General features: G+C 62.8%; 61 protein-coding genes and 3 pseudogenes (1 of these 64 cut by a window edge). 46 read left to right on the top strand and 18 right to left on the bottom strand.

Going from position 1 to position 54,748, the window contains the following annotated elements; translation table 11 throughout:
• The 3 genes in view from topA to E5CHR_RS31335 are tightly spaced (at most 51 nt apart) and all read right to left on the bottom strand, a layout consistent with a single transcriptional unit that may run on beyond the window.
• Positions 1–1,207: the 5' portion of a type I DNA topoisomerase gene (gene topA / locus E5CHR_RS31345; protein WP_159597454.1), read on the bottom strand. Its footprint begins 1,151 nt before the window's first position; 1,207 of the gene's 2,358 nt are visible here — the first part of the coding sequence; the start codon lies at positions 1,205–1,207; its stop codon lies off the left edge, out of view.
• 11 nt (positions 1,208–1,218) lie between these two features.
• On the bottom strand, positions 1,219–1,983 hold the full coding sequence (locus E5CHR_RS31340) for a lytic transglycosylase domain-containing protein (RefSeq protein WP_159597455.1): 765 nt from the start codon (positions 1,981–1,983) through the stop codon (positions 1,219–1,221).
• A 51-nt stretch (positions 1,984–2,034) separates the two neighbouring features.
• Entirely contained in the window at positions 2,035–2,406 is a 372-nt protein-coding gene (locus tag E5CHR_RS31335) for a hypothetical protein (protein WP_081340480.1), read from the bottom strand.
• Between the two features lie 1,052 nt (positions 2,407–3,458).
• Between E5CHR_RS31335 and E5CHR_RS31330 the strand changes: the two genes are divergently transcribed.
• The 34 genes and pseudogenes from E5CHR_RS31330 to E5CHR_RS31165 all read left to right on the top strand — a co-directional run bounded on the left by E5CHR_RS31330 (position 3,459) and on the right by E5CHR_RS31165 (position 25,823).
• A complete protein-coding gene (locus E5CHR_RS31330) occupies positions 3,459–3,791 on the top strand; it encodes a hypothetical protein (RefSeq protein WP_197893625.1) in 333 nt (110 codons plus the stop codon).
• A gap of 28 nt (positions 3,792–3,819) precedes the next feature.
• On the top strand, positions 3,820–4,023 hold the full coding sequence (locus E5CHR_RS31325; protein WP_159597456.1) for a hypothetical protein: 204 nt from the start codon (positions 3,820–3,822) through the stop codon (positions 4,021–4,023).
• Between the two features lie 23 nt (positions 4,024–4,046).
• On the top strand, positions 4,047–4,454 hold the full coding sequence (locus E5CHR_RS31320) for a DUF6573 family protein (RefSeq protein WP_159597457.1): 408 nt from the start codon (positions 4,047–4,049) through the stop codon (positions 4,452–4,454).
• A 57-nt stretch (positions 4,455–4,511) separates the two neighbouring features.
• Positions 4,512–5,039 (top strand): hypothetical protein, encoded by a 528-nt coding sequence (locus E5CHR_RS31315; protein WP_159597458.1) that lies wholly within the window; start codon positions 4,512–4,514, stop codon positions 5,037–5,039.
• Between the two features lie 175 nt (positions 5,040–5,214).
• Positions 5,215–5,439 (top strand): hypothetical protein, encoded by a 225-nt coding sequence (locus tag E5CHR_RS31310; RefSeq protein WP_046532841.1) that lies wholly within the window; start codon positions 5,215–5,217, stop codon positions 5,437–5,439.
• 10 nt (positions 5,440–5,449) lie between these two features.
• A complete protein-coding gene (locus tag E5CHR_RS31305; protein WP_046532840.1) occupies positions 5,450–5,653 on the top strand; it encodes a hypothetical protein in 204 nt (67 codons plus the stop codon).
• Complete coding sequence (locus E5CHR_RS31300; RefSeq protein WP_232062362.1) at positions 5,653–6,081, top strand: theronine dehydrogenase; 429 nt, start codon at positions 5,653–5,655, stop codon at positions 6,079–6,081. The genes E5CHR_RS31305 and E5CHR_RS31300 overlap by 1 nt, the downstream gene beginning before the upstream one ends.
• A complete protein-coding gene (locus E5CHR_RS31295) occupies positions 6,078–6,215 on the top strand; it encodes a hypothetical protein (RefSeq protein WP_158014636.1) in 138 nt (45 codons plus the stop codon). The genes E5CHR_RS31300 and E5CHR_RS31295 overlap by 4 nt, the downstream gene beginning before the upstream one ends.
• 18 nt (positions 6,216–6,233) lie before the next feature.
• The gene (locus tag E5CHR_RS31290) at positions 6,234–6,500 is read left to right on the top strand and encodes a hypothetical protein (protein ID WP_070697965.1); all 267 of its coding nucleotides are present in this window, start codon (positions 6,234–6,236) and stop codon (positions 6,498–6,500) included.
• A 25-nt stretch (positions 6,501–6,525) separates the two neighbouring features.
• Positions 6,526–6,786, top strand: a complete 261-nt coding sequence (locus E5CHR_RS31285) for a hypothetical protein (protein WP_070697966.1) — start codon at positions 6,526–6,528, stop codon at positions 6,784–6,786.
• A gap of 17 nt (positions 6,787–6,803) precedes the next feature.
• Positions 6,804–7,019: a hypothetical protein gene (locus tag E5CHR_RS31280; RefSeq protein ID WP_046532838.1), complete on the top strand. Its 216-nt coding sequence runs from the start codon at positions 6,804–6,806 to the stop codon at positions 7,017–7,019.
• A gap of 64 nt (positions 7,020–7,083) precedes the next feature.
• Positions 7,084–7,422, top strand: a complete 339-nt coding sequence (locus E5CHR_RS31275; RefSeq protein ID WP_159597459.1) for a hypothetical protein — start codon at positions 7,084–7,086, stop codon at positions 7,420–7,422.
• Positions 7,419–8,630 (top strand): replication protein RepA, encoded by a 1,212-nt coding sequence (locus E5CHR_RS31270; protein WP_159597424.1) that lies wholly within the window; start codon positions 7,419–7,421, stop codon positions 8,628–8,630. The genes E5CHR_RS31275 and E5CHR_RS31270 overlap by 4 nt, the downstream gene beginning before the upstream one ends.
• Complete coding sequence (locus E5CHR_RS31265) at positions 8,627–9,106, top strand: thermonuclease family protein (RefSeq protein WP_159597425.1); 480 nt, start codon at positions 8,627–8,629, stop codon at positions 9,104–9,106. The genes E5CHR_RS31270 and E5CHR_RS31265 overlap by 4 nt, the downstream gene beginning before the upstream one ends.
• A gap of 9 nt (positions 9,107–9,115) precedes the next feature.
• Positions 9,116–9,331 (top strand): hypothetical protein, encoded by a 216-nt coding sequence (locus E5CHR_RS31260; protein ID WP_046534443.1) that lies wholly within the window; start codon positions 9,116–9,118, stop codon positions 9,329–9,331.
• Positions 9,332–9,625: 294 nt separating this feature from the next.
• Positions 9,626–10,147, top strand: a complete 522-nt coding sequence (radC, locus tag E5CHR_RS31255; protein ID WP_159597426.1) for a RadC family protein — start codon at positions 9,626–9,628, stop codon at positions 10,145–10,147.
• 1,006 nt (positions 10,148–11,153) lie between these two features.
• Complete coding sequence (gene kleA / locus E5CHR_RS31250; RefSeq protein ID WP_232062358.1) at positions 11,154–11,471, top strand: stable inheritance protein KleA; 318 nt, start codon at positions 11,154–11,156, stop codon at positions 11,469–11,471.
• 60 nt (positions 11,472–11,531) lie between these two features.
• On the top strand, positions 11,532–12,338 hold the full coding sequence (locus E5CHR_RS31245) for a DUF3560 domain-containing protein (RefSeq protein WP_159597427.1): 807 nt from the start codon (positions 11,532–11,534) through the stop codon (positions 12,336–12,338).
• Between the two features lie 86 nt (positions 12,339–12,424).
• Positions 12,425–12,607, top strand: a complete 183-nt coding sequence (locus E5CHR_RS31240; RefSeq protein ID WP_159597428.1) for a hypothetical protein — start codon at positions 12,425–12,427, stop codon at positions 12,605–12,607.
• Between the two features lie 3 nt (positions 12,608–12,610).
• Positions 12,611–13,006, top strand: coding sequence for a hypothetical protein (locus tag E5CHR_RS31235; RefSeq protein WP_070697979.1), 396 nt, complete (start codon positions 12,611–12,613; stop codon positions 13,004–13,006).
• 24 nt (positions 13,007–13,030) lie between these two features.
• Positions 13,031–13,324, top strand: a complete 294-nt coding sequence (locus tag E5CHR_RS31230) for a hypothetical protein (protein WP_159597429.1) — start codon at positions 13,031–13,033, stop codon at positions 13,322–13,324.
• Positions 13,325–13,424: 100 nt separating this feature from the next.
• Positions 13,425–14,396: a DNA-binding protein gene (locus E5CHR_RS31225; RefSeq protein WP_225011477.1), complete on the top strand. Its 972-nt coding sequence runs from the start codon at positions 13,425–13,427 to the stop codon at positions 14,394–14,396.
• Positions 14,397–14,578: 182 nt separating this feature from the next.
• On the top strand, positions 14,579–15,565 hold the full coding sequence (locus tag E5CHR_RS31220; protein ID WP_159597430.1) for a RepB family DNA primase: 987 nt from the start codon (positions 14,579–14,581) through the stop codon (positions 15,563–15,565).
• 733 nt (positions 15,566–16,298) lie between these two features.
• Positions 16,299–16,655, top strand: coding sequence for a single-stranded DNA-binding protein (locus E5CHR_RS31215; RefSeq protein WP_070697982.1), 357 nt, complete (start codon positions 16,299–16,301; stop codon positions 16,653–16,655).
• Positions 16,656–17,045, top strand: a complete 390-nt coding sequence (locus E5CHR_RS31210) for a hypothetical protein (RefSeq protein ID WP_081340476.1) — start codon at positions 16,656–16,658, stop codon at positions 17,043–17,045.
• 6 nt (positions 17,046–17,051) lie between these two features.
• Positions 17,052–17,846 carry a ParA family protein gene (locus E5CHR_RS31205; protein ID WP_070697983.1) on the top strand — a complete coding sequence of 265 codons (795 nt, stop codon included), beginning with the start codon at positions 17,052–17,054 and terminating at the stop codon, positions 17,844–17,846.
• On the top strand, positions 17,846–18,988 hold the full coding sequence (locus E5CHR_RS31200; protein ID WP_159597431.1) for a ParB/RepB/Spo0J family partition protein: 1,143 nt from the start codon (positions 17,846–17,848) through the stop codon (positions 18,986–18,988). Before E5CHR_RS31205 ends, E5CHR_RS31200 begins: the two co-directional genes overlap by 1 nt.
• The gene (locus E5CHR_RS31195) at positions 18,985–19,527 is read left to right on the top strand and encodes a DUF192 domain-containing protein (protein ID WP_159609098.1); all 543 of its coding nucleotides are present in this window, start codon (positions 18,985–18,987) and stop codon (positions 19,525–19,527) included. Before E5CHR_RS31200 ends, E5CHR_RS31195 begins: the two co-directional genes overlap by 4 nt.
• 235 nt (positions 19,528–19,762) lie before the next feature.
• A complete protein-coding gene (locus E5CHR_RS31190) occupies positions 19,763–20,362 on the top strand; it encodes a plasmid mobilization protein (protein WP_070697986.1) in 600 nt (199 codons plus the stop codon).
• Positions 20,349–21,434 carry a relaxase/mobilization nuclease domain-containing protein gene (locus E5CHR_RS31185; protein WP_159597432.1) on the top strand — a complete coding sequence of 362 codons (1,086 nt, stop codon included), beginning with the start codon at positions 20,349–20,351 and terminating at the stop codon, positions 21,432–21,434. Before E5CHR_RS31190 ends, E5CHR_RS31185 begins: the two co-directional genes overlap by 14 nt.
• A 214-nt stretch (positions 21,435–21,648) precedes the next feature.
• A pseudogene (locus E5CHR_RS31180) lies at positions 21,649–22,866 on the top strand (Tn3-like element IS1071 family transposase); the annotation flags it as partial.
• A 182-nt stretch (positions 22,867–23,048) separates the two neighbouring features.
• Positions 23,049–24,746 (top strand): annotated as a pseudogene (locus tag E5CHR_RS31175) (Tn3-like element IS1071 family transposase); the annotation flags it as partial.
• A 148-nt stretch (positions 24,747–24,894) separates the two neighbouring features.
• Positions 24,895–25,299, top strand: coding sequence for an IS66 family transposase (locus tag E5CHR_RS31170; RefSeq protein ID WP_159597436.1), 405 nt, complete (start codon positions 24,895–24,897; stop codon positions 25,297–25,299).
• Positions 25,296–25,823, top strand: coding sequence for a hypothetical protein (locus E5CHR_RS31165; RefSeq protein ID WP_232062357.1), 528 nt, complete (start codon positions 25,296–25,298; stop codon positions 25,821–25,823). The genes E5CHR_RS31170 and E5CHR_RS31165 overlap by 4 nt, the downstream gene beginning before the upstream one ends.
• A gap of 45 nt (positions 25,824–25,868) precedes the next feature.
• Here the strand turns inward: E5CHR_RS31165 and E5CHR_RS32215 are convergent, their stop codons facing one another.
• From E5CHR_RS32215 to E5CHR_RS31125, 8 genes are all read right to left on the bottom strand, one after another.
• A complete protein-coding gene (locus tag E5CHR_RS32215) occupies positions 25,869–26,177 on the bottom strand; it encodes a LysR family transcriptional regulator (RefSeq protein ID WP_083944095.1) in 309 nt (102 codons plus the stop codon).
• 451 nt (positions 26,178–26,628) lie between these two features.
• A complete protein-coding gene (locus tag E5CHR_RS31155) occupies positions 26,629–27,357 on the bottom strand; it encodes a dienelactone hydrolase family protein (protein ID WP_232062356.1) in 729 nt (242 codons plus the stop codon).
• Positions 27,320–28,507 (bottom strand): muconate cycloisomerase family protein, encoded by a 1,188-nt coding sequence (locus tag E5CHR_RS31150; RefSeq protein WP_198161201.1) that lies wholly within the window; start codon positions 28,505–28,507, stop codon positions 27,320–27,322. The genes E5CHR_RS31155 and E5CHR_RS31150 overlap by 38 nt, the downstream gene beginning before the upstream one ends.
• A complete protein-coding gene (locus tag E5CHR_RS31145; protein ID WP_068673271.1) occupies positions 28,500–29,579 on the bottom strand; it encodes a maleylacetate reductase in 1,080 nt (359 codons plus the stop codon). Before E5CHR_RS31145 ends, E5CHR_RS31150 begins: the two co-directional genes overlap by 8 nt.
• Positions 29,580–29,588: 9 nt before the next feature.
• Positions 29,589–29,924 carry a YciI family protein gene (locus E5CHR_RS31140; protein WP_068673269.1) on the bottom strand — a complete coding sequence of 112 codons (336 nt, stop codon included), beginning with the start codon at positions 29,922–29,924 and terminating at the stop codon, positions 29,589–29,591.
• A 13-nt stretch (positions 29,925–29,937) separates the two neighbouring features.
• Positions 29,938–30,426 (bottom strand): MarR family winged helix-turn-helix transcriptional regulator, encoded by a 489-nt coding sequence (locus E5CHR_RS32030; RefSeq protein WP_068673267.1) that lies wholly within the window; start codon positions 30,424–30,426, stop codon positions 29,938–29,940.
• Positions 30,427–30,544: 118 nt separating this feature from the next.
• Positions 30,545–31,492: a Bug family tripartite tricarboxylate transporter substrate binding protein gene (locus tag E5CHR_RS31130; protein WP_159597437.1), complete on the bottom strand. Its 948-nt coding sequence runs from the start codon at positions 31,490–31,492 to the stop codon at positions 30,545–30,547.
• Between the two features lie 383 nt (positions 31,493–31,875).
• A complete protein-coding gene (locus E5CHR_RS31125; protein ID WP_068673263.1) occupies positions 31,876–32,622 on the bottom strand; it encodes a dioxygenase family protein in 747 nt (248 codons plus the stop codon).
• Positions 32,623–33,124: 502 nt separating this feature from the next.
• On the opposite strand from E5CHR_RS31125, the gene E5CHR_RS31120 reads away from it, so the two are divergent.
• The 5 genes and pseudogenes from E5CHR_RS31120 to E5CHR_RS31100 all read left to right on the top strand — a co-directional run.
• Positions 33,125–33,772: a LysR family transcriptional regulator gene (locus E5CHR_RS31120; protein WP_159597438.1), complete on the top strand. Its 648-nt coding sequence runs from the start codon at positions 33,125–33,127 to the stop codon at positions 33,770–33,772.
• A gap of 118 nt (positions 33,773–33,890) precedes the next feature.
• Complete coding sequence (locus E5CHR_RS31115; protein ID WP_003158660.1) at positions 33,891–36,806, top strand: Tn3-like element IS1071 family transposase; 2,916 nt, start codon at positions 33,891–33,893, stop codon at positions 36,804–36,806.
• 225 nt (positions 36,807–37,031) lie between these two features.
• On the top strand, positions 37,032–37,208 hold the full coding sequence (locus tag E5CHR_RS31110) for a hypothetical protein (RefSeq protein WP_157103529.1): 177 nt from the start codon (positions 37,032–37,034) through the stop codon (positions 37,206–37,208).
• The gene (locus E5CHR_RS31105; RefSeq protein WP_068685915.1) at positions 37,208–37,666 is read left to right on the top strand and encodes a hypothetical protein; all 459 of its coding nucleotides are present in this window, start codon (positions 37,208–37,210) and stop codon (positions 37,664–37,666) included. Before E5CHR_RS31110 ends, E5CHR_RS31105 begins: the two co-directional genes overlap by 1 nt.
• A gap of 706 nt (positions 37,667–38,372) precedes the next feature.
• Positions 38,373–38,576: pseudogene (locus tag E5CHR_RS31100) on the top strand (SWIB/MDM2 domain-containing protein); the annotation flags it as partial.
• A gap of 82 nt (positions 38,577–38,658) precedes the next feature.
• Here the strand turns inward: E5CHR_RS31100 and E5CHR_RS31095 are convergent.
• Positions 38,659–39,474 (bottom strand): IS3 family transposase, encoded by an 816-nt coding sequence (locus E5CHR_RS31095; protein ID WP_232062361.1) that lies wholly within the window; start codon positions 39,472–39,474, stop codon positions 38,659–38,661.
• Positions 39,453–39,815 (bottom strand): transposase, encoded by a 363-nt coding sequence (locus tag E5CHR_RS31950; RefSeq protein ID WP_068681404.1) that lies wholly within the window; start codon positions 39,813–39,815, stop codon positions 39,453–39,455. Before E5CHR_RS31950 ends, E5CHR_RS31095 begins: the two co-directional genes overlap by 22 nt.
• Before the next feature lie 145 nt (positions 39,816–39,960).
• Between E5CHR_RS31950 and istA (E5CHR_RS31090) the strand changes: the two genes are divergently transcribed.
• Together istA (E5CHR_RS31090) and istB (E5CHR_RS31085) are read left to right on the top strand one after the other, a co-directional pair.
• Positions 39,961–41,526: an IS21-like element ISPpn1 family transposase gene (gene istA / locus E5CHR_RS31090; RefSeq protein ID WP_063599743.1), complete on the top strand. Its 1,566-nt coding sequence runs from the start codon at positions 39,961–39,963 to the stop codon at positions 41,524–41,526.
• The gene (gene istB, locus E5CHR_RS31085; protein WP_031652704.1) at positions 41,516–42,322 is read left to right on the top strand and encodes an IS21-like element helper ATPase IstB; all 807 of its coding nucleotides are present in this window, start codon (positions 41,516–41,518) and stop codon (positions 42,320–42,322) included. The genes istA (E5CHR_RS31090) and istB (E5CHR_RS31085) overlap by 11 nt, the downstream gene beginning before the upstream one ends.
• 281 nt (positions 42,323–42,603) lie before the next feature.
• Here istB (E5CHR_RS31085) and E5CHR_RS31080 read toward each other — a convergent pair whose 3' ends face one another.
• The gene (locus E5CHR_RS31080; protein ID WP_068685009.1) at positions 42,604–44,142 is read right to left on the bottom strand and encodes an IS3 family transposase; all 1,539 of its coding nucleotides are present in this window, start codon (positions 44,140–44,142) and stop codon (positions 42,604–42,606) included.
• Between the two features lie 143 nt (positions 44,143–44,285).
• On the opposite strand from E5CHR_RS31080, the gene E5CHR_RS31945 reads away from it, so the two are divergent.
• From E5CHR_RS31945 to E5CHR_RS31070, 3 genes are read left to right on the top strand one after another with little or no spacing between them, the layout of a single operon-like run.
• A complete protein-coding gene (locus E5CHR_RS31945; protein WP_068681404.1) occupies positions 44,286–44,648 on the top strand; it encodes a transposase in 363 nt (120 codons plus the stop codon).
• Entirely contained in the window at positions 44,597–45,442 is an 846-nt protein-coding gene (locus E5CHR_RS31075) for an IS3 family transposase (protein WP_328793979.1), read from the top strand. The genes E5CHR_RS31945 and E5CHR_RS31075 overlap by 52 nt, the downstream gene beginning before the upstream one ends.
• 5 nt (positions 45,443–45,447) lie before the next feature.
• Positions 45,448–45,690 (top strand): hypothetical protein, encoded by a 243-nt coding sequence (locus E5CHR_RS31070; protein WP_068682760.1) that lies wholly within the window; start codon positions 45,448–45,450, stop codon positions 45,688–45,690.
• A gap of 798 nt (positions 45,691–46,488) precedes the next feature.
• On the opposite strand, the gene E5CHR_RS31065 is transcribed toward E5CHR_RS31070, so the two are convergent.
• Both E5CHR_RS31065 and E5CHR_RS31060 read right to left on the bottom strand, forming a co-directional pair.
• Positions 46,489–48,429 (bottom strand): phage integrase family protein, encoded by a 1,941-nt coding sequence (locus tag E5CHR_RS31065; protein ID WP_068682758.1) that lies wholly within the window; start codon positions 48,427–48,429, stop codon positions 46,489–46,491.
• A gap of 9 nt (positions 48,430–48,438) precedes the next feature.
• A complete protein-coding gene (locus E5CHR_RS31060) occupies positions 48,439–48,696 on the bottom strand; it encodes a hypothetical protein (protein WP_068682756.1) in 258 nt (85 codons plus the stop codon).
• Positions 48,697–49,137: 441 nt separating this feature from the next.
• Between E5CHR_RS31060 and istA (E5CHR_RS31055) the strand changes: the two genes are divergently transcribed.
• On the top strand, positions 49,138–50,703 hold the full coding sequence (gene istA / locus E5CHR_RS31055) for an IS21 family transposase (RefSeq protein WP_068682754.1): 1,566 nt from the start codon (positions 49,138–49,140) through the stop codon (positions 50,701–50,703).
• A complete protein-coding gene (gene istB / locus E5CHR_RS31050) occupies positions 50,700–51,470 on the top strand; it encodes an IS21-like element helper ATPase IstB (RefSeq protein WP_068682752.1) in 771 nt (256 codons plus the stop codon). Before istA (E5CHR_RS31055) ends, istB (E5CHR_RS31050) begins: the two co-directional genes overlap by 4 nt.
• Positions 51,471–51,720: 250 nt before the next feature.
• Here the strand turns inward: istB (E5CHR_RS31050) and E5CHR_RS31045 are convergent, their stop codons facing one another.
• Entirely contained in the window at positions 51,721–52,806 is a 1,086-nt protein-coding gene (locus E5CHR_RS31045; RefSeq protein WP_068682762.1) for a ParB/RepB/Spo0J family partition protein, read from the bottom strand.
• 784 nt (positions 52,807–53,590) lie between these two features.
• The coding region (locus E5CHR_RS31040; protein WP_162584081.1) for an AAA family ATPase at positions 53,591–54,748 on the bottom strand (1,158 nt) is incomplete at its 5' end.

The following is a 54,748-nucleotide window of genomic DNA, read 5'->3' as shown; positions in this document are numbered from 1 at the left end:
GGGTACGGCCCTTGGCCTTGAACTGGAACGGCTTCGCGCCATCGGTCGCTTCCAAGGTGACGCTGTTCACCTTGTAGCGGGCATCGGCCAGTTGCGAGGCAACCGTCCGCTTCCAGATGAGCGCATAGAGCTTGCGCTGATGCTCGTCCTCGCCGGCTTCCAGCACGTCGATATGGGCCGGCCTGATGGCCTCGTGCGCCTCTTGCGCGCCCGCCTTCGTCTTGAACTTGCGCGGCGCGTCCGGCAGCTTCCAGCCCTGCCCTTCGGCGTAGGCGCGCACCTCGGCGATGGCCTCGTCGCTGATGTTCACGCTGTCGGTGCGGATGTAGGTGATCGCGCCTTGCTCGAACAGCTTTTGCGCATCCTTCGCCGTCAGCTCGGGATCGCGCTTTAGCGTGACGCTCGCGGCTTGCAGCATGAGCGAGGTCGAGAAGCACGACGGCGGCGCTTCGCGCGCCGTGTCGGTGCCGGAGTCCAGCACCTTGAACTGGCGGCAGCCTGCGGCCTGCTTCGCCAGGGCTTCATCGAGGACATAGGGCACGTCCTCGGTGATGAATGGCTTCGTGTCCCACTCCGCTTTCCACACGCCGCCGTCGAACTTCACCACCGCGCCGAAGTGGTTCGTCTTCTTGAACGCCACGATGCGGCGCTCCAGGTCAACGACCAGTCGCACGGCCACGCTTTGCACGCGGCCGGCCGACAGGTTTTGCCCGAGCATGTTCGACAGCAGCGGCGACACCAGATAGCCGACGATGCGATCCAGTGCCCGCCGCGCTTCCTGGGCCTGCACAAGATCGGCGTCGATCTTGCGCGCCTGCGACAGTGCCGCCCGAATCGCCTTCTCGGTGATTTCATCGAACGTCACCCGTTCGTAGTCGCCTTCGTCCAGGCCGAGAGCGTCTTTCAGGTGCCACGCGATGGCTTCGCCCTCGCGGTCGGGATCGGTCGCCAGAAAGATCATGTCCGCCCTGCCGGACAGGGCGCGGATGCGGGCGACTCGTTCCTCGCCGCCTGGGAACGTCCGGCCCTGTACCTGGGCCGGAGGGATGTATTCGTACTGCAAGGCGAAGTCGGGCGCTTCCAGGCCGATGTCGTGCTTCGGCAGGTCGCGGACATGGCCCACGCTGGCGACGACTTTCCAGCCGTCGCCGAGGATGGATTCGATCTTCTTCACCTTGTTGGGGCTTTCCACGACCATGAGCTTCATCGTGTACCCCCTCAGAAGACGATGGCCGAGCGCGCCGGCTGCGCCGGTTGCTCGCCCTGGCTGGCCTTCGCGTCATCCTTGGCGACAGTCAGATCCGCCGCGGCGGATGCGCCTGTCACCACGGGCTTGAGCTGCGCGGGCGCTTCGCTCGCCCGGCGCAGCAGCACCGGGGCATGATCGGCAGGCGGCCCATCGCTCGCGCCCTGGGCCGTCACCTTGACCGGCCCGGAGCCGGCCGCCGTCACGCGCTGCGGGCGTGCTGCACCCGGCGCGATCGACGGAACGACCGGGATCGGCTTTGCCTCGACGTTGGCTTGCGCCAAGACCTTTTGCACATACGACGGCTCGCCGGCCTTGTCAGGCCGGAAGCCGCGCGTGAAGTTGCCCGAGTAGTAGCAGGAGAAGGCCGAGTGCAGCGCCCGTTGCCGGTCGCCCTCGGTGCGGGGCAAAGCCCGCGTGTAGCAGTCTTCGAGAATCTTCGAGCCGACGCGGATGTTCGCGCACGGCTCGAAGGCTTCTTCGTAGGTTAGGGAGTATTTCGGCAGGTTGTAGCGGTTGACCTGGGCAACCCCTACCGAGAAGTTCCAGCCAGCGGCTTCAAGAGCCTTGGCCGTCGCAACAGCTTCCGCTTGCGACTTGGGTTGACGTTGGAGCCTTCCGCCCACCACGCCGATGGCGTAGGGGTTGAAGCTCGATTCGACTTGCACGACGGCCGCCATCGTCTGCGGGGCCACCGTAGGGGCGCATTGCTGCGCCAAGACCATGAAATCCAGCATGTAACCGACTCCCTTTAGCGAGGAAACGGCTACCAATATACCATATTTTGGTCAGTGTTCACCCCCTTTTTTGGTCTTGCGCGCGGTGCGTGCCGGCTTCGCCTTCGAGCTTTGCGCCGGCTTGGCCGACTTCGGTCGCGGCGGCAGTTCCTGGTTGCGAAACAGCTCGAAGCTATCGGTCGGATAAGCCTCGCGCAGATGATCGTTCATACGTTTCAAGTCCTTGAAAACCTTCGGCATGTTCCGGTCGCGTCGGGTTGTCAAATACCACTCTTTTCCCTCAGCCCACTTCAAGAGAACGACGACATAGAAGCCCACTGGCGTTTCCATCACCTTGAGCTTGTCAAGGGTTTTTTGAAGTACGGCCAGCTCTAGATCGCCCTCCAGAATGCTGTTCTCGGGACTACATGGAGGAAGTTTCATGCTCGTCCTGTTTTCGTTCGGGTCGGTCATAGTCAAAAACGACTCACATTGTATCGCCAAAACACTATATTTTGGTAGTGGTTTCGGCTAATTACGGCTTAAAAAATGCTCCCTGCCCATGCTCGCCCGGCTACGCCGGGACGGGCTTTCGTGCTCCGCATCGAGCCTGCGGCCACGGCCTTGTCTCGCCCCATTCGGGCGTCAATCCCTCTCGGCAGCGCCTCCGGCGCTGGACGGCCCAACTGGTGACAACTGGCATCACCAGGTGAGCGTCCACAGTCGCCAAATTGTAGCAAGTTGGCGACAGTTTGAGTAGCAAAGACCCGTTCGCGTCACCAATCATTGCCTGCCTTTACATGGGGATAAACCCCCGTTCGGCCGGCTGCGCCGACATGGTGCCGCGCCCTGGCGTCGAAGACGCCCTTTCCCCCACCCTGCCCAGGGCAGGAAGGGGGCGGTGTGTAGGCCCGCGCAGCGGGCAACCAGTCCATGCACACCGCGACACGTCGCCGTGCTGCACACAAGCCCGCAGACTGCCGCCACGTCGGCAGACTGCACACAGCCGGGCCGGCTGGTTCATGCACGCTGCCCCCGCCGCTGGCGGTGGAGAAAGGCGGCTTTGCCGCTACGCAGCCGGCGCGGCCGTCTGGTTGTGCCGCCTGCGTCGGCCGTAGGGCGCTCGCGTTCCGCGCCCGCCCTTGGTGGCATGTCGTCATCGTCCGGTGGCGTTGCTCCACTGCGCACCTTTCGCCTGCCCTAGACGGTAGTCCAGCCATGCCGTCGCTCCAAGGGCCGGGCAAGCCCTGAAATCCTCACCCGTTCGCACTCGCTGCGCTCGCTTGCGCTGCGGCTTCCGGTTTCTCCCTTTCCGCGCCGTCCTGTCCGGCCCACCTACGGGCAATCACGGCGAAAGGCACTCAGCGGAGCAAGGTTCAACACCACAGGAGAAATGCGACATGACTCACCAACAAGTTCAGTTTGAAAAGCCGGCTCAAGCATCTAGCAGAGCAGAGGTTGAACAGCAGAAAACCGTCCTGTTTCACATCGAAGTCGTGAACACGAAGACGGGCCGCCGCGAGCGTCAAACAGCCTACCCGATGACCGAGAAGGAATGCAGCGTGATGGTCAGCAAGATGACCGCCTACCCCTGGCGCACCGTCGAGCTGGTGCCAGCCGAAGCGCCGACCTTCGAGGGCGAGCAGCGCGAAGCCGCATTCAAGACCGTTTGGCGCGACACGCATCGGGACTACCGGGGCCGGCTGGCCGACGGCTCGCTGTCGCTGATGAGCTGGGCGAAGTTCGGCGGCGGACTGGTGACGGCCGCGAGCATCACCGACGCCGAGCTGGCCGAGCGACTGGACGACGCGAAGCGCCGCGCACGCTGATTTTGTATTGCACTGGAGAGCCAACACCATGACCCGCACCGAATACCGCCAAGCCCGCCGATTGATCCGCGACAACGGCCGCGCCGCCATCAAGTGGATGGCCCCGCACGTCGCCGCCGCGATGGACGTTCTCACCTTCGGCCAGGGCAAAGACCGCCTCGCCGAGCGCGCGGACATCGTGGCCTATTGCCGCCGCGAGGGCATCGCCTGCAACCCCCGCCAAACCGCCTAACAGCACGACCAGGAGCGCACACCATGAACGAACTTTTCCAGGCATCCGACGTGATCCACACGCACACCCGCGCGCAGCTCATCGAGGACGGCGACCTGATCGACGTGAGCGAGACAGCCCGCGAGGCCGGCTTTACGGTGCCCGTCGCCATCACCCGCGCGGCCTGGGCCGATTGCGTCGAGTGGACGGCCGAAACCGACAAGCGCAAGACCACGATCCAGGACGAAGCCGGCCGCCTTTGGGACGTGATTTATATGGCCCGACTCGCCGCCCGCGTGCGTGGCGATCAACCCCGCCGCGTGTTCGAGCTGTACCGCGTGCCGGTGCAGGGCCGAGGCATCCGGCCGCGCCGCGTGGCGCTGGCGATGCACATCGGCCCCGGCGATGCCGGCGAGCCGGTTATCACCATCGGCCTGCCGAACGAAGACTAAGCCCGCAGGGTGCCCGACGAGGGCACCCGCTACCCGACACGACCAGGAGCGCACAACATGGCCCGATTCATCCCCGAGAACGCCGAAACCCGCGAATTTCCCGCCGCCGCCGTGGTGGCCTACTGCTACGAGAGCAAGCGCGGCCCCGCGCTGCTGGCCTACAAGGGCCGCCAGTCGAAGCCGGCGCGCTTCCTGGCGTTCGGCAGCGCCGAGGCCCGCGACCGTTCGCTGGCGTCGTTCGTGGAGTACGAGGAAGGCATCGAGACGCGCAAGCGCGAACGGCAGCAGGCCGGCCACGGGCTGGCCGTGGGCGACATCGTTTATTCCGTGTGGGGCTACGAACAGACGAACGTCACGTTCTACGAAGTGGTGCGCGTGCCGTCCGGCCGCTCGGCGACGGTGCGCGAGCTGGAAGCCGACCGGATCGAGAGCGCGCCGGGCAGCATGACCGGCAAGAGCACACCGAAGCCCGGCCAGTACGTCCAGGGCGCGAAGGAAAAGACCCGCCGCGCGACCGGCTGGCACACCCTGGGCGAGCTGTCGAAGTGGGACGGCACGCCGCGCCCCGTGACGTGGTACGCCTGACCGCGACATGGTGACGGCCGCAGCTCCTGGCCAGCTCGGCCGCGTCACCAAGACAGGGCAAAAAAATTTTGCCCTTTCGTCCCACGTTTCCACCTTTTTATTTGCCAATATGGTATAGTTTGGACATCGAGAACGGTTAAACGTGATCGCCAAATCAGCCGATAAGGAGCTACCCATGCGAACCATCGACATGACCCCGACCTGGGGCGAGTGGGCCAACATTTACCGCCGCTTCGCCGAGTCGGGCGAGGCCAAGGCCGTGCGCGAGCTACGCGCCGACTTCGCCAAGGCGATGGCCGCAGCGCAGGCGCTGCAAGCCATCACTGGCACGCTGTCCGACGAGCAGGCCGGCATCGTCGCCAAGACGATGACCGCCGAGCTGACGAAGCAGGGCTTCTAAGGTGGCGACCATGAGCAAGCACAACGGCCGCCCCTTCCTTGTCCTGGCCGACCGCGACCTGGGCCGCGAAGCCTGGGCGCAGTACGACGCCGAGGCCGAGATTTTCACCCTCGCCGCGTCCGAGGACATGGACGACCCCATCGGCGAAGCCGAGAGCGTGAGCGAGTGCCAGCGCGTGGCATCCGGCTGGTTTGACGAGCTGCGGGCCGAATGATGCGGGCCGCGTCCACCACGACCAGGAAGCCGGCCGGCTTGTGGCGCTACTCGCTGCGCTGGAGCCTGCCGCACAAGCCCTGCCCTGGCCCGCTGGAACTGGCGGCGGTCGAGGTTCCGGCCGGCGACCAGTGCCCGCCCGTGGTGGCCGATCTTTGGAAGCCCGGCACCGGCTATGCCGTGTGCGTTGACTTCCCGCAGCCGGCCGAAATCCGCCGCTGGAGCGACGAGCGCAAGGCGCAGGCACGCCGCCGCAATCTCGCGCGCCGCGTCGAGAAGGCCGCGCCCTTGTTCGCCGACGAGCTGATCGCCCGCGAGCTGGAGGCGCGGCCCGACTACTTCGCGGGCAAGAACCCGCATCGAGGCTTGGCGACAGACACGCCGCCAGGCCTCGATGCTTCCGTCACCAACGAAAGGGCAACGCAATGAAGGAATGGAACGTGTACGCGGACGGCCGCTATCTCGGCACCGTCCATGAAACGACCGAGGAAGCCGCCCGCGCGGCGGCCTTCTCGAAGTTCGACATCCCCGAGGACGCGGACGTGTCCGTGTCCCGTCGCTAACCACCAGGAGGAACACCGATGGACACCTATCAGCAAATCCACGACTTCACGCCGGCAGGCGCTGGCAAGTTCGCCGACTTCATCGCCGAGCACGCCAAGCCGGAGCTGGACGCCGGCATGCACAAGCTGGAATGCCTGGGCGTGATCGAGGACAACTTGAACAGCCCGAGCGCCGGCCCGCTGGCCTGGGAGCTGGCAGCGGCGAGCGCGGCCGATGGCCGCGCGCACACCTTCGCCGCCGAGCTGGACGACCTCATCATCGAGCACGTCACCCCGGACGAGTGAGGGCCACGCGATGAACATGCACAGCATGACCCTTGAACAGCTCCGCGCCACGCACGAGACGGGCGGCCTTGCCGCCGTCACGCTCGAAGCGCACGGGAAAGGCTTCTACCTCGTGGCCGATTCCCGCTCGGGCGGGCGCGTGGTGCTGGTGCGCTACTCCGACCGCAAGCCGCGCCTGTTCGTTGAGCCGGGCACGGCCTTGAAGCTGCTGCGCGAAATCGGCTTCGGCACGGCCAAGGTGAACATGGCCGGCTGGCAACCCGACCAACAACAGGCCGACGTGTAGCGGCCGAGGGGGTACAGATGAAAACGCTTCGCCTCGCCATCCTGCCGCTGCTGCTGGCCGCCCTGGGCGGCTGCGCGAGCGGCCCCTACTACTACGGCGGCACGAGCTACCGCATGCACAACATCGGCGGCCTGCCGGTGTCCGGCTCGCTTGGTGTTCACGTCACGCCGGGCGGCCTGATGGTGTCGCCGAACATCGTCGTAAGCCCTACCTTCGTGGACTGGAAGAAATGAACCTCAAAACCTCGGAACAGCTCGCGGTCGGCCTAGCCAATTCGTACATGGGAGGCACCGAGCAATGAAGACCTTCGCACGCTGGCTGCGCCGCAACATGCTGGTGCCCCTGCTGCTTGTCCTGGGGGCCGGCGCAGCCGCCACGATCTACCAGTCGATGGAAATCGACGCCCTGGGCTATCGCCAGTTGCAGAACGCCTACAAGACCGGCTCCAGCGCCTTCCAGGCGCGTGTCGCCGAGGCGATGCAGAACGGCACCGTGAGCCGTTGGGAACGCACCGCCCTGCTGCGGCAGTATTGGAGCGAGAGCCACGCCCTTGCGGTTGAGCTTGAAGTCGGAGAAATCGCCGCCGAGCGGCAGGCGCTGGCCGCACTGGTCGGCGGACAGGAGGGGCATTCATGAGCAGAAAACCGACAACGACAGGGCGAACACGCGCCGCGCCGCCGTTCAATGAAACGGACTACCGCGATGCGCTCATGCGCGCAGGCATGAGCGAAGAAGACGCGGCCAGCCTCGCCCGACGCACGGCCGAGGCCCGCAAGGCATCGGCCGACGCTGCCGCGCCGGCCTCGGAACTCCTGGGCCTACCGTCCCCGGCCGACGAAGCGGCCTTCGAGTCCAGCGCGGCGGCCGGCACGCCGGCCAGCAACGCACCCGCGAAGAAGCTCGCGCGCACAGCGAAGGAGAAGCCGATTCGCGCCGTCTTCGACTACCGCAACGGCAAGATTCCCGAGCGCGTGCGCGACCTGATCGAAGCCCACCTTGCCATCGAGCGCGAGGACGCCAAGAGCGCCGGCACGCTAGGCTTCATGACTCGCGCGCTCGCCATCGCTACGCTGCCGCACAGGCGGCAGGACGAATACCGCTTCGTTCGCAAGAACGGCGACTTCGTGCTCACGATGATGACGGCCCACCCCGAAGGGCTTCCCTTCGGGACGGTGCCGCGCATGCTGCTGACCTGGGTTTGCACGGAAGCCGTGCAAACCGGCGAGCGCGTCTTGCACCTGGGCAATTCGCTGGCCGAGTATCTGGACGAGCTGGGCATGCACAGCTCGGGCGGCAAGCGCGGAGACATCACGCGCCTGAAACACGCCATGACGACGCTTTTCAGCGCCGTCATTTCGTGCCACTACGAGGGGGCCGATTCGTGGGCCTTGTCCAACGTCCTGCTGGCTGATCGCGTCGAGTGGTGGCAACCGCAGAACCCCGAGCAGGCCGGGCAATGGCAATCGAATCTCCAGCTTTCCGAACCGTTCTTCAAGGAGTGCATCGAGCACCCCTTGCCGGTTGACGTTCGCGCGATGCGCTCGCTCGGAAAGTCGCCCCTGGCGCTGGACATCTATGTGTGGCTGTCGCACCGCATGAGCTACTTGTCGCGCCGCACGACCATTCCCTGGGTGTCGCTCGCCGGCCAGTTCGGTGCCGGCTACGCGATGGACGAACAGGGCTTGCGCGACTTCAAGCGCGCCTTCCTGCGCGAGTTGAAGCATGTGATGGTGGTCTATCCCGAGGCGAAAGTCGCCGATTCGCCGAACGGGCTTGTGCTGTACCCAAGCCCTCCGCATGTGCCGTTCAGCAGCGCGCCTAAGCAGCGCCGGCTTCCGCTATGAACCGCCGCCAGTTCCTGGCCGCGCTGGCCTGCGCCTGCACGCTCGGCTTCGCCTCGGCCGCGCGGGCCGACTTCGCCGGCCCGGTGATCGCCATCCTTGACGGCGACACCATCGACGTGCTGATTGACCGCCAGCCCGTGCGCGTGCGCCTCGCGCAGATCGACGCGGCCGAGAAGCGGCAAGCCTTCGGCACCCGCTCCCGTCAGGCGCTTTCCTCGCTGGTCTTCCGCCAGTCCGTCACCGTCGCCGATGCCGGCCGCGACCGCTACGGCCGCGCGCTCGGCACCGTCTATGTCTCCGGCGTCAACGTCAACGCCGAAATGGTTCGCCAGGGCATGGCCTGGGTGTATCGCCAATACGCGACCGACCGAAGCCTGTTCGCGCTGGAGGACGAAGCACGCGCCGGCCGGCGCGGCTTGTGGGCCGACCCGTCGTCGGTTCCGCCGTGGCAGTTTCGGCATCGTCAACACGAATAAGGTATCGGTATGTCAGAGCGCATCAATCCAGATTTTTACACCGTCAAACATGCTCCGCTCGGTGAGCTTATGAGCATGGAAAAGACGGACATCGTTCAGATGGAGCTAAAGCGCCGAGCGGCCGAGGCGCTGCAACAGGCTTACGCACTTTATCTGAATGCCTTCGGCGATGCTGCGGCCGGGCAGTTTTCCGACGATGCCGGGCGGCTGGTTCGTCACGAATAGAACCAGGACATTACTCACCCCGGCATAGCCGGGGCCGGGCTTTCGTGCTTCGCATCGAGCCTGCGCACTTCGCGCTTGTCTCGACCCCTTCGGGCGTCAATCCCTTTCGGACGCGCTTTGCGGTTCGGGTTTGGATTGCTTGCTCTCTTTCAGGTTATCACGCCGTTCTCGGCGTCAAGGGCTGCGCGTTCCGCTTGCGGCCTGCCGGCCGTTCCACCCCTGACGCCTGCGCTGCGGCGTGCTGCCTTCGGTCGCAAAGGGCAATCCCGCCCTACGTTCAACCGGAGGTTTCACATGGTTCAGATGAAGCTGTCTTTCGACAACATCAACAGCGACGAGTCGCTGTATGTCCGAGACGCTGACGGCGTATATCAGGTTGCCACCGCCGCCCAGGTTCTGGCCGGCGCTCGCAAGGCCGCCGACTCGCTGGCCCTTCCGGGCCAACAATTCAGCAGCCCGCAGGCAGTCAAAGACTTCCTGGTCGCCAAGCTGGCGGGCATCGAACACGAAGTGTTCGGCGTCATTTTCACCGACAGCCAACATCGGCTGATCGCCTACAAAGAGATGTTCAGCGGCACCATTGATGCCGCGTCCGTGTATCCACGGGAAATCGTGAAAACCGCCTTGCGGCTGAACGCTTCCGCGCTCATTTTCACTCACAACCACCCAAGTGGCATCGCTTCACCTAGCGAAGCTGATAAGCGCCTAACGGCCCGGCTCAAAGAGGCGTTGAGCCTTATAGACGCGCGCGTGCTCGACCACATCATTGTGGCCGGCTCCAGCACGCTATCGTTCGCCGAACACGGCCTTCTATGAAGAATGGGGCTTTGCCCCATTCCTTCAACGTGCGGTAATGCCCAATGGCGACAGGCCCGCGCGATCGAGGCGCTGCGGCTGTCACCAAACCCGTGCAATTCCGCCGCCAGTGATCCACGTCGGCCAGCCGTCCGACCACTGGCGGGTTCCTGCCCACATACCCACCGGCCTGCTACGGGAGTAGTAGGCACCCTTCGCGGCCCGTGGATATGTGGACAGCATTCAAAGGCCGGCCACTGGTGACACCGCGGCCGACCAGGTGCGCGGCCGATGTCACCATCGGCCAGTCTGGTGACAGGCAGATCCATCGAGCTGGATTCGCCCGTCACCATCCCCAAGATGGCGACACGCCATCGAGCTGGCCAGCTCGGCCGCGTCACCAACGATTCCCCTTCATGTGGTGACAGATCCCGCCGGCGCCGGCGGGATGTTCGTCACCAACAAGCCCGACCGCCTTCGGCGTCGAAGACGCCCTTTCCCCCACCCTGCCCAGGGCAGGAGGGGGCGGTGTGTAGGCCCGCGCAGCGGGCAACCAGTCCATGCACACCGCGACACGTCGCCGTGCTGCACACAAGCCCGCAGACTGCCGCCACGTCGGCAGACTGCACACAGCCGGGCCGGCTGGTTCATGCACGCTGCCCCCGCCGCTGGCGGTGGAGAAAGGCGGCTTTGCCGCTACGCAGCCGGCGCGGCCGTCTGGTTGTGCCGCCTGCGTCGGCCGTAGGGCGCTCGCGTTCCGCGCCCGCCCTTGGTGGCATGTCGTCATCGTCCGGTGGCGTTGCTCCACTGCGCACCTTTCGCCTGCCCTAGACGGTAGTCCAGCCATGCCGTCGCTCCAAGGGCCGGGCAAGCCCTGAAATCCTCACCCGTTCGCACTCGCTGCGCTCGCTTGCGCTGCGGCTTCCGGTTTCTCCCTTTCCGCGCCGTCCTGTCCGGCCCACCTACGGGCAATCACGGCGAAAGGCACTCAGCGGAGCAAGGTTCAACACCACAGGAGAAATGCGACATGACTCACCAACAAGTTCAGTTTGAAAAGCCGGCTCAAGCATCTAGCAGAGCAGAGGTTGAACAGCAGAAAACCGGGGGAATGAAGCCGATGAAAAACAAGGTAATGGCGTGGGTGGACGTGCTGCCGGGCGTGGAAGCGACGGGGCTTCAGGCCAAGCGTGACGACATCGCCGAGCTGATGGCCGAGGCGGCCGAGCTGACCCGCAAAGCCGAGGAACTGCGCAGCCGGGCCTATTTCGCCGCGTGCAGCCTCGAAGGCGAAGCCCGCAGCCGCTGGACGCTGGAGCAGATCGACGCAGCCAAGCGCAACGCCTGACAACTTCCCGGAGTGCCCCAGGCGGGGCGCTCCCCTTCTCAACTACCAGGAGCAAAGACCATGAACGCATACGAACAGAAGCAAGCCGCCCGCAAGGCCCGTTACGAGGAACGCGCCGAGCAGGCCAGCGCCGAGAGCGCGAGCACCTACAACCGCGCCCGAGACATGGCCCAGGCGATCCCCTTCGGCCAGCCGATCCTTGTCGGCCATCACAGCGAGACGCGCGACCGCAACTATCGTGACCGCATCCATACCACCTATGGCAAAGCCTTCGCCCTGCAAGACAAGGCCAAGCACTACGAGCAGAAAGCGGCGAGCGTGGGCACTGGCGGCATTTCGAGTGACGACCCGGACGCCATCGAGAAGCTGCGCGCCGAGCTGGCGAACGTCGAGCAGGCCCAGGAGCGCATGAAGGCCGCGAACAAGGCCATTCGCACCCACAAGACCGAGGAAACACGCATTGCCGCACTGGTGGCCCAGGGTTTGACCGAGGCCCAGGCGGCCGAGCTGCTGAAACCGGACTTCGCGGGCCGCGTCGGCTTCCCGTCCTACGCCTTGAGCAACAACAACGCGAACGCCCGCCGCATCGCTGGCCGCATCGCCGAGCTGGAGAAGCGCCGCCAGCGTGTCGATGTAGAGCAGGAGGCCGAGGGCTACACCTACCGCGAGGACACCGAGGAAAACCGCGTCATGTTCGTGTTCCCCGGCAAGCCCGACGAGGCCACGCGCGCCCTGTTGAAGCGCCACGCCTTCAAGTGGTCGCCGTCCCGTGGTGCCTGGGTTCGCCAACTGAACAACGCCGGCATTTGGGCCGGCCAGGAAGTGAAAAAAGCCCTGAATGCGCTTACCAAAGTTGGTGACGTGTAATAGCCAATCTGGTATATTTTGGACTAGGCGCAGTGTCCAATAGGAAGGCCGGGAGCCCGGCCTTCCCATCCTGAAAGGAGGATGACATGCGAATCATCGACGACCTGATCGTGAAGACTGCAACCGCAATCCTGCGCGGCGTCATGGCGGTTGGAGCTGGCCTTGTCTATGTCCAGTTTTTCGCCCTGACCGTCGCCGTTTCGATGGTCGGCACCACCGCCCTGGCGGTGATTCTCGCCGCTGCCAAGGCGGCCATTTTCGGAGGTTGAACAATGGCAACGAAGAAGGCGCACACCGCCGAGCTGATGAAGCTGGCCGGAGAGCTGCCCGCACTTATCGAGGGATTGGAAGCGGACATTGCCGCCGTGTCCGCTCGCATGGCCGAGCTGAAAAAAGCCGGCCTTGTGTACGCAAGCGAGCACTGGCGCAAGGACGCGAACGACGAGCCGAAATACTTCTATCTGCTGTATCCGCAGAAGCACGGAGAGCCGCGCCGCCGCGACTACATCGGATGCGATGCGGCCAAGATTGCCGAAGCCCGCGCCGGCATCGCTCGGGCCAAGGAGTACGACGAGCTGGCCGCCCGCCTGTCCAGCCTGTCGGGCCGCGTCCACCACGTCGCCGGCACGCTGCAAGACGCCCGCCGCTACCTCACCAGCAAACGCTAACCCCCGCCACGGAGGCAACGACCCATGACCACCACCATGACCCTGCCCGATGGATTCACCGCCAAGGCGCTGGACGCCGCCGCGTCCGCGCTCGATGCCGTCGCGGCCGGCCTGCCCTTCCAGGTCGATGACCTGATCGCCGGAGCGATGGCGCTCGAATGGATGACGACCAACACCACGCAGGCGGCACAGACCTATGACCTGCTGCACCGTGTCCGCGTCCTCGTGAACGGCCGAGGCTTCGCCCGGACGACCGAGGGGCGCGCAGAAGCTGGCCGGCTGGTGTCGATGGTGCGCGCCCTGCGGGCCGAGCACTGACCCCCCACCGGCCGGGCAACCCCCGGCCATTTTTACCCCTTGCGCGGTAATAATAGTAATAGTATTATTACGACTACAACGACGAAAGGAGCGCCGAGTCATGGCACTGAACCAGGAAATCAAAGAACGCATCTTTGCCGCCGCCGATGAACTGCACGCGGCCAGCCCGAACGGCGAGTTCCCGAACGTCGAAGCCGTTCGCCAACTCAGCCGCGCCGGCATGAACAACGTGGTCGAGGCCATGAAGGAATGGCGCGCCAAGCAGCGCAAGCAAGTGCAGGCCGTCCGCGAGCCGCTGCCGGCAGAGCTGCACGGCGTCTTGCAGACAGCCGGGCAAAGCCTTTGGGAGACGGCGCAGCAACTGGCGAACGAATCGCTAGAGGCCGCGCGGGCCGCCTTCGAGGCCGAGAAAACCGACCTCACCGAGCTATCGGCGCAGCAGTCGGCCGCCTTCGAGGCGCAGACGGGAGAGCTGGAAGCCGCCCAGGCCCGCATTGTCGAGCTGGAAGCCCAGGCCGCCGCCGCCATCGAGCAGCAGCATAAGCAAGCCGGCGAGCTGGCCGAGCTGCGCACGCAGCACGAAGACAGCCAGCGCCGCGCCACCCTGGCCGAGCAGAAGGCCCAGGAGACGGAGCACCGGGCGGCCGAGCTACGCGCCGAGCTGGATCGAGCGCACCAGGACGCCGACCGCTTGCGCCAAGAACGCGACGAGGCCAAGGCCCGCCGCGATCAAGCCGACGTGCGCGCCGAGGAAGCCGAAGGCGAGCGCGACGACGCCCTGCGCCAACTGGCGGCCGGCAATGCCGAGCTGGCCGGCCTGCGCGCGAAGATGACCGCCGAGGCCGAGCAACACGCCGAGCAACGCAAGCGCGCGGCCGAAGAAGTTCACCGCAGCGCCGAACGCATGACCAAGGCCGAGAGCGAGCGCGACAAAGCCCGCGATGCCGCCGCCACGGCCCGCGAGGACGCGGCGAAGCTGCGCGGCGAGCTGGAGGCCGTCAAGACGCAGAACGCCGCCCTGCTGGCCGCCTTGAAGCCCGCAGCGCAGTCGAAGCGCCCGCCGAAGGCTTGACCTTCGCCATTGGTGACGCGATCGCGGCCAGGCCCGGGCGGCCGCGTCACCAATCGAACCCGGCCGCGTGGTGACAGGAAGATCCACCAGGTTGGCCAACTTTGTCACCAATGGCCCCGCCGTAGTGGTGACAGCGCATCGAGCTGGCCAGCTCGCCGGCGTCACCAACGAAGGAGAACAGCATGCAGCACGACCGAACCCGCGCCGCCGTATCCCGCCAGCTCAAGGGCATGGGTGCGAGCCTGTACGAAGTCGGCATTCGCCACGCAGAGCGCGGCATGCTCAATCGGGAGTGGAGCGAGGCCGACATCATGAAGTCGCTGGACTGGCTCAAGCGCGAGAACTTCAAGGGCTGCGACATCTACGTTCGCCCGGCGCGCTCCGCGCCGAGCCGGCTCATTCTGGTGGACGACTTGAGCATGGGCACGCTGGCCCGGCTCCAGGCCGGCCCCTACCCTGCCGCCGTCACCGTGCAGACCAGTCCGGGCAACTATCAGGCGTGGATCAAGCTGGACGACGACATGCCGGCCGACGTGCGGCGCGAGGTGGCCCGCCATCTTGCGCGCGAGTACGGCGGCGACCCGAATAGCGCCGACTCGGCGCACTACGGCCGGCTGGCCGGCTTCACCAACCGCAAGCCCGAACACATCGACGCGGCGGGCCGTTCGCCGTTCGTACTGCTGGACAGCTACAACGGCCGCCCGGCCAGTGGCGCGGCCGAGCTGGTGCAGATCGCGCGAGGCGTGATCGAGCGCGAGCGCGAGCAAGCCCGCAGCATGGCCGCGCACGTCCAGCGGGAGGCCCGCAACATGCCCCAGGCCGCGACCAGGACGCCGCAGACGGCCCAAGAGCTGGCCGAGTGGTATCGCAGCCTATGGCACAGCCTGAAAACGCAGTTCGGCGGCGACTTCGACGCCAGCCGGGCCGACTGGATGGCCGCCGTCGCCATGTTCCGCAAGGGCTACGCCTTCCAGGACGTGGCCGACGCCATCGCGCAGCACAGCCCAGGAATCGACGGCCGCAAGGGCGCGGCCGTGGCCGACTACGTGACCAGGACGGCCGGCAAGGCCGAAATCTGGCACGAGCTGAAAGCCCAGGGCGCAGACTATGCCGACGTGGCCGACGCGCTGCTGTCACTCGCCCAGGATCGCGCGCAGAACCGGCCCTAGCCTCGGCTGGCTTGTGGATAAGCCTGTTGATGGCCGAAGTTATCCACGATGAACTTGTCTTGCCTAAGAAGGCCAGCCGAATCAAGGGCTTGCGTATCCAATCCACAGAACGGCGCGATGAATCTATCTTGCGCCCTGCGCTGAAACTGTCTTGCCGCTACGCTGAAACTGTCTTGAGACGGCGCGGCCAGGATGGCCGGAAAGCCTTACAGGACAAGGCTTTGCGAGCGTTCGCGCACCCATCCCCCTATAGCTTTTGCCTGTAGGTTTTTCTTTCCTATAAATATTTATTGCCTGTAGTGGGAGCGCCCGGAATTGTGGACATTCCGGCCGAGCTGCGGGCCGAGCGGATCACACACCTCCCCTCGCGCGGGCCTGCGGCCCTTCGGGGAGAAAGGCGTCTTCGACGCTTGAACCCCCTACCCTACCCTTCCCCCTTTGAACCATCGCCTGCGCGCGCAGACGGGCCGCCTACGCACGTTCTCGCCCTGGGTGGCCCTACCCCACACGCCCGCGCCTTCGGCCTTCTGGCGGCCTTTTACGGCCTTTTGCGCTGCGCTCGTTTTCTGGCTTTCGTCAGAGTGCATGAAACCGCTGTTTTTCCTAGTGCGATGGCGTGCCGCTCGCGTTTCTTGTTGTTTTCTTGTTGTTTTCTACCTGTTGCATTTCCTGTTTTCTCGGTGTTATACTTCGAGCACGGCCACCTTCGGCCGTTCAACCAGGAGAAACCGACATGCAGAAGAACGTCTTCGTGGGCAATCTCGCCAAGGCCGTTGTCGTCAGCGGCAACGGTGATCGCGCCGTCGCACGCTTCACCCTCATTTCCAACGAATACGCCGGCAAGGACAAGGAAACCGGCGAGGCGCGCGAACGCTCGGTGTCGATCCAGTTCACCGCCTTCCGGGCCAAGGCCGAGGCCATCGCCAAGAACGCGATGAAGGGCGATCAACTGATCGTTGACTACCGCATCGAGAACAACAACTTCCAGAAGGATGGCGAGGACGTGTACGGCTACAACTTCGTGGTGGAGGACTTCACTTTCGGCGCTCCGGGCAAGGAGAAGCGCGAACAGTTCCGGGCGGGCCAATGAATGACGGCCGCCACCCCAAGGATGAGCGAAGCGGAGTTCGCCCGCGTCGCTGCGACGTGTAGCAAGTGGTCGGAGCGTTCCTTGGGTGTAGCGCGTGCCCTACTGGTCGAAGGTGTGCCGCTGTCCGATGCGGCAGCGGCGCACGAAATGTCCAGGCAGCAGGCGAACGTCGTTCGCAACCGCTTCATGGCGAAGGCCGAGAAGCAGCGCGTCGATGCGTTCATGGCACGCGAGAAGCCCAAGCTGGCCGCCACCGTCTTGGAGCCGTTCGACCAGGACATGCGAACCCTACGGGACAAGGGCTACACGATCCGCCAGATCGTCGCATTCCTGCGCGAACAAGGCATTGAAACCTCAGTGACAACCGTCCGCAATTTCTTGAAGGAGTAACCGGGCATGAAAACGCTAGTTCTTGCGAACCAGAAAGGCGGAGTCGGCAAGTCGGCCGTCGCCGTCCAGTTCGCCTACTACCTCGCCGACGTGCTGAAAAAGCGCGTCCTCGTGATCGACTTCGACCACCAACGCAACACGTCGAAAGCCATCCGCACGGGCGGCCTCGCCACCGTGTCCGCCATCACCAGCAGCCGCCTTCTGACCTCGAAGACCGACGCCGCGAGCATCGAGCACGCTGATTTTGTCTTGGTGCCCGGCGATGCCGAGCTTATCAAGATGGAGAAGCAGGCCGCCGAGCACAACAAGTTCGCCACGAACCTTTACACGTTCCTGGCCGACATTGCCGACCGCTTCGATGTGTGCGTCATCGACACCAACCCGAACCCGGACATTCGCCAACTGGCGAGCCTCGTCGTCGGCGACTTCGTGCTGTCTCCGCTCCAGCTCAACCAGGAAGCCATCGACGGCATCGGCGACTTGCTGAATCACGACAACATCGGGATTCGCAAGATCAAGGCGACCATCAACAAGAAGCTGGAGCTGATCGGCATCCTTCCCAACATCGTGGAGCCGACCCCCTTCCAGCGCGAGAACCTGCGCGACCTGTCGGCCGCCTTCGCCAAGCTGCTGATTCCCCTCGGTGCCGGCTTTGCCGCCATCAAGAAGACGACCGCCATTCCAGAAGCGCAAGCCGCTGGCCTGCCCGTCTGGAAGCTCGGCAAGAGCAGCGCCCGCGAAGCCTGGGCGCACATCCGCCCCGTGTTCTCCAAGATCGCCACGCAAATGGGAGTTGAGTAATGGCCCTTGACCTGTCCGCACTGGAAGAAAAGCCCGTCCCGGCCGGCCCCGCTGCCGCGCAGCCGGACGGCAAGGCGATGCGCGTCAAGCTGACCGACATCGAACCCGATCCGAACCAGCCGCGCACCGAGAAGAAGCCGGAGGAAATCGAGGAAATCGGCCAGAACATCAAGGAACGGGGCGTGAAGCTGCCCATTTCCGTGAAGCCGCACCCGACGAAGCCCGGCAAGTGGATCATCAACGACGGCGAGCTGCGCTATCTCGGCTCGGAGTGGGCCAAGGTCGAAGACATCCCCGTGGTTGTCGATGAAGACTTTGACGACTTCGACCAAGTGAACGCGAACGAAAAACGCTTCGCGCTGCGCCCGATGGAACTCGCCAAGTTCATCAAGCGCAAGCTGGACGAAGGCGTGAAGAAGGGAGAAGTCGCCCGCCGCCTGGGCAAGCCGGCGAACGCCATCACCGAGCTGCTTGCACTGGTCGAAGCGCCCGCCTGCATCGAGGCCGTCTATACGTCCGGCCGCTGCACGTCGCCGAAGACTCTCTACGAGCTGCGCGCACTCGCCGAGAAGTTCCCCGAGCAGGTGCAGGAGTGGTGCGACACGGCCGAGGACATCACGCGCCGGAGCGTGGCCGACCTGGGCGACGTGCTGAAAGGCAAGAAGAAGCCAGTCGCTCCCCTGCCCTCGCCTGCCGACGCTGGCGGCACCGACACGGGCGGCGGCGCTGGAGCTGGCACCGAAGGCGGCGACGGCGACCCGGAAAAATTTCGTCATGACGAAATTTCGGGCGGCAATCAGGGCGGCACCGACAAGCAAGGCACAGAGCCGAAGGCCAAGCCGAAGGCGACCCCCGGCACCGATGGCGGCACCGATGGCGACGACACGGGCGCGGGCGGCACTGAACCCGGCGACCTGGGCGAGTTGACCAGTTGGCCGCGTGGCAAGGCCGTATCCGACCCGGACGCCATGAAAAAGCCGCTGTTGCTGGTCGAGTACGAAGGGCGCGCGGCGGCTGTCCTGCTGAATCGTAGGCCGACCACGCCCGGCCTGATCCGCATCCGCTACGAAGATGGCGGCGGCGATGATGAAGTCGATGCCGGCCGCTGCAAGATCAACCTCTTGACGGAGAGCGACAAATGAACCGGCACAGCGGCGCAGCCGCCTTTCCCCACCCCGCCCGCAAGGGCGGAAGGGGGCGGCGTGCTACATCGTGGCCCGGCCGTGCCTGGGCTGTCCTGGCCGCGCTGATCGTCTGCGGGCTGGCCGTGGCGTTTGCTGTCGGCAGACAGCAAGCCCACGCAGCGCAGCCGGGGGAAGCCTGCGACCTTCACTTTTCCAACGGCACGACCCTGGCGGGCGTGCCCGTTGCGAAAACAGTCGAGCAGCAGGCGAGGGGACTTGCCAAGCGTGACGACGTAGGCCGAGGCATGTTGTTCACCTGGGCGAAGGCGGAACCGCGCGTGTTCTGGATGCGAGATACCCGCGTTCCTTTGTCCATCGGGTTCTTTGACGACACGGGGCTTTTGTTTGCCATCGAGGACATGCAGCCGGAAACCGACGACTACCATTTCTCGATCAAGCCAGCATCCGACGCGCTGGAACTTGCACGAGGGCAGTTCCAGGCGCACGGATTGAAAGAGGGTGTCCGACTGACCGGGCGAACTTGTTCACCGCTGTAGGCCACGTTTCGATGCCAAGCAAAAGCCGCCGTAAGGCGGCTTTTTCGTTCCCATCACGAAATTCTTCCGTGAGTGTCGGGTGCAAGACCGCGTTTCCCGACAAAAGAGGGCCAAAACTTCGTCATGACGAAAAGAGTGTGGGGGGGTGTGGGCTAATGCAGGATAGGCTAACGCCGGTAGTGTGTGCTACACTACGTTTGCACATTGACCCCCCCACCCCGATTAGGAGGCACCTATGCCGCGCAAGGCCGAGATTGGGGCGACACGAGATAGCTACGTATATCGTCTTCGCGTACCCGCTCCGTTGAAGGCGCAATGGGACGAGCATTGCGCCAAGCAAGACAAGAATCCGTCCGTGGTGATGCGGGCGCTGATGCGCTACATCATCCAGGACGACATGCCTCCCGACGTTCGCCGCTGGATTGCAGAGCAAACCGAGGGCGAGCCGGACGACGGGCCGAAAGAACGCCTTGAAGTCCGTTTCACTCCGACCGAGTTCCAGGGCATCACGGCCCGTTCCGAGGCCGAGGGCTGTTCGCCGCAGCGTTGGGTTATCAACTGCGTGCGCGCGAGCCTCACGCACGAACCGCAGTTCACGATGGAGACGACGAAAGCCCTATGGGAGTCGTCCTACCAGCTTCGGGCTATCGGTCGGAATCTGAACCAGATCGCCAAGCGGTTGAACGAAGGCAAGCCGGCGAACATCAAGACCGAGCAGATAGAGAAGCTGGCGACGTACATCTACCGGCATACCGATAAGGTGGCGGCCGTACAGGACGCCAGCCTTAGCCGTTGGGGCATCCAGGTGAAAGGGGCCGGCGATGGCGAAGCGTGAGATTGACGGCGTTATCAAGGATTGGGGCGAACGCGCGGATTACGGCCGCGTCCAGGGCCGCAAGGGTAAGAACATCGCGGGCGGGCGCTATGCCAAGGCCGCGCCGACCAAGAGGCCGGCCGGGCGTGAAAAGCTGGCAGCGACCGTGCGCAAGGCTCCCGAAGTCATGGTGAAGATTTCGGGCGGCGGTAAGGACATGCGCAGCATCAAGGCGCACATGGACTACATATCGCGGAACGGGGCCGTCGAGCTGGAGGACGAGCAGGGCAGGGTTCACCAGGGCAAGGAAGACGTGCGAGCTGTCCGCGACGACTGGCGCGGCGGTGGCATCCCCTACGAGGATGGCAAGAAGCGCGAGGCGTTCAACATCGTGCTGTCCATGCCGCCCGGCACCGACCGGGCTTCGGTGAAGAATGCAGCCCGCGCCTTCGCGTCCGAGCTGTTCGGCAATCACCAGTACGTTTTTGCCGCACACGACGACGAGAAGCACCCGCACGTTCACCTAGCCGTCAAGGCTGTTGACCTGGACGGCGTGAGGCTCAACCCGCGCAAGGCCGACTTGCAGCACTGGCGCGAGACGTTCGCCGAGAAGTTGCGGGAGCAGGGCATCGAGGCCAACGCAACGCCCAGGAAGGTGCGGGGCGTGGTGCAGAAGGCCGAGAAGCAGGCCGTCCGCCACATCGACCGAGAACACGCCAAAGGCAGGCGCAAGGCACCGGCCCGCGTGTCCGCCTCGCAGCGTGAGGCGGCCGAGCTGGAGGCAAGGGCAGGGCGCAAGCACGTCAACCCGGCGCACGACAACATCATCGCGCAGCGCAAGAGCGTGCAGCACGATTTCGGCACGGTGGCGCGGGCGCTGGCAACCGGCGACCAGGACGACAAGCGCCTAGCGGTCGAGGTTGTCCAGTTCGTCAAGCAGATGCCGCCGATCAAGACGCGGCACGCCGAGCAGGTCGAGGCGTTGCAGCGGGCCACGGTGCAGCAGGGCGGGCAGGGCGTCGAGCAGACGCAGCAGCCAGGGAAGCCAAGCCCGGAGCAGGGCAGGGCAGAGGACAAGGGGCGCGGGCGTTGATGGTGACAGGCAGATCCACCAGGTTGGTGGATTCTGTCACCAACGGCCTTGACACGATTTCGCTTATAAGGGGTCTCCTCGTTTTCAGTGCAATAAGTGACGGTACGCAAAGCTAGCACTGGCGCGGGGGTGGTCTGGGTAGACCGTTGATTTCATTGACTTTCCTGTTCGCTTTGTAAACGGGTATGGTGGCCTCCCACTTTTGAGGTTCACGATGCAGGGTTGGCACACAACGTTTTTGGGGATGCGTGGGCTCCCCCGCGATATCAGCGACTTCGAGATGAAGGCATTTTTCACCTTCGATGGTGCCGAGCGCGACGCAATCAATGCACGCCGAGGTGATTCCCACAAGCTTGGTCTGGCGCTCCATATTGGTTTCCTGCGCATGAGTGGGCGTTTGCTCGGTGCCTTTCGGGTAATTCCAGTAGCCTTGTGGCGCCACCTTGGCAACGAGCTTGGCATTGCAGCACCAGAAGTCGCCTCGCTGAGAGCCATGTATGAACGCGGGCGCACGCTATTCGATCACCAACAAGTAGCCTGCACGGTCCTTGGATTCCAGTGGATGAGCGAGCACCAGCGCCGCTCACTGGTACGTGAACTGCGCGACGAAGTGGCGCGCTGCGCCGACCGCGATCAGCTACTCGTGCGGGCGCGTCAATGGCTGTACAAGAACAAGCTGGTGATCGTGCACGAGCGGGCAATTCGGACACTGATTGCGGCGGCACTTGCCCAGCTTGAAGTTGAAACAGGCACCGCCATCGCCGCCAGCGTTGATCCAGCAACACTTGATCGCTGGCGAGCCTCAGTTTCAGAGCTGCGCCCAGATGGACAAACCCAGCAGAGTTGGCTATGGGCTGCACCGGCGAAACACTCAACCCGCCAAATCAGCGAGGTACTGGAGCGCATCGACCTGCTTTACACGCTGGACGTTCATAAGCACCTGGCAGACATCCCCGATCTCATCTTGCGCCGCTACGCGCGCCGACTTGTCTCCAGGCCGCCCTCAGCCGGAGCCAAGATCAAAGAGCCAGCGCGCACCGTGGAGGTCGCATGCTTTCTTCGGTATTGCCTGTTCACCACCACAGACCAGTTGATCCTTATGGTGCAGCGCCGGATCGCCGATCTGTGGCGTCAGGCTGCCGCCGATGTCCCCGCTACCGTCAATTGGGCCGCAATGTACAAAACGCTGCTCGGCGAACTTGTTGCCTTGAGCGCGCAAGGTGCGGTGCCAGATGCTGAGTTGCGTGCCCGTCTTGAAGCCTTGATCACCGAAACCCAGAAACGCAAACCACCGAGCAGGGCCTCCCTGGTCCGCGAGGGATTGATTGATGGAATTCGCCCCGTGCGGTCGTTGCTCGTCGCCATTGCAAAGCTGCCCTGGCAGGCCACCGGCGAGCATCCTGCCATCGAGTACCTTGCCAAGCTGCAAGCTTTATCCTAGAAACGGCAGTTGCGGCACCAAAAATCGCCCAAGTGCTTGAGGCAGGAGGGCTAATCGGCGCGGCCTGGACTCACCCATTTGGAACTGCTCCGCAGCTGCCATGAACAGCCATAAGTTCCTGCCAGCAAACGATTTTCTGCGTTCACGTCATGGCTCAACTGCCGTTTCTAGGTTTATATCTCAAAGGATCCAGAAAGCTGCCAGTTGAAGTGGTGGCACCAAGTCTGGGAATGATCTGGCAGGTTTCGATCTCCAGCCCAGACCGGGAACGGGCGTTTCAGGCGTTGGAGGTGGCCACCCTGTTTGCCCTGCGCCGCGCGGTGCGCAATGGCTCGGTCTGGATTGAGCACAGCCTGAGCTTTCGGGGTCGTGCGCGCTTGTTCTTCACGGACGAGCGTTGGCAGGCAGAGTCCAAGAAACACTATGCCCGTCTATCGTTACCCAGCAAGGCTGCCACTTTCTTGAAGCCTTTGCTGGCCAGAGTAACTGCCGGTGTCGATGCGGTGGCCGCTGCAGCCCGCAGTGGCGTACTGCGCGTGGATGATGAACTCCATTTGTCGCCATTGCCCGCAGAGGACGAAGACCCAGAAGTGACCAAGCTGCGCGCGGCTTTGGATCACCGCATCGGTGAGGTTCAATTGCCGGAAGTGATTCTGGCCGTTGACGCCCAGGTGCGCTTTAGCTGGATCATGCTCGGACGTGAGCCGCGCTCTACCGACGAGCTGCTGATGGTCTATGCCGGCATCATGGCCCACGGCACCAGTCTGACTGCGGTCGAATGCGCGCGCATGATTCCGCAATTGTCTGCCACCAGCATTCGCCAGGCCATGCGCTGGGCGCGGGACGAACGGCGTCTGAGCCAGGCCTGCCAGGCTGTGCTGGAATTCATGCAGCGACACCCGATTGCCGCCACCTGGGGGCGGTCCGATTTGGCATCTTCTGACATGATGACCATGGAGACCACCAAACGGGTGTGGCAAGCCCGGCTTGATCCTCGGCGCAACACACCTTCCATTGGAATCTACTCCCATGTAAAAGACCGGTGGGGCATCTTCCATGCGCAGCCCTTTGTGCTCAATGAGCGCCAGGCGGGCGTGGCCATTGAAGGTGTCATCCGCCAAGAAAAGCTGGAGACCAGCCAGCTTGCTGTGGATACCCATGGCTACACCGACTTTGCCATGTCACATGCCCGTTTGCTTGGTTTTGATCTTTGCCCGCGGTTGAAGGAACTCAAACAGCGCCACCTCTTTGTGCCACGCGGCACCAAAGTGCCCGCAGAAATCGCTGCGGTGTGCGAAGCCAATGTCGACGTCGCTTTGATCGAAAAGCATTGGGATAGTCTGGTGCACCTGGCAGCCTCGGTCATGAGCGGACATGCCAGTGCGGTGGCAGCTCTTGCGCGGTTCGGTTCTGCCGCCCAGGGCGATCCAATCTATGAGGCTGGCGTGCAATTGGGGCGGTTGCTGCGTACGGCGTTTTTGGCTGACTACTTTGTCAAGGACGCTTTCAGGAACGAGTTGCGCCGGGTGCTCAATCGGGGCGAGGCTGTTAACGCCCTCAAGCGCGCCATTTATACCGGCCGGATCAGCCCGGCGCAGGCCAAACGTGTCGATGAAATGCAGGCTGTGGCCGATGCGTTGAGCCTGATGGCCAACATCGTGATGGCGTGGAATACCTCACAGATGCAGGCGGTCCTGGATCGCTGGTCGAACCGCCGCCAGGTCATTCCACCGGAACTGATCGGGAAGATTGCGCCCACCAGGCTGGAGAGCATCAACTTGCGGGGTGTGTTTCGCTTCCCGGTTGACCGCTATGCTGACCAAATCCTGCCTTCGCGGCCAAATGCATCGATAACTGGCACCAATGGATGAAACCGACCACGGTTTGACGCCACGAATCGCAGATTTGAAAGTGAACAGGAAAGTCAATGAAATCAACGATCTACCAACACCACCTCCGCGCCAGTGCTAGCTTTTCGTACCGTCACTTATTGCACTGAAAACGAGGAGACCCCTGCAAGTGCGCCAGCAGCAGACCAGGCCGCTGATGCAGCAGTTCCACAGCTGGCTGGCCGGGCATGCGCCCACGCTGCTGCCCAAGTCGCCGCTGGGGCAGGCCTTCGGCTACGCGCTGAGCAACTGGCAGGCGCTGAACACCTTCGTGGAGCACGGCATCCTGGAGGCGGACAACAACTGGAGCGAGCGAGCGCTGAAGCCGGTGGTGCTGTCCAGGAAGAACTGGCTGTTCGCCGGCTCCGAGCGCGGTGGGCAGGCTGCGGCCGTGGCCTTCAGCCTGATCGAGACGGCCAAGCTCAACGGGGTGGAGCCGTACGCCTACCTGCGTGACGTGCTGGAGAGGATCAACGGCCATCGCCAGGACCGGCTGCACGAGTTGCTGCCCATGCATTGGAAGCCGGCAGCATGAGCGAGCGGGCACCGCCGATGCAGGACGTGGCGCTGATCGAGTCTCTGGGCCGCGCCACGAGCCTGCAGCTGTACCAGCTGGCGGCGGTGGTCGAGAGGCTGCTGACGGACCCGCGGCGCATCGTGGCTATCCGCCGGGACCTGCACCTGGGGCAGGTGGTGCGCTTCTACGACGATCGCCACGACAAGATGCGGCTGGGACGGGTCATCGAGATGCGCGACACGCAGGTGACCCTGGAGGGCACCGAGGTGCGAGGGCAGTGGAGGCTGCCCTACGCGGCGATCGAGCCGCCCATGCCGGGTGACAGGCCGCAGACGGCCGCCGCGGCGACAGAGCCAAGCCCACCGCGACCCACGCGGGCGGACTTCCACCGCGGCCAGAAGATCTCCTTCACGGATCGCCACCTGCAGGTCCATGTGGGTGTGATCACGCGCTGCAATCCCAAGACGGCCACCGTCTCCACCGGCGACGGCAACTCCTGGAGCGTGCCCTACGGCGCCCTCAGGCACGTACTGGACGTCTGAGGGCGGAAAGCGACGAGCCCGTCAAGCACGGGGATGCTCGGACACTTACCGAGTTCCTGCAGATAACGCCGCAAGGTCAACAGCGAGCGCATCCATCTCTCCGAGGATTGCGCGCGCGCGTGAGAGCACTGTTCGACCCGCTGCGGTGAACTCCGCCGAATGCGCTGACCGCCTGAGTAACTGTGTCCCCAGGCTTTGCTCAAGCTCAGTGACGCGGCGGCTAACCGCTGAGGGCACTAGATTCACCTGCCGTGCCGCGCGGGATAGACTGCCGTGCTCTTCTATCGCGAGGAGTACTCGAAGATTCTGCGGGTTGAGGTGAGCGCGGGCGCTTGTCGGTAAGTGCCTCGTCATACGGGCGTTTGCCTCACCAAAAATATCGAGTTTGCACTCTCTATGTGGTTGGAAGCATAAGGTACAAAACAGTTCCTGAAAGTCGCCAAGCTACGAGCGTCATCATGTCGCAGTGTGGCCCCCTCACAAATTGCGATCTATCCTTCTACTTGCAGATAAGAATGTGAGCGAACCGCCGCGAATTTCTTATCCCGCCGACTTCTGCCTCTGCCTCTGCCTCTGCCTCTGCCTCTGCCTCTGCCTCTGCCTCTGCCTCTGCCTGTGCCTCTGCCTTCTGACTTCGCCTCTGCGTTTACCTGTCGTCTGCTGCCTGCTGCCTGCTGCCTGCTGCCTAGGCTCAGGGAAGCCCGCAAGGCGGGTCAGAACAATGTCGAAGGAACCACATGGTGGTACTTCAGCGCAAAGAGCTAGTTTACCTCTGGCCGCGGACCTAAGCGCGCGTCCACCATTCTTAGCTTACGTTAGCCTTGAGAAAGCTGACCGTGGACTCGAACGATTTCGTCGCTGCGTCAGGTGCATACCCGAATGAGCGAATCGAATTGAAGAATCCGTGACCGGCACCTGCATATACAAGTGTTTCCTGCTGGCCAGGCTTGTTCAAGGCCTTCTCTAGGATTTCCTGAACCGCCGGCGGGATATGAGCATCTTGGTCACCTACATGCACCTGAGTGGGACACTTCAATGAAAAGAGCGACTCCTGATAGTCTTGGACGCGAACTGGGTAGAAGGAAATACAGGCATCGATACCGCCGTTCGCAGCCATGTTAAGCGCAAACTTCCCGCCAAGGCAGAAACCGAGGACACTCACCCGACCATTGCAGCTCGGGTGCGCTCTCAAAGCGTCCACTGCCGCATAGCAGTCAGCGACACCAAGGGTTTCGTCCATCGATTCCCACAAACCGATTGCCTTTGTACGCTCCGCATCGGAATACCCGAGCTCAATGCGAGGGGAGATCTGGTTGAACACGTCCGGAACGAGCACGGCGAAGCCAGCGTCAGCAAATTGCTCGGCCGCCAAGCGCATCGCATTGTTTGCTCCGAAAATTTCGGGCAGCAAAACGATTCCTGGCTGCGGTGAGTCTGCCCTCGACGTGAAGTACCCGTCAAAATCGCCGTGCGCAGAAGGAATTCTGAAGTTAAAGCTATCCATTTTTTCGTGCGTAGAAGTTGATTTTCTCATGGTCAAGCTGGACCCCGAGCCCGATTCCGTCCGGAACGACCACTTCGTAGTCCCGATAGACCGTAGGTGCAGTCGTAAGGTCATCGGCTAACAGCAGCGGACCAATCAGCTCGCATCCCCACGCGAGCTCCGGCAGCGCGCTGAATAGCTGAAGGCCCGCGGCTGTCCCGATGGAACTCTCTAGCGCCATGCCACCGTAAATCGGAATCCCGGCAGCCTCAGCCACACCCGCGGCCTTGTACGCTCGACGGATGCCACCACCCTTGGCGATTTTTACGCCATACACGTCAGTCGAACAGGCCTTGAAGGAGGCGTATGCATCATGGCTGTCCCAAAGACCTTCATCGGCAGCAATGGGAATATCCAGGCGCGCTGCGACCCGCGCCATACCTTCATGGTTCCACCGCGGAAGTGGTTGCTCGATCAACCCAAAACCCGCCCTCTGCAATCTGGGCAGCAGGCGCATGCAAGTCGGTTCGTCCCAAGCTTGATTGAGGTCTACCGTGAACACGGCGGCGGCGTCGATCTTCCATACAGCTTCGGCCGTTTGAATCGCGCGGGCCGTCTCCTCCAAAGGATCCCCCATTCCGATCTTAAGCTTGAAGGTTCGATGCTTTTTCGCCTCGAGTTGCCGCTCCGCGTCTGCAACGTCGTATGAGAGATCACCGGACGCTAAAGCCCACAGTACAGGAATCGAAGATCGTGCCCGTCCACCGTAAAGCGCGCTGACCGGTACACCGTACAACTTGCTCACAGCGTCATGCACGGCGACATCGACCGCCGCTTTGGCAAAGTTGTTTCTGGCTGACGCACGGTCCATCGCTTTGAGAATTAACTCGTGAGAAAAGACATTGACGCCCCGCACGGCCGGCGCTAGGTATCTATCTATGATCTCCTTGATGGTCTCGCTGCATTCACCACCCCAGAAAGCAGTGCCGGCGGGGGTTCCGCCCTCGCCATAGCCGACGGCACCACTACTGGTTCTCAGAGTAACCATTACGAGCGACTGTGTCCCGTGCGTTCCACTGGAGTGGTTGTGAACTTTCTTCAGTGGCAGATCGACGATTTGAGTTTCAATCGACTCGATGGTGTCGGTCGGCGCTCCACCGGTTTGTGCACCTAAGGTTTGTTGGCTGGACATGTTATGCATGCGGAGAATTTGATTGATCCGGACGCACACCGCCCCATGCGTTCCTGAGCAGCTTTTCGATGGCGCCAGCACTGAGCGGCACTGGGTTCGCATATGGCTTGCTCATTACGGCCTGAACAACAACAGGAATGTCCGATTCAGCCATGCCGAGGTCCTTCAAAGCGACTGTGGCGCCGCTGCTCTTGGTCATGTCGTACAGCTTGGCCGGCACGTCGCCGCCTCCAAGTGCACGCTCCATAATCTTGAGTGCGTCTGTCACGGCAGGCGTGTTGTAAGCGAGAGCATGCGGGAGTACCACCGCGTGTGTCTCGGCATGAGGAAGATTTAAAGTTCCCCCTAACGTATGACAAAGCTTGTGGTGCAGTCCCATGGAGGTGGACGCCAGACAAATCCCGCACAGCCATGATCCATACAGCGCGCTCGCACGAGCGTCCAGATCGGCTGGATCTGACTTGATGCGCGGAAGACTGTCGTATAGGGCAGTAATTCCCTCTGACGCCATCAACGATACAATCGGATTGCAATCCTGCGCATAAAGCGCCTCAGCGGCGTGGGCTAAAGCATTTAAGCCGCTCGCAACAGACATTAAGGGCGGAAGAGTGAGCGTCAGCTCAACGTCGTAGACAACGGTTTCCGGCAGCACTCTAAGTGTCCGCTGCGTCGTCTTTACTCCGTTTTCGGTTTGCCCCAGTATTGGTGTCATCTCCGAGCCGGCGTAAGTCGTCGGCACCACGAGCTGAGGTAGATCGGTGTGCAGTGCAATTGCCTTAGATAGACCGATGGACGACCCACCACCAATGGCCACCACCCCGTCTATAGCTTGCTCTTGCACAAGCTCCAGAACACGGGCCGTAACATCAGTGGGTGTGTGCATGGCAGCGCCCGAAAAGGTCGCCGCGTGCAAATCACCAAGGCGAGCCTTCACGCGGTCGGCATCCGCAGTCTGCTGTGAGGTGGAGACAACCAGAACTCGCCGGCAGCCAAGGGCCTCGACCTCCCGCTTCAATGCGGATATCGTCCCACGGCCGAAGACTACCCGGCTGGCTAGGCCCTGATATGTGAAGTCAGGCATCGCAGGGGCTCAAGCAACTGAGTCGGCGTAGAGCGGACTGTCATCGGTGGGAATATTGAACTTCCCGTCGAACACCGCTCGAATCCAAGGCTGAATGAACACCACAGCTCGCAAACCTGCTTTGGTGAACGGGTCGTCATCTACGAACTTCCGGGCTTCAGCCATATCAGCCACTTTCACCACGTAACTGCCTCCTTTAACAGATTTCCCGTCATCGGTGAATGTGGCCCCTGCAGCAAGCACCTTTGCAGCATTCACTTCCATATACTTGCGGTGCTCGGATACGACAGCTTGCCTCTTAGAGGCGGTACCTGGGAGATCCTGAAAGAAGATTGCGACGTACATATTTTCTCCAGTGTTAATTCGATGAGACATCGGCCGGCGGCCGCGTTTCGGGATCGGCATCGGCATTGGCAAGATCTGGGATGGAACTTGCCAAAAGCTTGAGCAGCGCTCGAAGCGAGCCCATCTCCACCACGCCCATCCGCTCAGCCCATTCGTTCTCGATGCGTTTACCAATGTCTGTTGCGATGCGCATCATTTCGATACCTTTGGGAGACATCTGTACGATGTTCACTCTCCGGTCGGACGGATCCTTGCGAATCTCCAAGTATCCGAGGGACACCAATGAGTCGACCAAATAACCCATACTCTGTTTTGCCATCCCAGCGCGTCTGGCCAAATCCGACACAGAGGCGCCCACCAACGGCAAGTGCCTAAATACAGCGCCATGAGCTTCCCGTATTTCTGGGTATCCCGACGTCGCGAGCGCCTTATAGACCCGTGATGCCTGAGCCTCGAAGGGGATTCGCAGCAGAGAGCTGAGAGTTCCCGTCAGAGAGCCCATCGTTGCATTAGGATCCGGGGCCCATGCGAGGCCGTCTTCAGTTGAGGGTGATGGTTTCATAGGTTCTTGCCTTCATCGCGACGCTCTCTTTACGGACCCAAGGCGAGCAGGAGCCGGGCTATTCCGCCCTCGCACCTGACCTGCGGACAGCCTCGCCCCACTTGATGCGCTCGCTCTCCATATAAGAGGAGAACTCGTCTGAACCGAGCCAAGTGATCTCGTTACCACTGGTGCGCGCGAAGGTCTCGAATTTTGCTGAGCGGATCGTGCTTTGCAGGTGAGCCTCCAGTACGCGAACAATCTCGTCCGGCGTGCGCCGTGGAACCACGTAGCCATACCAGGCTACGGCACTGAAGTGCCTTAGACCGGACTCGCTAACTGTCGGAATGTCCGGTGCAATGCCGAGCCTCTTAGCGGAAGTAACAGCGAGAGCCTTGAGCTTGCCGCTGCGAACCAACGGCAACGTTGCGGTGGGCGTCACGAACGCCAGCTGGACGTGTTCGCCGACAGCTAGGGAGAGCGGGTCGCCCGCTGCAACATGAAGAAGATCAACGCCTGCGCGCGCGTTCAGCATGGCGCCAGCCAGATGCCCAGTACTCCCGACCGCATACGTTGCGAAGGTAAGTTTCCGGGGATTTGCTCTCGCGTAGGAAAGCATGCCGGGAAAATCGCTGAAGGGCATGTGATTTCCAGCCACGATGACGTTCGCAGCGGACGCCACCATGCCGACCGCGCGAAACGCCTTGTCCGGCTCGAGTGAAGAACTCGCATACAGCGTTGGATTGATTGCCACGTTCGGCGTAGCCGCCATCAGCAATGTGTAGCCATCGTGTGGGCTACGAGAGGCCAGCTCAGTGCCCACCGTTCCGCCTGCTCCCGGCCTGTTCTCCACGAGAACAGGCTGCTTCAGACGCTCGGCAAGTCCCTCTGCGATTAAACGAGTGAGTGAGTCGCTCGCCGTACCTGCAGCAAAGGGCACAACGATACGGACTGGCTTCGTTGGGTAAGCATTCTGCTGCGCAAAAGTGCCGACGCTCACCAAACCGGCGCCAGTGCCCAGCAGCAATTTACGTCTGCGGATAGAAGTAGGACCAGTCATATTTCATCAAGCCTCACACTAAACGCCCGCAGAGACCTTTTCGCCCTAGCGAAGCGCTTCGCAGACAGATACTCGTGCGGGTACTCACAGCTCTCTTTCATGCCGCCAGTCAAGACCTGACGCTGCGGAAGCGAGACCACCGAAGGCAGCTGCATGTCCTATCGTGATCCGCAGGCCAGTCGATTGCTCATTTCCGCGCGCCCGCCGAGAAAACGACTCAATGGCGGCCCAGCAAAGGGAGCTCCATTCCGTCGCGAAGGTGCGACGGGACGATGGTGCGAAATGCACCCGCGACCCCAATTACCGTTTCGCGCCCATCACCACTTTGGACCACTGGTGATGCCGACCGACTACGCCGGATCGAGCTTGAAGTCCTTGCGCAGAACCTTGGCGCCGTTGGCATCTTCAAGGTTGTGAATCAGCGCCGGACGAACACCTTCTACGCAGTCGCTATCGACCCACTTTCCGCCCGTGAAGTACGATTGCGTGGTGTGCTCCAGAAAACCGGGAGCACGAATCTTGAAGTGCACGTGAGCCGGCCTCCAAGGATGCCGCCCCATCATCTCGAGCAGCTTGCCGCTCGGCCCGTGATGCGGAATCGGATACGGCGCAGGAACACGGGTGCGAATCCGGTACTCACCGTCTGCACCAATGATCTTCTTACCCCGGTAGGAGTCTTGGGGAAGTTCAGGATCGAAACCGCTGTAATGTCCGTGATTGTCCGAGTGCCACACGAACATTTCCGCGCCCTTAATAGGCTTGCCCGCCAGGTCCGTCACCCGCCCTTCGAGTACCAAAGGCTCGCTGCCATCGTCGAGAGTCTTAATTTCGTCGTTGATGACCGGTACGTTCTCCAGGAAGTACGGTCCCTCGACGTTCGTAGTGGAGCCCTTGCGGTGCTTCATTTCATTGTCAGTGATGGTGGCGTTGAACCACAGATCACAAACCAGAGGGATCTCGTACTCTGGCGCCTTCGCGTACTGCATCAAGAAGCCCACGCCTGCGCGGTATTCCTCGAAAGTGACGTCGTGACGGGACAGGACCTCACGCACCGCTTTCACGATGTCGTAGACCACGGTTTCGACGCGGTTTGCCATGGAGCTCTCCTTTGCGTTGCTCTGGTTGAAGGAATGCGGCGGATTATCGACCTAATGTCTGTCTTTCTAGCCTAGGGTTGACCCTAGGATTGGTGCGCGGCTACGTCGGCTCAGTGGGAAAAACGTACTTAGGCCCATTTGTTCGTTGCGTGTAGACCTTGAGTGCCGCCTTGGCGACAGCAGATGTGCGGCGGATCTGCCAGCGGCCCGCGTGAAATCGGGCGCGCACCGACATACTCTGTGTCGTTCCCCGCGACGCTGACGGGGTTAATCCGCCATCACAGCGACCTCTCGGGCACCACTTTTCCAGTCCGGCACGCGATCAATGCGGCGGGTGCATGCAATCCACGCCAGCTGCAGCGTGCGATGCATACCTCCTCCGGCTCCACCGATCCACATCCCTGCTCGATCTCGCGACCGTGGAATGTACGGACTGCGCGCCTGTTGATCCAATATCATCTTTGGAATCGTGATTACCAAAAAGGTATCGGTGTAGGTCTCTATGGAACTCCGTCACCTCCGGTACTTCGTTACCGTCGCGGAAGAGCGCAGCTTTCGCCGTGCATCACAGCGGCTTCACGTGTCTCAACCGCCCCTATCGCGCATGATCAAGCAGCTCGAAGCGGAAATTGGGGTGGAACTCTTTGATCGCTCTCCGACCGGCGTAGACGTGACTGCGGCAGGTGCGGTGTTCCTGGAGGAGGCAAGGCGGGCGCTCCACGTAGCGAACGACGCGGTTGAGAAATCCCAGCGCGCGGCACGGGGGGATTTCGGCCACATAGAAGTGGCCTACTATGGATCGGTGATCTTTGGCGTGATACCGCGCCTATTGGGCGAGTACCGGCAACTTAAGCCTCGGGTCGCTGTTCGGTTGTCAAGCTTGACGAAGGACCGCCAAATTCGTGCGCTGCGCGAGGGTTGGTTAGACGTTGGCTTTGCTCGCTACTACAGGTCAGAGCCTGATATTGCGTCTGAAATTGTGTGGCGGGAGCCCATCGTCCTTGCCGTGCATGCCGATCACCCACTCACTGGCAACACTAGTGTTGCAATGGCTGAACTGCGCGACGAGCCGTTGATTGTGTTCCCCAGTGCACCTCGCCCCAGCTTTGCCGACGAGCTGCTAGGGGTCTCCTCGTTTTCAGTGCAATAAGTGACGGTACGCAAAGCTAGCACTGGCGCGGGGGTGGTCTGGGTAGACCGTTGATTTCATTGACTTTCCTGTTCGCTTTGTAAACGGGTATGGTGGCCTCCCACTTTTGAGGTTCACGATGCAGGGTTGGCACACAACGTTTTTGGGGATGCGTGGGCTCCCCCGCGATATCAGCGACTTCGAGATGAAGGCATTTTTCACCTTCGATGGTGCCGAGCGCGACGCAATCAATGCACGCCGAGGTGATTCCCACAAGCTTGGTCTGGCGCTCCATATTGGTTTCCTGCGCATGAGTGGGCGTTTGCTCGGTGCCTTTCGGGTAATTCCAGTAGCCTTGTGGCGCCACCTTGGCAACGAGCTTGGCATTGCAGCACCAGAAGTCGCCTCGCTGAGAGCCATGTATGAACGCGGGCGCACGCTATTCGATCACCAACAAGTAGCCTGCACGGTCCTTGGATTCCAGTGGATGAGCGAGCACCAGCGCCGCTCACTGGTACGTGAACTGCGCGACGAAGTGGCGCGCTGCGCCGACCGCGATCAGCTACTCGTGCGGGCGCGTCAATGGCTGTACAAGAACAAGCTGGTGATCGTGCACGAGCGGGCAATTCGGACACTGATTGCGGCGGCACTTGCCCAGCTTGAAGTTGAAACAGGCACCGCCATCGCCGCCAGCGTTGATCCAGCAACACTTGATCGCTGGCGAGCCTCAGTTTCAGAGCTGCGCCCAGATGGACAAACCCAGCAGAGTTGGCTATGGGCTGCACCGGCGAAACACTCAACCCGCCAAATCAGCGAGGTACTGGAGCGCATCGACCTGCTTTACACGCTGGACGTTCATAAGCACCTGGCAGACATCCCCGATCTCATCTTGCGCCGCTACGCGCGCCGACTTGTCTCCAGGCCGCCCTCAGCCGGAGCCAAGATCAAAGAGCCAGCGCGCACCGTGGAGGTCGCATGCTTTCTTCGGTATTGCCTGTTCACCACCACAGACCAGTTGATCCTTATGGTGCAGCGCCGGATCGCCGATCTGTGGCGTCAGGCTGCCGCCGATGTCCCCGCTACCGTCAATTGGGCCGCAATGTACAAAACGCTGCTCGGCGAACTTGTTGCCTTGAGCGCGCAAGGTGCGGTGCCAGATGCTGAGTTGCGTGCCCGTCTTGAAGCCTTGATCACCGAAACCCAGAAACGCAAACCACCGAGCAGGGCCTCCCTGGTCCGCGAGGGATTGATTGATGGAATTCGCCCCGTGCGGTCGTTGCTCGTCGCCATTGCAAAGCTGCCCTGGCAGGCCACCGGCGAGCATCCTGCCATCGAGTACCTTGCCAAGCTGCAAGCTTTATATCTCAAAGGATCCAGAAAGCTGCCAGTTGAAGTGGTGGCACCAAGTCTGGGAATGATCTGGCAGGTTTCGATCTCCAGCCCAGACCGGGAACGGGCGTTTCAGGCGTTGGAGGTGGCCACCCTGTTTGCCCTGCGCCGCGCGGTGCGCAATGGCTCGGTCTGGATTGAGCACAGCCTGAGCTTTCGGGGTCGTGCGCGCTTGTTCTTCACGGACGAGCGTTGGCAGGCAGAGTCCAAGAAACACTATGCCCGTCTATCGTTACCCAGCAAGGCTGCCACTTTCTTGAAGCCTTTGCTGGCCAGAGTAACTGCCGGTGTCGATGCGGTGGCCGCTGCAGCCCGCAGTGGCGTACTGCGCGTGGATGATGAACTCCATTTGTCGCCATTGCCCGCAGAGGACGAAGACCCAGAAGTGACCAAGCTGCGCGCGGCTTTGGATCACCGCATCGGTGAGGTTCAATTGCCGGAAGTGATTCTGGCCGTTGACGCCCAGGTGCGCTTTAGCTGGATCATGCTCGGACGTGAGCCGCGCTCTACCGACGAGCTGCTGATGGTCTATGCCGGCATCATGGCCCACGGCACCAGTCTGACTGCGGTCGAATGCGCGCGCATGATTCCGCAATTGTCTGCCACCAGCATTCGCCAGGCCATGCGCTGGGCGCGGGACGAACGGCGTCTGAGCCAGGCCTGCCAGGCTGTGCTGGAATTCATGCAGCGACACCCGATTGCCGCCACCTGGGGGCGGTCCGATTTGGCATCTTCTGACATGATGACCATGGAGACCACCAAACGGGTGTGGCAAGCCCGGCTTGATCCTCGGCGCAACACACCTTCCATTGGAATCTACTCCCATGTAAAAGACCGGTGGGGCATCTTCCATGCGCAGCCCTTTGTGCTCAATGAGCGCCAGGCGGGCGTGGCCATTGAAGGTGTCATCCGCCAAGAAAAGCTGGAGACCAGCCAGCTTGCTGTGGATACCCATGGCTACACCGACTTTGCCATGTCACATGCCCGTTTGCTTGGTTTTGATCTTTGCCCGCGGTTGAAGGAACTCAAACAGCGCCACCTCTTTGTGCCACGCGGCACCAAAGTGCCCGCAGAAATCGCTGCGGTGTGCGAAGCCAATGTCGACGTCGCTTTGATCGAAAAGCATTGGGATAGTCTGGTGCACCTGGCAGCCTCGGTCATGAGCGGACATGCCAGTGCGGTGGCAGCTCTTGCGCGGTTCGGTTCTGCCGCCCAGGGCGATCCAATCTATGAGGCTGGCGTGCAATTGGGGCGGTTGCTGCGTACGGCGTTTTTGGCTGACTACTTTGTCAAGGACGCTTTCAGGAACGAGTTGCGCCGGGTGCTCAATCGGGGCGAGGCTGTTAACGCCCTCAAGCGCGCCATTTATACCGGCCGGATCAGCCCGGCGCAGGCCAAACGTGTCGATGAAATGCAGGCTGTGGCCGATGCGTTGAGCCTGATGGCCAACATCGTGATGGCGTGGAATACCTCACAGATGCAGGCGGTCCTGGATCGCTGGTCGAACCGCCGCCAGGTCATTCCACCGGAACTGATCGGGAAGATTGCGCCCACCAGGCTGGAGAGCATCAACTTGCGGGGTGTGTTTCGCTTCCCGGTTGACCGCTATGCTGACCAAATCCTGCCTTCGCGGCCAAATGCATCGATAACTGGCACCAATGGATGAAACCGACCACGGTTTGACGCCACGAATCGCAGATTTGAAAGTGAACAGGAAAGTCAATGAAATCAACGATCTACCAACACCACCTCCGCGCCAGTGCTAGCTTTTCGTACCGTCACTTATTGCACTGAAAACGAGGAGACCCCTAGATAGGGATACCCGACTGGCTGATTTGCGCATCCGGTCAGCGCTTCGGCGACCCCGGTGTATGCGTCAAGTAACTTGTGGATGAATTCGACAGCGATCGTGCTCAGGCATATCGACCTAGTGGACGCCACCATTGACCACGTGGCCTGCCTCGGCAGCTGGATACAGATGCCGCGCAACGACCGCACCGCGATCTTTACGGCTGCCCTGCATGCGGGCGAGGCGTTAGAGTACATCCTGGCCCGGGAGATGCCGTGATGACCGCTGTCCGCGCCCGCGTCGCTCCGTGGGACCCCGGCGAGTCGCCGCTAGCAGCGGTCGCGGCGTACACGGGCAACATGCTGGGGCAAGCCCTATCCGCTGTCCCGGTGCTTTTTCTTGTCAGAATCTCAGTGATGCTCTCGACCGCCCGTGCCGCCGCTTCCGCTCCTTCGGGCCTTGATCCCGTCGACCCTTTGCACGCCATGCTGCTGGCATCGGGGTATACGGACTTGCGCGTCGTCGACGGCGTCTTGTGCGCGGTGCGCCGGTTTAATTTCACGACGGCGATCATCGTCGGGCTGGATCCTGTCGGCTACGTGCGCCGGTACTGTTACGAGCACGGGTCGGATGCCCGCGCCGCGCTGGCAGCTTGGAACGGGCGCGAGCACCCGCCGGCTCCCTGGATCAAGTGCAAAGGCGCGGGCATCGACTTGCTGAACCCTTCGTTCGCCTGAAATAACCGCACCCGCTTGCGGCACACGTCGCTCGACAAGCGACGTGCAGCACTGGCCTCAGGCTCGGCCGAACGGCAGCGTGGCCTTGGATCATTCTGACCGAGCTGGGCGTCGACATGGCGCTTCTGGCTGCGCTGCTTCGCTTAGCGACGGCTTTGTGCCGCTCGCGACATCGCGTAGTCTCGTGCAATATCTCGCGCGCCTGGCCATGCCCGGGAGGGCAGGGCGCAAGATTGGGAAAGACAAGGATCGCATCTAGTGTTCGGGTTGGGGTAGCGACTGTAGCAACGCCGCCTCTGCCTTCGACGACGCGCCGTTTCCAGAAGCCGTCCATACGGACCGCGCGTATGAATGCTTCAAAGCCGTGCGGCGCTCCACCGTCGCGGCATTGGGCCGAGTGCCTCTCAACTTCGCGCAGGTTCACCTCGATCGCGTGCACCTGCGCAGCCGTCCGCCACCCCTAAGACGGCGGTCCCGCAAGCTGATCGGCCCGTGGGCCTGCTTCGGCCGGAAGACTTCACCACAGGTCGCCCGACCGCTCGCTCGCGTTGACGAAAGCAGCGATCGCCATGGTGCTGAGGTGCGCGAAGCGCTGCCGTTTCCATAGGGGAGCTCGCGCGCATGCGTGACGCGTTCCGGAGGGCCGCCTGGGGTCAGTACGTCATCCGATAGCATCGACCCCTTTCAGATCCACCAAGAACAGACAATGGCCACATCCAAAACGCCTCCCGCCCCGCCGGCGAAGAAGGCAGCCGCCAAGCGGTCGCCCAACGCGGCCTTCATGAAGACGCTCACCCCCAGCGCCGAGCTCGCCGCCGTCATCGGCTCGGCGCCATTGGCACGCACCGAGGTTGTCAAGCAGCTCTGGGTCTACATCAAGGCGCACAACCTGCAGGATGAGAAGAACAAGTGTTGATTTCCATCTAGAAGTGACCCACTAAGCCCGGTGATTGGAGTGAACCCCTGTGGCTGGACCACGGGGCTCATGCGAACTAAGCCGCCTTCCGAGCAAGCTGGGATTCGAATTCGTTGGGTGGAAGATAACCGAGCGCCGAGTGAAGCCGCTTTGCGTTGTAGACCTCTTCAATGAACCGTGGAAGCCGGCTGGCGACATCACTGAAGGTCTCGTAGCCGCCGATGTAGACGTCCTCGACCTTGAGCGTCTTCATGAAGCTCTCGGCCTGCGCATTGTGGTACGGATTGCCGGGCGAGCTCATCGACCCGCGCAGCCCGGCTTCCTGCAGGGCCCTGCGATAGGTTTCACTTGCATATTGCGATCCCCTGTCCGTGTGAAAGATGCAGCCAGCCGGAGGTTGTCGGTCCTCCACTGCAGATCGCAATGCGGCCAGAGCCAGCGTCGTGTCGATGTTGCGCGAGATCGCGTAGCCCACCACCTTGCGGCTACAAGCATCCAGAATCGCGGCCAGGTAGCAAAACCCCGAAGCGATGCGGATGTAGGTGAAGTCGGCGACCCAGACCTCGTTCGGCCGCGTCGGGATGACGTTGCGATAAAGGTTCGGGAAGATCGGCGAATCGTGCTTGCTGTCGGTGGTTCGAACGAATCGCCTGCGAAGCTTGATGCCCAGGCCTTGGGCCCTCATCACGCGTGCGACCCGCTTGTGATTGACCACATGGCCGCGGCGGCGCAATTCGTGTGTCACGCGCCGGTAGCCGTAGCCTGGCACCTCGTCCTGGATGGACCCAATCAACTCGGCGAGCCGGGCGTCTCCCAAATCTTCGTCCACTGCCGTCGACCGGTAGTAGAACGTGCTGCGCGGAAGATCGATCACTTGGCACCCCCGTCGAATGGAGCAGGCTTCGGGCCGGTGACGATTGATAAGTTCTCGTTGTCGCTCACGAGGCGAAGGCGTGGAGTTTTTTTGACAAGGTCGAGCTCCATGGTGAGCTGGCCGACCTTGCGTTCGAGGGCCGCGATCTTGGCCTCGTATTCCGTGATGACCGATGCCTCAGCCTCTTCGGTGCTCAGCTCTCCCCGGTCGTACTGCGTCAGCCAGAGCTGAATCAGGTTGGTCGACAGGGTGTACTTCTTCGCCGCATCGCGCCGGCCGATGGCACCGCTGCGAATGTCCTGGCATAGCTGAATCTTGAACTCCGGCGCGTGGCGCCGGTATGGACCTCTTGATGACATGACCTTCTCCTGGTTGAAGGCCCGGTCAGCGTATCAGTTCTGATTTGCCCCGTGGTCCAGCCACAGGGGTTCACTCCAGATTTCCATCTAAATCTGACCCACGTAAGAACCCTAACCTGCTGCTTTTAGCGGCAGGAGCACAGGAGTGATTGACGTGGCGACACTGAGTGTCATCAGACGTTGGGCATTGCGTGAGCAACTGTCCATCCGGGAGATAGCCCGACGCACGGGCCTGTCTCGCAACACCATCCGCAAGTACCTTCGCGAGGGTGAGGCGGCGCCCAGCTACGCGAAGCGGGTCAGCCCGAGCAAGCTCGATGCGTATGCAGAGAAGCTTGGCGCCTGGCTCAAGAGCGAGGCATCGAGATCGCGCAAGCAGCGGCGCACCCTCAAACAGATGCATGCAGACTTGGCCGCGCTCGGCTACCAGGGCTCCTACAACCGCGTGGCCGCCTTCGCGCGGGCATGGCACGCGCATCGCCACGAGGTGGAGCAGACCACCGGTCGAGGCACATTCGTGCCGCTGGCCTTCGGCCCGGGCGAGGCGTTCCAGTTCGACTGGAGCGAGGACTGGGCCGTCATCGGCGGGGAGCGCACCAAGCTGCAGGTCGCGCACTTCAAGCTCAGCCACAGCCGGGCCTTCCTGGTGCGGGCATACCCACTGCAGACCCACGAGATGCTGTTCGACGCGCACAACCGCGCCTTCGAAGTGTTGGGCGGCGTGCCGCGACGAGGCATCTACGACAACATGAAGACGGCCGTGGATCGCGTGCGCCGCGGCAAGGAGCGCGACGTCAACGCGCGCTTCAGCGCCATGGTCAGCCACTACCTGTTCGAGGCCGAGTTCTGCAACCCGGCTTCGGGCTGGGAGAAGGGTCAGGTGGAGAAGAATGTGCGCGATGCGCGTCACCGGCTGTGGCAGCCCGTCCCGGCGTTCGCGACGCTGCCGATGCTCAACGACTGGCTCGAGCAACGCTGCAAGGCGCTGTGGGGCGAGATCACTCACGGCAAGCTGCCCGGCACTCTGGCCGACGTGTGGGCCCAGGAGCGGCCGCTGCTGATGCCCGTGCCTCGTCCCTTCGACGGCTTCGTCGAGCACACCAAGCGCGTCTCACCCACCTGCCTGGTGCACTTCGAGCGCAACCGCTACAGCGTGCCCGCGTCCTATGCGAACCGCCCGGTGAGCCTGCGGGTCTACGCAGACCGCCTGGTCGTGGCGGCCGAGGGGCAGCTCCTGTGCGAGCACACGCGGATCATCGACCGTCGCCACGATACGGCCGGCCAGACCGTCTACGACTGGCGTCACTACCTGGCGGTGCTGCAACGCAAGCCGGGGGCGTTGAGGAACGGCGCGCCCTTCAGTGAGCTGCCGCAGGGCTTCAGACGGTTGCAGACCGTCCTGCTCAAGCAGCCCGGTGGCGACCGGGAGATGGTGGAGATCCTCGCGCTCGTCTTGCACCACGACGAGCAGGCCGTGCTGACCGCGGTCGAGCTGTCACTGGAAGCGGGCGTCGCGAGCAAGACGCATGTGCTGAACGTCCTGCATCGGCTGCTCGACGGCAAGCCGGTGGCGCCAGCGCCGGTGACGGCGCCTCAGGCGTTGCGCCTTGCAAACGAACCCCAGGCCAATGTGCTGCGCTATGACTCCCTCAGAGGACGCGTGACTGCAGCCGATCCGATCATCATCCAGGAGGTGCGCCATGCGCCATGACCCCGCCAGTGCAGCCATCGTCATCATGCTGCGTGAACTCAAGATGCACGGCATGGCGCACGCCGTGGCCGAACTCGCCGAGCAGGGCTCGCCGGCGTTCGAGGCCGCGCAGCCGATGCTCTCGCAGTTGCTCAAGGCCGAGACGGCCGAACGCGAGGTGCGCTCGGTGGCCTACCAGTTGAAGCTGGCACGCTTCCCGGCCTACCGCGACCTCACAGGCTTCGACTTCCAGCACAGCGAGGTCAATGAAGCCTTGGTGCGGCAGTTGCATCGATGCGAGTTCATGGAGGACGCCCAGAACGTGGTGCTCGTCGGTGGCCCGGGCACGGGCAAGACCCACATCGCCACGGCGCTGGGTGTGCAGGCCATCGAGCATCACCACCGGCGTGTGAGGTTCTTCTCCACGGTCGAACTGGTCAACGCGCTCGAGCAGGAGAAGGCCAGCGGCAACCCGGGCCACATCGCGCATCGGCTGATGTACGCGGACATGGTGATCCTCGACGAGCTCGGCTACCTGCCGTTCAGCGCCTCGGGCGGGGCGTTGTTGTTCCATCTGCTCTCGAAGCTCTACGAGCGCACGAGCGTGGTGATCACGACGAACCTGAGCTTCAGCGAGTGGGCCAGCGTGTTCGGCGATGCGAAGATGACGACGGCGCTGCTGGACCGGCTCACGCATCACTGCCATATCCTGGAGACCGGCAACGACAGCTTCCGCTTCAAGCACAGCTCGGCTCAACCCGTTCAGGCAGACCAACCCAGAAAGAAGGAGAAGACCAAGAACTTATCCACACCGTGAGCCACCAGGCTCGCAAAGAGGGTGGGTCAATATTGGATGGAAATGCCGGGTCAGGATTGCATGGAACTCAACAGGCTATCATTTTCGAGTACGAAAATCGGTGCTATTGAAGTGGAGCCTTGGTGGTGGGGGGGCGAATGGGCGTACTTCAGCGAGCAGGCGCGGTGCGGGAACAACTTCGGTCCCGATGTCGTGTAGGCCTTTGGGAAGATGGTGCACTTAGTGTTGAGTTCCATGCAATCCTGACCCGGCGGGGGTGCGGATAAAAACTTGGACTGGTTTTATGCCGCAAGTCCAAGGCTCACCCGGTATTCGATGGGGCTGAGAGAGCCAAGGGAGATCTTGATCCGCTTCTCGTTGTACCAGCGGATGTACGAGTCGACCACTTCAATGAACTGCTCGATGGTCGTGCCCTTCCAGTCCCGAGGATAGAACAGTTCGTTTTTGAGGCGACCGAAGAAGCCTTCGCAAGCCGCATTGTCCGGAGAACAGGCCTTGCGGGACATCGAGCGGATGAGGTTGGCATCGCTCATTCTTGATAGCCAGCCTGGCCAGCGATAGTGGCCGCCGCGGTCGGAGTGGACCACAGGCCGGTCAGCGGTGTCCGTCACCGTCTCGATGGCTGCATCCAGCATGGTATTGACCAGCTCAGCGTCGGGGCTCGTGCCAATGGTCCAGCTCACCACCATGCCGTCGAAGCAATCGATGATCGGCGACAGGTAAACCTTGCCGGCGGGGATCTGGAACTCTGTGATGTCCGTGAGCCACTTCTCATTGGGTGCCGCAGCCTGGAAGTCGCGGTTGATGATGTTCTCTGGTGCTGGACTGATCTCCCCCAGGTACGAGGCGTATCTGCGCTTCTTGTGCATTGGAACAACCAGGCGCTCCTGCTTCATCAGCCGCTGCACCACCTTCTCCGAGATGTTGACCTGCTGCCTGGTCAGCGAGGCCTGTAGCCTGCGGTAGCCGTAGCAACGGTGGTTCGACTCGAAGATCTCGGTGATGGACTGACGCACTTGGAGGTACTTGTCACCCACCGCTGCGCGGGCCCGATGGTAGAAGTACGAGCTACGTGCAAGACCCAACTGTCCAAGGAGCTCTGGCAAGTCATAGTGCTCCTTGAGGGCGTCAATCAGCAGTGTCTTCTCCCGGTTGGACAGGAGCTGCAGATCGACGCCCAGGCCTTTTTTTAACAGTTCATTGGCCTTGTTCAAGAGGTCCTGCTCAAGGCGCAGTTGCCTGACTTCGCGGCGCAACGCATCAACCTCGCGCTCGAGCTCGTCGCGCTCTTGAGCCCGTGGGGACTGATTGGTGTGTTTCATGGATGCGGGTGCCTCACGTCCCAGAAGCTGGTTCTTCCAGTTGTACAACGTCGGCCTGCTCACACCAAGCTTCTGAGCAACCACCTGCGCACTTCCCTCACGAGTGCACAGTTCGAGGACCGCCAGCTTCTTCAGTTGCGGCGGCCGAGGTGCACTGACGGCCCTGCCGACAACGCGCTGCCGGGAGTTGGGGTCCAGTTCATCAATCCAGGCACGCAGCAAATCGCGGCACGGATAGCCCAACGCCTTGACCGTGGAGGCGATGCAGCGCCCGTGCTCGGCGTAGTGTTTGACAGCCTGCTCCTTCTGAGTTTGAGAATACTTCGGCTTTGAGCGCACGTAGCCGGACGACAGGTCCAGGCGCCGCTCGTACTCCTCATGCCAGCTCTTCAAAGAGTTCTTCGTCGGGTAGCCCAACTGGCGGATAGTCGCCCCGGTGCGCTTGCCCAGCTTGATGTAGAGCGTGACCGCTCGGATGCGGTCTTCATATGAATACATGAACTACTTTCAGGTAGTCCAAGTTTTCCGCCGCACCCCCAACGGGTCAAATTTCGGCCGGCGCCTGGAGTGAACCCCTGTGGCTGGACCACGGGGCAAATCAGAACTGATACGCTGACCGGGCCTTCAACCAGGAGAAGGTCATGTCATCAAGAGGTCCATACCGGCGCCACGCGCCGGAGTTCAAGATTCAGCTATGCCAGGACATTCGCAGCGGTGCCATCGGCCGGCGCGATGCGGCGAAGAAGTACACCCTGTCGACCAACCTGATTCAGCTCTGGCTGACGCAGTACGACCGGGGAGAGCTGAGCACCGAAGAGGCTGAGGCATCGGTCATCACGGAATACGAGGCCAAGATCGCGGCCCTCGAACGCAAGGTCGGCCAGCTCACCATGGAGCTCGACCTTGTCAAAAAAACTCCACGCCTTCGCCTCGTGAGCGACAACGAGAACTTATCAATCGTCACCGGCCCGAAGCCTGCTCCATTCGACGGGGGTGCCAAGTGATCGATCTTCCGCGCAGCACGTTCTACTACCGGTCGACGGCAGTGGACGAAGATTTGGGAGACGCCCGGCTCGCCGAGTTGATTGGGTCCATCCAGGACGAGGTGCCAGGCTACGGCTACCGGCGCGTGACACACGAATTGCGCCGCCGCGGCCATGTGGTCAATCACAAGCGGGTCGCACGCGTGATGAGGGCCCAAGGCCTGGGCATCAAGCTTCGCAGGCGATTCGTTCGAACCACCGACAGCAAGCACGATTCGCCGATCTTCCCGAACCTTTATCGCAACGTCATCCCGACGCGGCCGAACGAGGTCTGGGTCGCCGACTTCACCTACATCCGCATCGCTTCGGGGTTTTGCTACCTGGCCGCGATTCTGGATGCTTGTAGCCGCAAGGTGGTGGGCTACGCGATCTCGCGCAACATCGACACGACGCTGGCTCTGGCCGCATTGCGATCTGCAGTGGAGGACCGACAACCTCCGGCTGGCTGCATCTTTCACACGGACAGGGGATCGCAATATGCAAGTGAAACCTATCGCAGGGCCCTGCAGGAAGCCGGGCTGCGCGGGTCGATGAGCTCGCCCGGCAATCCGTACCACAATGCGCAGGCCGAGAGCTTCATGAAGACGCTCAAGGTCGAGGACGTCTACATCGGCGGCTACGAGACCTTCAGTGATGTCGCCAGCCGGCTTCCACGGTTCATTGAAGAGGTCTACAACGCAAAGCGGCTTCACTCGGCGCTCGGTTATCTTCCACCCAACGAATTCGAATCCCAGCTTGCTCGGAAGGCGGCTTAGTTCGCATGAGCCCCGTGGTCCAGCCACAGGGGTTCACTCCAGCCAACACCCAGGGGATCGTCCAGCTTGCGCTGCCCATCGTTTCGGATGCGCTGAACGCCGGGCAACTTGCCCTCGTGCTGGACCAATTCCCGTTGGCGCCACGCTGGGTCAAGATCATGGTCCCCTCGGCTCGCCTGGAGTTGGTTCGGGTCAAACTCCTTTTCGACGGAATGGCGGCGCAGATGATGTCCGCGGAACCCGTGTAAGCGCGCACGCTCATTTCCTTCCTTCACTCGACGCGACGCTGCGTCTGGGCCTGGATCGGGCTTTAAAGAATTCCGCTGCCGCTGCTTGCCCAACGGACTCTCGTTCAATGTCATGACGTCGCCGCGACGCAGGAAGACCGGAATCGGCTTGACGCAGAGACAACGCCATCGGGCGTGTAAATGATCACGACGCCCGGACAGCAAGGTCATGAGCTAGCGCAGGCCGTGTCGAACAAAATGCCCTGCTGATCGGGCACCTCGTCCTTCGTCATCGGCCAAAGCACCGATGGCGAGGCGAGGCGAAGGCGAAGGCAAAGGCAAAGGCAAAGGCAAAGGCAAAGGCAAAGGCAAAGGCAAAGGCAAGAGTTTCAATGGCATCGGACTTTAGGCAAGGCGTCATTGTTGTTGCCGTTTGATGGCCCTTACTGTCTCAGTCCCGTCCTGCGAGCCAGGAAGCCATCGCGATGACAAGGCCGCGCTTCTATTGCGGGCAAACTCCGGTGAACCAAAGAGCAGCGCAGCCGCTGCCATGTGGAGCGCGGATGCATAGCAATTTGGCGTCGCTTTGTCCGCCGCGCTGGCGAAGCAGGCAACGACCGTCCGCACGCTGTTCTGCAGCCTTTCGGTGAGGCGGCAGCTGCCAGCAGCCAGCAGCCAGCAGGCCAGGAAGCGCTCGCACATCGTGCAGACTCGCGCCCCCGAAGTACCGCCATTCAAAGAGATTCGCTCGAACGGGTCGGAGAAGGGTTCGATAAGTTGCGCGTTATGGTGCCCAAGTCCGATGGTTGTTCTGGGGGTTCAGCTATGGGGACGCTTCCAAAACCCCCGCATCGCCCGCAACCTCTCATCGCGTTCCGTCGTGAGGTACATCGACGTCGTCCCGATCGACGCATGCCCCAGGTTGTTCTGCACGATCTGGATCGGCACCGGTCGCTGCCCTCCCCTGCCGTGCAATGCGTGCGAGGCGTGGGAATGGCGAAGCCAATGGGAGCTGGCCTTTCGAAGGCGCTCGCCATCCTCCCCGCCTACGCCGTCGGCCACCTGCGCAAGAAAATTCTTCATGGCCTGGTAAAGCCCCGAGGCCGACCAGGCAGAGGGTCGCTCGAGCCCCGCTTCAAACCGTGCCATCACGTGGATGCCTCGATTGCTCGGCGCGGTGACCGCGCGCTCCAGGCCGAATCGGCCCAGCTCATCAGCGAGTTCGTCAACCAGCTCATGCGGCACCGGCACTTGGCGGACCCTCGCGCCCTTGCCCACCACCGTGAGCATCCAGTCGGTCGCGGTCGAGCCATCGACATCGCGGTACGCGACCCGCTCGAGGTCCTCGCACTTCACATGCGTGATTTCGGCGAGTCGCAGCCCGGTGGCATACAGCCACCGCATGCCGCGCCGAAGTCGCCGCGCGGCTTCCGTGTCGACCTGGCGCTCGAGCATGGCGTCGAGGTGGTCCCACTGCGTGAACGTCAAGGTTCGGTTGGAGCCCAGCGGCCGCAGGGGTTGGACCGGCATCGCCAGGGCCGCGAACGGGTTGCCCGTCACATAGCCCTGGCTCACCAGAAAACCGAACAGGCTTCTGAGAATGTTCAGCGCATGCCGCAGCGCAGCCGGTGCCAACGGTCCCTCGAAGGGCCGCCACAGCGGCGACCAGCGTTGGCGATGCCGCGGCCCGCACCAGGACGCCGGCGGGTTCTGCAGGAAGTCCCGGAACGCCGGGGCGTCTTCCACGGCCAATGAAGACAGCGCCTTGTTCCGCTCGAGGACAGCCCACAGCAACAGCCGCTCCGCTTCCCGGCGATACGCGCGCTGCGTGGCGGTGAGCTCGCCGTCTTTCGTCCCTCGCCCTTTCGAAGTCAGCCAGGCACCGATGGCCGCATAGTCGTCGGCGGCCACAAGCAGGCATTTTTCAGGCGGTGCACGGAATCGGCCCGCGGAGCCGTCAAGCTCCGACGGCACCACGAATTTTTCCAAGGGCCGAAGGGCCGTCGCCGCCGGCAGCACTTCGGTCAGCGAATCAAAAGTCAAATCCGATCGCCGCTGCGCCGCATGTGCACCGACGCGCAAGCCCAGCGCCGTCTCGTGGGTCTGCAGCCATTCGAGGATGCGCGAGGCCTTGCGCTCCCCCACGCCGGGCACCTGAACCCACCAGCGAGCGCCGACGCCATTCATGTGCTCCACGAGATCGAACAGCGTGTTCAATTTCGCGCGCTCGAGGCGCCCCGCAAGCCGAGGGTTCAGCCAAGCCCCCACCCGATCGCCCGGTCGGGGGTCTTGAGCGACAAGGTTTTGAAGCCACTGCAGTGCCTCGAGTTGCCGCGCGATGATGCGCCCGCGACGCGTGGGGGACGAAGCGCCCTGCCCTGCCCTGCCCCCGCCAGCTTTGCCAGTGCGCGGGTACGCCTCTTCATAGGCCTGGAGCTGCTCGTCTTCGGAGAACTCTTCCATCCCCTGCGCGAGCGCGAACTCGGCCAAGGTCGGTTGCGCAGGTGCTGCGCTGAAGCGTTCCGGATCGAGCCGCAGCAGCCGGGCGGTGCCCGGCTTGTTTTCGCGTTCGGCGGCCGCCGCGAACGCATCCTGGATCCAGGCGATCGTCCGGCGGACGGTCCGCAAATCCGTGTGTTCACCTTCGACGCGCAGATATCGGTCCCAGCTCGCGCGCTCGTCGACGCCCTGGGACAGCGCCCGCATGAAGGCGAAGTGGCTGCTGTCGAGTTTTCGGGGAGGCGGCGGGGGCTTGCGCATGGCGCGGGGTCAGGTCGTGGCGCGCGGCGTTTTTGAAGCGGCCCAGAATTTCCACCAGGGCCGCGACGGCGTCACGGGGTCTGGCAGCTGCGCGACCTGGCTGGCCCGCAGGCGTTGGCGGTGCGCAACCTCCAAGGCATGCGCGATACCGTGGGCCTTCCGATCGCCGCGCAAGGCCTGGGCACGCCAGGCCACCGCGAGTTGCTCGAGTTGAGCGTCATCGAGACTGTCGAGCTGCGAAGGCGTGGGAAGGTTGCTGTGTGCCATCGGATGGGCGGGACGATTAAAAGCTGGACATCATGCGGTGCAACGCTGCGAGCCCCGGCCCACAAGGGCACGAAATTGCATCTTACTAAATTTACTTATCATCAATGCGATTTTGTGATGCTCCGAGCCGTGCTTTGGGAGAAGCTCTTTTTAAGTCGTTGATTTCAATGGAGTTTTTGCGCTCGCGAAGTTGGAATGAGATATGCCCGTCCAGAGGCGGGCTCCCCATTTCACTGCCGTGGACGCTGCGGGGAGTCCCCCCTTTCCAGCGGCGAATCCCAATTGCTCTCACATTGGTCCCGGATGGCCACCCAAAATCCCCCACCCGTGGCCACCTCAAACTCCTCCACCTGAACTGATCGGGAGAGGGTTGTAGGCCGGTGCCACCGGCCCCCTTTGGACAGGACGTGAACTGACCTCCCGAGCGAGGAGGTCGTGGAGTTGAACGTCTTGAAGCCAAACAAGAAAACCACCATCCAGACGCTGCTGGCGCGAGGAGCCGGCCAGCGGGAGATTGCCCGCATCACGGGGATCGACCGCAAAACGATCCGCAAGTACCAGGCGGCGATGGCCGGCGCAAATTCCTCCGGGGTGGCCACCGGCTCGGCGCCTCTGAAGGAGGGCGAGAAAGCGGCCCAAAATCCCCCACCCCGGCCACCGGCGCACACCTCGGCGTGCGAACCCTGGCGCGAGTTCATCCAGGCGCAGCTGCTGCTCAAGCGAAACGCCATGGCGATCTACCAGGACCTGGTGGACGTCCACGGCTTCGGCCATGGCTACAACAGCGTCAAGCGGTTCGTCGCGCAGCTGCGCTCGCGCGAGCCGGAGCAGTTCGACCGGCTGGAGTTCGCCCCCGGCGAGGAGGCGCAGGTCGATTACGGCGAGGGCGCGATGACGCTGGATCCGGTCAGCGGCCGCTGGAAGCGCCCGCGGCTGTTCGTGATGACGCTGCGCTACTCGCGTCGCAGCTTCCGCCGGGTGGTGTGGAAATCCGGCCAGCAGGAGTGGGCCGAGCTGCACGAGCAGGCGTTTCGCTACTTCGGCGGGGTGGTGCGCTATGTCGTGCTGGACAACCTCAAGGAAGGTGTGCTCAAGCCCGATCTGTACGAGCCGGAGCTCAACCCGGTGTACGCCTCGCTGCTGGCCCATTACGGCTGCGTGGCGGACCCGGCACGGGTGCGCGACCCCAACCGCAAGGGCAGCGTGGAAAACGCGATCCAGCACACGCAGGACACGGCGCTCAAGGGCCGGCGGTTCGACTCACTGCAGGCACAAAATGAGTTCCTCGAGCGCTGGGAGAGCACATGGGCGGCCAAGCGCATTCACGGGCGCGAGAAGCGCCAGGTGCAGGCCATGTTCGAGGAGGAGCGTGCCAGTTTGCTGCCGCTGCCGATCACCCGCTTCGCCTTCTTCCGCGAGATGGTGCGCACGGTGTGCGACGACACCACGGTGCGGGTGGACAGCAGCAATTACGCTGCCCGTCCGGCGGCCATCGGTGCGAAGGTGACGGTGCGCCTGTACGCCCACCTGGTGGAGATCCGGGACCGGCAGACCGGCGCGCTGTTGCGCACGCACGCGCGCAGCGAACGGCGGGGTGCCACCGTGCTGCCCGAGGACGAGCGGCCGTTCAACCCGAGCCGGCAGACCGAGCTGCTGTGGAAGCTGGCGCGCGAGATCGGCCCCCATTGCCTGGCGCTGTGCCAGCAGTGGTTTGCTCGCGAAGGACGCGTCGGGCAGCGGCGCATGTGGGGGCTGGTCGGGCTGGCGCGTCACCATCCGGCGGCGCTGGTGGAGCAGGCCTGCGCGCTGGCGGTGCAGCAGCAGCGCGCCACGCTGAAGGCCATCACGGCCATGGTGGGCGAGCTAGCCGAGGCGGCAGCCGCCGCGTCGCCTGTGGCGCCGCCATTGACGCAGCGCGACGAGCTGATCCGCGATGCAGCCACGTACGCGGACTTCTTCGCCGCCGCGACCGGTGGCGTGCCGGTGGCCGGGGAGTGGCTGCAATGAGCATGTCGATCGCCGAACTTGAACGCACCCTGGCGCAGCTTCGCCTGTCCGGGGCGCGCGACACATTGCAGACGCGCCTGGAGCAGGCGCAGGCCTCGCAGATGACGGCGCAGGAGCTGCTGGCGCTGCTGCTGCAAGACGAACTCGATCGCCGCCAGAGCCGCCTGATCGACAAGCGCTACAAGGACTCGCACCTGGACGAGAAGGTCACGCTGGCCGAGATCGACTGGTCGTTCAACCCGAAGGTGCCGCGCGCGGCCTGCTTCGAGCTGCAGACGCTCAAGTTCGTCAGCGAGGGCGCCAACGCCCTGTTGATCGGCAAGCCCGGCACGGGCAAGAGCCATGTAGCCAAGGCGGTGGCCTACCACGCCGTGCAGCAGGGGCTGAAGGTCGCCTATCTGGAGGCCGACACCGACTTCGGCCGCTACGCCTTGGCCGAACCCCGAGAGCGCGAGCTGATGCTGCAGCGGCTGCTGGCGGCCGACCTCCTGGTGCTGGACGACCTGTTCCTGGCCAAGCGCGTCTCGGAGGTGGCGGCGGAGTTGCTGCAGACCCTGGTCCATCAACGGCATCGCCGCCGCGCCAGCGTGCTGGTGACGTCCAACCGGGTGATCCGGGACTGGGGCACCTACCTGGGCGACATGACGATGGCATCCACCATCCTCGACCGGCTGATGCACCGTTCCCGCCTGCTGGAGTTCGAGGGCAAGAGCTACCGGCTGAAGGAGGCGGCTCAGCGCCTGGCCATCAAGGCGCCGGCGGACTGACCCTCAGGCGCGCCCGCCGTGGACAAGCCACCCGTCCACAGGACAGGCCTGTGGACGGCCCCTGCGGCGATCGTGGCCTGCCCACCGCTCCCCGGCGGCCGCCTCCGGCCTGACGCGCTTCGCTTGCCGAACAGCCGTCAAAGAAGAAAAGACGAGAATCCCCCCGTCCTGGCCTGGAGGAATTTGCCCGGCCATAGGTGGGGGAGTTTGAGGTGGCCATCCGGGCATTGGTCAGTCGCCCCCGCCGCGGTCAAGCCAACTTTCGAAGCTTTCGCAGGCCGTCAACGACGGCGTGCTCAAGAAGCTCAGGCTTGAGTTCAGCATAGGTGTCGGCCTCAATGACGATCGTCAGCTCCCCCCCCTTTCCGCGGGTCGCAGTGCCGAACTTGTGGTCTTGGGACTGCAATTCGATGCGCTCGACTTTCTCGAAGCGAGGACTTACATCGATGAGTCTTGCAACGACCACAGCGGCAGACAGATTCTGCCCGCGAACCTTTTCGGCGCGCTTGAGCACTCCGCGACGATCCTTTTCGAGCGCCGCATGGATCTGCTCCGCATGACGAAAGTTGATCTCTAGCGGGCTTCTGAAGCAGTCGACGATGGCGTCGGGCAGCTGAGCAACCAGGAGGGCTTTTCGCACCCACGTGTGGCTGACGCCTAACGCTTCCGCCAGTTGGCGTTGGGTTGGAAAAAGCTGCTCGTCGAGCGCGCGCTGGTACATCACGCCTTGCTCGAACGAGGACAGGTCGGCGCGCTCCCGGTTCTCCCTATCCATGAGTTCAAAAAGCGCCTTGTCGCCCAGGTCTTCGATCCATACCGATGCAAGCACCGGGATCCCGAGCTCGAGGCAGGCCTGGTGCCTCCGGTGGCCAAAGACCAGTTCGAACTCCCCCGGAAGATCGATCACAGGCCGCACAAGGATTGGCTGGACGTTGCCTCCGGCGTGCTCGATATCAGCCTTCAGGCCGGCAAATTCGCTCGTCGCGAACGAGGCCTTGTGACGGTTAGCGTAGCGGCTGTGGCGGATGGTCTTCGGATCCATCTTGCGCGTGGGTAGCGCGCCTTCGTACTGGCGCAGCTTGTCCCGCAAGGACGCCATCTCACCCTCCACCTGCTGGATCTGCCCTCGAAACGCGAGCATCTGTCCGGGTCCCGTACGCGGAAGAAAGCCGCCCACAGCTGCGGGTGGAAACCTGGTTTCCATGCCTGGGGCTGCGGACGGCGCCTGATCCGGTGCGGGCGGAGAAACCGGCATATTGGGCGCTGACCTTTCCAAGTCGGCCGGGAGAGAGAGCCCTGCCGTCAGTGCTTCGAGTCGCTTGCGTGTGCTTGCCATGGTCATGCTTCCTTGTAGAGGCGCGAGACTGATTCGGAGTGTCCGCGTCGGATTTCGGCACGCAGGACGGGACCACGTTCGGTGCCATAGTGCGGCGTCCATAGGCGACAGAATGCCGACATCTGGTCAGTATGGAATTCTCTCGAAGAGCCACCCACCTGCGACACTTCGCTGGAAACCAGGTTTCCACTGTTCCAAGTAGCCAGGACGGGAGCCCTACCTTTGGTCGAAGTTGGGCACGGGCTGCGGCCCTGCCCTCTGCTGTGTGCTGTAGGCTCGGACGTGGAAACCTGGTTTCCACATCCACCCCCTGCGCAGTTTCTGCGCACGCTTGCCCGCGGATTCGATGTCTCGCCCCGAAGTCTGTTCGACGTTAGATGTGTGATCGTGGCGTTCCGCGCGGCCTCCAGGCCGGATGTGGAGACCTGGTTTCCAGATCCGGCGCTTGCGGCTCGCTGACGTGAGCCCGCCGGCCCTGTGAACGCGGCACCCGCACTTGGCCGGCGCGCCGATCGCCTGCCTTCGATTTCCTCCACGACTGCCGAGCCCTGTATGGCAACCTGGTTTCCACAAAACTCTTCGAGTTTTCGAGCGACGCATGGCTCCGGGATCGATGCGCAACGCATGTTCTGATCCGACGCCAGTCGGAAGAGTTGGGCTCCGGCCGCGCCCACCAAACTCATCGCGGAAACCTGGTTTCCACACGCCCTGAGATTTGCAGCCGACAACTGCGTGGAAACCAGGTTTCCACCGTTGCGCCGGTCGCTGCTGGTCCCTCTCCGCTTCATCGGTGCGCCCTGCCCTGGCCCTGCCAGGCGCCCACCATCGACTGCTCAACCAGTTCTACGAACGAGTCGTACGCCTCCACGGCGCGCTTGTAGGTCTTGGCCGCGCCCTCATACTTCTGCACGTCATAGACGGTGGCGAACTCCGCCGCCTTATTGCTCGTCACACTGGTCTTGGGGATCTCGACCGGCAAGGTGTACTCACCATACGTCGCCTGGATCCACTGCCGCACGGCTGGCATCGCCGGATCGGATGCGTCAACCCGGCTTAGAAGCACGTGTAGGAAATCAAAAGCCTTGCCCTCGCGGTCCTTGCTTTGACCGTCCAGGTTGCCCCCGAGGTCCGCGAGTAGCGACCAGAACTGGGCCGAGGACGCGAAGTCCAACCCGGAGGGCGGCACCGGGACCACGATGCCGTTGGCAGCCCAAAGCGCGTTGATGGTGACGTAGGAGAGGGAAGGGGGGGTGTCAATGACAATAACGTCATAGAGATCGCGCACGCTTTCCAGCCCCATGTTGAGCACGTCCCAGAACTTGGCGCCAGGTTCCTGCATCTGGCGCGCCGGCAAGGCGAACTCGGCCGAGAAGAGGAAAGGGGCCGCGGCGACCAGGTCAATGCCGTCCCAATAGGTCGACCGGATGGCGTACCGAATGTCGCTTTGTGTACCGTCGCACAGCGGGCCGATGGTCATGTCCTCGGTCACCTCGGCCTCCGGGAGCAAACCGTGCAGCGTGGTGAGTGACCCTTGCGGATCGGTGTCGATCGCCAGGACTCGGTGGCCCCGCAGACTCAGCCCCTGCGCGAGGATCATGGCGGTGGTCGTCTTCGCCACCCCGCCCTTGAAGTTACCCACCGCGATCGTGATGGCCTTGCGGTCCGCGGGGCGCATCTTTTCGCCGCGGTAAGTGCGAGTCCAGCGCCGGAGCTCGTCCAAGCCAAAAACGCGCTTGCCGCCGGAAGGCGACAGGCGCCCGGCCGGAAGGTCCTCCTTGGTGATACGGTACGCAATGTGCGCCTTGTCCATCCCGCACAGCGCGGCCAGCTGCGCCGTGGAGTAGGTGGGGGCCGTCTTGCGGGCCTCGGGGGCCAGGAGCATGCCCCGGATCTGCTCGACCATGGAGCCGGCGCGGGCCGCTAGGCCAGCGATGCGCTCCAT

It is taken from the genome of Variovorax sp. PBS-H4 (genome assembly GCF_901827205.1).
Classification (GTDB): Bacteria; Pseudomonadota; Gammaproteobacteria; order Burkholderiales; family Burkholderiaceae_C; genus Variovorax.
The sequence above is the reverse complement of the archived record's forward strand: the minus strand, read 5'-3'. Positions and strand labels throughout refer to the sequence as shown.

Excerpts from the sequence above, each read along its gene's own strand:
- E5CHR_RS31340 (WP_159597455.1), bottom strand. The coding sequence starts at position 1,983 with ATGCTGGATTTCATGGTCTTGGCGCAGCAATGCGCCCCTACGGTGGCC.
- E5CHR_RS31335 (WP_081340480.1), bottom strand. The coding sequence starts at position 2,406 with ATGAAACTTCCTCCATGTAGTCCCGAGAACAGCATTCTGGAGGGCGAT.
- E5CHR_RS31325 (WP_159597456.1), top strand. The coding sequence starts at position 3,820 with ATGACCCGCACCGAATACCGCCAAGCCCGCCGATTGATCCGCGACAAC.
- E5CHR_RS31320 (WP_159597457.1), top strand. The coding sequence starts at position 4,047 with ATGAACGAACTTTTCCAGGCATCCGACGTGATCCACACGCACACCCGC.
- E5CHR_RS31315 (WP_159597458.1), top strand. The coding sequence starts at position 4,512 with ATGGCCCGATTCATCCCCGAGAACGCCGAAACCCGCGAATTTCCCGCC.
- E5CHR_RS31310 (WP_046532841.1), top strand. The coding sequence starts at position 5,215 with ATGCGAACCATCGACATGACCCCGACCTGGGGCGAGTGGGCCAACATT.
- E5CHR_RS31305 (WP_046532840.1), top strand. The coding sequence starts at position 5,450 with ATGAGCAAGCACAACGGCCGCCCCTTCCTTGTCCTGGCCGACCGCGAC.
- E5CHR_RS31300 (WP_232062362.1), top strand. The coding sequence starts at position 5,653 with ATGCGGGCCGCGTCCACCACGACCAGGAAGCCGGCCGGCTTGTGGCGC.
- E5CHR_RS31295 (WP_158014636.1), top strand. The coding sequence starts at position 6,078 with ATGAAGGAATGGAACGTGTACGCGGACGGCCGCTATCTCGGCACCGTC.
- E5CHR_RS31290 (WP_070697965.1), top strand. The coding sequence starts at position 6,234 with ATGGACACCTATCAGCAAATCCACGACTTCACGCCGGCAGGCGCTGGC.
- E5CHR_RS31285 (WP_070697966.1), top strand. The coding sequence starts at position 6,526 with ATGACCCTTGAACAGCTCCGCGCCACGCACGAGACGGGCGGCCTTGCC.
- E5CHR_RS31280 (WP_046532838.1), top strand. The coding sequence starts at position 6,804 with ATGAAAACGCTTCGCCTCGCCATCCTGCCGCTGCTGCTGGCCGCCCTG.
- E5CHR_RS31275 (WP_159597459.1), top strand. The coding sequence starts at position 7,084 with ATGAAGACCTTCGCACGCTGGCTGCGCCGCAACATGCTGGTGCCCCTG.
- E5CHR_RS31270 (WP_159597424.1), top strand. The coding sequence starts at position 7,419 with ATGAGCAGAAAACCGACAACGACAGGGCGAACACGCGCCGCGCCGCCG.
- E5CHR_RS31265 (WP_159597425.1), top strand. The coding sequence starts at position 8,627 with ATGAACCGCCGCCAGTTCCTGGCCGCGCTGGCCTGCGCCTGCACGCTC.
- E5CHR_RS31260 (WP_046534443.1), top strand. The coding sequence starts at position 9,116 with ATGTCAGAGCGCATCAATCCAGATTTTTACACCGTCAAACATGCTCCG.
- radC (WP_159597426.1), top strand. The coding sequence starts at position 9,626 with ATGGTTCAGATGAAGCTGTCTTTCGACAACATCAACAGCGACGAGTCG.
- kleA (WP_232062358.1), top strand. The coding sequence starts at position 11,154 with ATGACTCACCAACAAGTTCAGTTTGAAAAGCCGGCTCAAGCATCTAGC.
- E5CHR_RS31245 (WP_159597427.1), top strand. The coding sequence starts at position 11,532 with ATGAACGCATACGAACAGAAGCAAGCCGCCCGCAAGGCCCGTTACGAG.
- E5CHR_RS31240 (WP_159597428.1), top strand. The coding sequence starts at position 12,425 with ATGCGAATCATCGACGACCTGATCGTGAAGACTGCAACCGCAATCCTG.
- E5CHR_RS31235 (WP_070697979.1), top strand. The coding sequence starts at position 12,611 with ATGGCAACGAAGAAGGCGCACACCGCCGAGCTGATGAAGCTGGCCGGA.
- E5CHR_RS31230 (WP_159597429.1), top strand. The coding sequence starts at position 13,031 with ATGACCACCACCATGACCCTGCCCGATGGATTCACCGCCAAGGCGCTG.
- E5CHR_RS31225 (WP_225011477.1), top strand. The coding sequence starts at position 13,425 with ATGGCACTGAACCAGGAAATCAAAGAACGCATCTTTGCCGCCGCCGAT.
- E5CHR_RS31220 (WP_159597430.1), top strand. The coding sequence starts at position 14,579 with ATGCAGCACGACCGAACCCGCGCCGCCGTATCCCGCCAGCTCAAGGGC.
- E5CHR_RS31215 (WP_070697982.1), top strand. The coding sequence starts at position 16,299 with ATGCAGAAGAACGTCTTCGTGGGCAATCTCGCCAAGGCCGTTGTCGTC.
- E5CHR_RS31210 (WP_081340476.1), top strand. The coding sequence starts at position 16,656 with ATGACGGCCGCCACCCCAAGGATGAGCGAAGCGGAGTTCGCCCGCGTC.
- E5CHR_RS31205 (WP_070697983.1), top strand. The coding sequence starts at position 17,052 with ATGAAAACGCTAGTTCTTGCGAACCAGAAAGGCGGAGTCGGCAAGTCG.
- E5CHR_RS31200 (WP_159597431.1), top strand. The coding sequence starts at position 17,846 with ATGGCCCTTGACCTGTCCGCACTGGAAGAAAAGCCCGTCCCGGCCGGC.
- E5CHR_RS31195 (WP_159609098.1), top strand. The coding sequence starts at position 18,985 with ATGAACCGGCACAGCGGCGCAGCCGCCTTTCCCCACCCCGCCCGCAAG.
- E5CHR_RS31190 (WP_070697986.1), top strand. The coding sequence starts at position 19,763 with ATGCCGCGCAAGGCCGAGATTGGGGCGACACGAGATAGCTACGTATAT.
- E5CHR_RS31185 (WP_159597432.1), top strand. The coding sequence starts at position 20,349 with ATGGCGAAGCGTGAGATTGACGGCGTTATCAAGGATTGGGGCGAACGC.
- E5CHR_RS31165 (WP_232062357.1), top strand. The coding sequence starts at position 25,296 with ATGAGCGAGCGGGCACCGCCGATGCAGGACGTGGCGCTGATCGAGTCT.
- E5CHR_RS32215 (WP_083944095.1), bottom strand. The coding sequence starts at position 26,177 with ATGACGAGGCACTTACCGACAAGCGCCCGCGCTCACCTCAACCCGCAG.
- E5CHR_RS31155 (WP_232062356.1), bottom strand. The coding sequence starts at position 27,357 with ATGAGAAAATCAACTTCTACGCACGAAAAAATGGATAGCTTTAACTTC.
- E5CHR_RS31150 (WP_198161201.1), bottom strand. The coding sequence starts at position 28,507 with ATGCATAACATGTCCAGCCAACAAACCTTAGGTGCACAAACCGGTGGA.
- E5CHR_RS31145 (WP_068673271.1), bottom strand. The coding sequence starts at position 29,579 with ATGCCTGACTTCACATATCAGGGCCTAGCCAGCCGGGTAGTCTTCGGC.
- E5CHR_RS31140 (WP_068673269.1), bottom strand. The coding sequence starts at position 29,924 with ATGTACGTCGCAATCTTCTTTCAGGATCTCCCAGGTACCGCCTCTAAG.
- E5CHR_RS32030 (WP_068673267.1), bottom strand. The coding sequence starts at position 30,426 with ATGGGCTCTCTGACGGGAACTCTCAGCTCTCTGCTGCGAATCCCCTTC.
- E5CHR_RS31125 (WP_068673263.1), bottom strand. The coding sequence starts at position 32,622 with ATGGCAAACCGCGTCGAAACCGTGGTCTACGACATCGTGAAAGCGGTG.
- E5CHR_RS31120 (WP_159597438.1), top strand. The coding sequence starts at position 33,125 with ATGGAACTCCGTCACCTCCGGTACTTCGTTACCGTCGCGGAAGAGCGC.
- E5CHR_RS31115 (WP_003158660.1), top strand. The coding sequence starts at position 33,891 with ATGCAGGGTTGGCACACAACGTTTTTGGGGATGCGTGGGCTCCCCCGC.
- E5CHR_RS31110 (WP_157103529.1), top strand. The coding sequence starts at position 37,032 with ATGAATTCGACAGCGATCGTGCTCAGGCATATCGACCTAGTGGACGCC.
- E5CHR_RS31105 (WP_068685915.1), top strand. The coding sequence starts at position 37,208 with ATGACCGCTGTCCGCGCCCGCGTCGCTCCGTGGGACCCCGGCGAGTCG.
- E5CHR_RS31950 (WP_068681404.1), bottom strand. The coding sequence starts at position 39,815 with ATGTCATCAAGAGGTCCATACCGGCGCCACGCGCCGGAGTTCAAGATT.
- istB (WP_031652704.1), top strand. The coding sequence starts at position 41,516 with ATGCGCCATGACCCCGCCAGTGCAGCCATCGTCATCATGCTGCGTGAA.
- E5CHR_RS31080 (WP_068685009.1), bottom strand. The coding sequence starts at position 44,142 with ATGTATTCATATGAAGACCGCATCCGAGCGGTCACGCTCTACATCAAG.
- E5CHR_RS31945 (WP_068681404.1), top strand. The coding sequence starts at position 44,286 with ATGTCATCAAGAGGTCCATACCGGCGCCACGCGCCGGAGTTCAAGATT.
- E5CHR_RS31070 (WP_068682760.1), top strand. The coding sequence starts at position 45,448 with ATGAGCCCCGTGGTCCAGCCACAGGGGTTCACTCCAGCCAACACCCAG.
- E5CHR_RS31065 (WP_068682758.1), bottom strand. The coding sequence starts at position 48,429 with ATGCGCAAGCCCCCGCCGCCTCCCCGAAAACTCGACAGCAGCCACTTC.
- E5CHR_RS31060 (WP_068682756.1), bottom strand. The coding sequence starts at position 48,696 with ATGGCACACAGCAACCTTCCCACGCCTTCGCAGCTCGACAGTCTCGAT.
- istB (WP_068682752.1), top strand. The coding sequence starts at position 50,700 with ATGAGCATGTCGATCGCCGAACTTGAACGCACCCTGGCGCAGCTTCGC.
- E5CHR_RS31045 (WP_068682762.1), bottom strand. The coding sequence starts at position 52,806 with ATGGCAAGCACACGCAAGCGACTCGAAGCACTGACGGCAGGGCTCTCT.